This is a genomic window from Nocardiopsis oceani (assembly GCF_054777395.1).
Window position 1 is genome coordinate 57,672 of sequence record NZ_BAAHAR010000007.1, and the last position, 56,658, is coordinate 114,329.

48 protein-coding genes (2 of these 48 running past the window's edge) are annotated in these 56,658 nt (G+C 69.8%); 28 read left to right on the forward strand and 20 right to left on the reverse strand.

All coding sequences use genetic code 11. The features are described from left to right. From ACYVDG_RS05375 to ACYVDG_RS05390, 4 genes are all read right to left on the reverse strand, one after another. On the reverse strand, positions 1–993 hold the 5' portion of the coding sequence (locus tag ACYVDG_RS05375; protein WP_460747194.1) for an MFS transporter. It extends 348 nt beyond the left edge of the window; 993 of the gene's 1,341 nt are visible here — the first part of the coding sequence; the start codon lies at positions 991–993; its stop codon lies off the left edge, out of view. Between the two features lie 47 nt (positions 994–1,040). Beyond that, entirely contained in the window at positions 1,041–3,113 is a 2,073-nt protein-coding gene (locus tag ACYVDG_RS05380; protein ID WP_460747195.1) for a TRAP transporter permease, read from the reverse strand. Further along, positions 3,110–4,309 (reverse strand): TAXI family TRAP transporter solute-binding subunit, encoded by a 1,200-nt coding sequence (locus ACYVDG_RS05385; RefSeq protein ID WP_460747197.1) that lies wholly within the window; start codon positions 4,307–4,309, stop codon positions 3,110–3,112. Before ACYVDG_RS05385 ends, ACYVDG_RS05380 begins: the two co-directional genes overlap by 4 nt. A gap of 170 nt (positions 4,310–4,479) precedes the next feature. Further along, a complete protein-coding gene (locus tag ACYVDG_RS05390; protein WP_460747198.1) occupies positions 4,480–5,400 on the reverse strand; it encodes a LysR family transcriptional regulator in 921 nt (306 codons plus the stop codon). A gap of 85 nt (positions 5,401–5,485) precedes the next feature. Between ACYVDG_RS05390 and ACYVDG_RS05395 the strand changes: the two genes are divergently transcribed. The 13 genes from ACYVDG_RS05395 (at position 5,486) to ACYVDG_RS05455 (ending at position 20,758) form a co-directional block, all read left to right on the forward strand. After that, positions 5,486–6,286: an enoyl-CoA hydratase/isomerase family protein gene (locus ACYVDG_RS05395; RefSeq protein ID WP_460747199.1), complete on the forward strand. Its 801-nt coding sequence runs from the start codon at positions 5,486–5,488 to the stop codon at positions 6,284–6,286. A 123-nt stretch (positions 6,287–6,409) separates the two neighbouring features. Beyond that, positions 6,410–7,585, forward strand: coding sequence for an acyl-CoA dehydrogenase family protein (locus ACYVDG_RS05400; protein ID WP_460747201.1), 1,176 nt, complete (start codon positions 6,410–6,412; stop codon positions 7,583–7,585). Next, positions 7,582–8,808, forward strand: a complete 1,227-nt coding sequence (locus ACYVDG_RS05405) for a CaiB/BaiF CoA transferase family protein (protein ID WP_460747202.1) — start codon at positions 7,582–7,584, stop codon at positions 8,806–8,808. The genes ACYVDG_RS05400 and ACYVDG_RS05405 overlap by 4 nt, the downstream gene beginning before the upstream one ends. Then, the gene (fabG, locus tag ACYVDG_RS05410) at positions 8,805–9,545 is read left to right on the forward strand and encodes a 3-oxoacyl-ACP reductase FabG (protein ID WP_460747204.1); all 741 of its coding nucleotides are present in this window, start codon (positions 8,805–8,807) and stop codon (positions 9,543–9,545) included. The genes ACYVDG_RS05405 and fabG overlap by 4 nt, the downstream gene beginning before the upstream one ends. A gap of 69 nt (positions 9,546–9,614) precedes the next feature. Further along, positions 9,615–10,832, forward strand: coding sequence for an acetyl-CoA C-acetyltransferase (locus ACYVDG_RS05415; RefSeq protein WP_460747205.1), 1,218 nt, complete (start codon positions 9,615–9,617; stop codon positions 10,830–10,832). Beyond that, a complete protein-coding gene (locus ACYVDG_RS05420; RefSeq protein WP_460747207.1) occupies positions 10,829–11,284 on the forward strand; it encodes a MaoC family dehydratase in 456 nt (151 codons plus the stop codon). The genes ACYVDG_RS05415 and ACYVDG_RS05420 overlap by 4 nt, the downstream gene beginning before the upstream one ends. A 77-nt stretch (positions 11,285–11,361) precedes the next feature. After that, positions 11,362–12,555, forward strand: a complete 1,194-nt coding sequence (locus tag ACYVDG_RS05425) for an acyl-CoA dehydrogenase family protein (RefSeq protein ID WP_460747208.1) — start codon at positions 11,362–11,364, stop codon at positions 12,553–12,555. 206 nt (positions 12,556–12,761) lie between these two features. Further along, the gene (locus ACYVDG_RS05430; RefSeq protein ID WP_460747210.1) at positions 12,762–14,360 is read left to right on the forward strand and encodes an ABC transporter substrate-binding protein; all 1,599 of its coding nucleotides are present in this window, start codon (positions 12,762–12,764) and stop codon (positions 14,358–14,360) included. After that, on the forward strand, positions 14,360–15,316 hold the full coding sequence (locus ACYVDG_RS05435) for an ABC transporter permease (RefSeq protein ID WP_460747211.1): 957 nt from the start codon (positions 14,360–14,362) through the stop codon (positions 15,314–15,316). Before ACYVDG_RS05430 ends, ACYVDG_RS05435 begins: the two co-directional genes overlap by 1 nt. Continuing rightward, entirely contained in the window at positions 15,316–16,218 is a 903-nt protein-coding gene (locus tag ACYVDG_RS05440; protein ID WP_460747212.1) for an ABC transporter permease, read from the forward strand. Before ACYVDG_RS05435 ends, ACYVDG_RS05440 begins: the two co-directional genes overlap by 1 nt. Then, positions 16,215–18,074, forward strand: coding sequence for a dipeptide ABC transporter ATP-binding protein (locus tag ACYVDG_RS05445; RefSeq protein WP_460747213.1), 1,860 nt, complete (start codon positions 16,215–16,217; stop codon positions 18,072–18,074). Before ACYVDG_RS05440 ends, ACYVDG_RS05445 begins: the two co-directional genes overlap by 4 nt. A 27-nt stretch (positions 18,075–18,101) precedes the next feature. Continuing rightward, positions 18,102–20,099, forward strand: coding sequence for a CocE/NonD family hydrolase (locus tag ACYVDG_RS05450; RefSeq protein ID WP_460747214.1), 1,998 nt, complete (start codon positions 18,102–18,104; stop codon positions 20,097–20,099). Continuing rightward, positions 20,096–20,758, forward strand: a complete 663-nt coding sequence (locus ACYVDG_RS05455; protein WP_460747216.1) for a TetR/AcrR family transcriptional regulator — start codon at positions 20,096–20,098, stop codon at positions 20,756–20,758. The genes ACYVDG_RS05450 and ACYVDG_RS05455 overlap by 4 nt, the downstream gene beginning before the upstream one ends. Before the next feature lie 91 nt (positions 20,759–20,849). Here ACYVDG_RS05455 and ACYVDG_RS05460 read toward each other — a convergent pair whose 3' ends face one another. After that, positions 20,850–21,236: a TraR/DksA C4-type zinc finger protein gene (locus ACYVDG_RS05460; RefSeq protein WP_460747217.1), complete on the reverse strand. Its 387-nt coding sequence runs from the start codon at positions 21,234–21,236 to the stop codon at positions 20,850–20,852. A gap of 1,423 nt (positions 21,237–22,659) precedes the next feature. Here ACYVDG_RS05460 and ACYVDG_RS05465 point away from each other — a divergent pair. Continuing rightward, positions 22,660–22,959 (forward strand): hypothetical protein, encoded by a 300-nt coding sequence (locus tag ACYVDG_RS05465; RefSeq protein WP_460747218.1) that lies wholly within the window; start codon positions 22,660–22,662, stop codon positions 22,957–22,959. Here ACYVDG_RS05465 and ACYVDG_RS05470 read toward each other — a convergent pair. Further along, positions 22,925–23,917 carry an AraC family transcriptional regulator gene (locus ACYVDG_RS05470; protein ID WP_460747219.1) on the reverse strand — a complete coding sequence of 331 codons (993 nt, stop codon included), beginning with the start codon at positions 23,915–23,917 and terminating at the stop codon, positions 22,925–22,927. The genes ACYVDG_RS05465 and ACYVDG_RS05470 overlap by 35 nt on opposite strands. Positions 23,918–24,036: 119 nt before the next feature. Between ACYVDG_RS05470 and ACYVDG_RS05475 the strand changes: the two genes are divergently transcribed. Continuing rightward, positions 24,037–26,154: an alpha-L-rhamnosidase C-terminal domain-containing protein gene (locus ACYVDG_RS05475; RefSeq protein ID WP_460747220.1), complete on the forward strand. Its 2,118-nt coding sequence runs from the start codon at positions 24,037–24,039 to the stop codon at positions 26,152–26,154. On the opposite strand, the gene ACYVDG_RS05480 is transcribed toward ACYVDG_RS05475, so the two are convergent. The 5 genes from ACYVDG_RS05480 to ACYVDG_RS05500 all read right to left on the reverse strand — a co-directional run bounded on the left by ACYVDG_RS05480 (position 26,140) and on the right by ACYVDG_RS05500 (position 32,284). Next, positions 26,140–27,459 carry a YjiH family protein gene (locus ACYVDG_RS05480; RefSeq protein WP_460747221.1) on the reverse strand — a complete coding sequence of 440 codons (1,320 nt, stop codon included), beginning with the start codon at positions 27,457–27,459 and terminating at the stop codon, positions 26,140–26,142. The two genes, ACYVDG_RS05475 and ACYVDG_RS05480, sit on opposite strands and share 15 nt — an antisense overlap. Positions 27,460–27,573: 114 nt before the next feature. Next, positions 27,574–28,377: a hypothetical protein gene (locus tag ACYVDG_RS05485; RefSeq protein WP_460747222.1), complete on the reverse strand. Its 804-nt coding sequence runs from the start codon at positions 28,375–28,377 to the stop codon at positions 27,574–27,576. A gap of 176 nt (positions 28,378–28,553) precedes the next feature. After that, positions 28,554–30,869, reverse strand: a complete 2,316-nt coding sequence (locus ACYVDG_RS05490; protein ID WP_460747223.1) for a rhamnogalacturonan lyase — start codon at positions 30,867–30,869, stop codon at positions 28,554–28,556. 231 nt (positions 30,870–31,100) lie between these two features. Beyond that, the gene (locus ACYVDG_RS05495; RefSeq protein WP_460747224.1) at positions 31,101–31,637 is read right to left on the reverse strand and encodes an AbrB family transcriptional regulator; all 537 of its coding nucleotides are present in this window, start codon (positions 31,635–31,637) and stop codon (positions 31,101–31,103) included. After that, positions 31,634–32,284 (reverse strand): AbrB family transcriptional regulator, encoded by a 651-nt coding sequence (locus ACYVDG_RS05500; protein WP_460747284.1) that lies wholly within the window; start codon positions 32,282–32,284, stop codon positions 31,634–31,636. The genes ACYVDG_RS05495 and ACYVDG_RS05500 overlap by 4 nt, the downstream gene beginning before the upstream one ends. Between ACYVDG_RS05500 and tcuA the strand changes: the two genes are divergently transcribed. The 5 genes from tcuA (at position 32,274) to ACYVDG_RS05525 (ending at position 38,093) form a co-directional block, all read left to right on the forward strand. Further along, a complete protein-coding gene (gene tcuA, locus ACYVDG_RS05505; RefSeq protein WP_460747225.1) occupies positions 32,274–33,746 on the forward strand; it encodes an FAD-dependent tricarballylate dehydrogenase TcuA in 1,473 nt (490 codons plus the stop codon). The two genes, ACYVDG_RS05500 and tcuA, sit on opposite strands and share 11 nt — an antisense overlap. After that, positions 33,743–34,360 carry a GntR family transcriptional regulator gene (locus ACYVDG_RS05510; protein ID WP_460747226.1) on the forward strand — a complete coding sequence of 206 codons (618 nt, stop codon included), beginning with the start codon at positions 33,743–33,745 and terminating at the stop codon, positions 34,358–34,360. Before tcuA ends, ACYVDG_RS05510 begins: the two co-directional genes overlap by 4 nt. Before the next feature lie 663 nt (positions 34,361–35,023). Then, positions 35,024–36,046, forward strand: a complete 1,023-nt coding sequence (locus ACYVDG_RS05515) for a Bug family tripartite tricarboxylate transporter substrate binding protein (protein WP_460747227.1) — start codon at positions 35,024–35,026, stop codon at positions 36,044–36,046. Further along, complete coding sequence (locus ACYVDG_RS05520) at positions 36,046–36,564, forward strand: tripartite tricarboxylate transporter TctB family protein (protein WP_460747228.1); 519 nt, start codon at positions 36,046–36,048, stop codon at positions 36,562–36,564. The genes ACYVDG_RS05515 and ACYVDG_RS05520 overlap by 1 nt, the downstream gene beginning before the upstream one ends. Positions 36,565–36,578: 14 nt before the next feature. Beyond that, positions 36,579–38,093: a tripartite tricarboxylate transporter permease gene (locus tag ACYVDG_RS05525; RefSeq protein ID WP_460747229.1), complete on the forward strand. Its 1,515-nt coding sequence runs from the start codon at positions 36,579–36,581 to the stop codon at positions 38,091–38,093. A gap of 101 nt (positions 38,094–38,194) precedes the next feature. On the opposite strand, the gene ACYVDG_RS05530 is transcribed toward ACYVDG_RS05525, so the two are convergent. After that, positions 38,195–39,196 carry an iron-siderophore ABC transporter substrate-binding protein gene (locus tag ACYVDG_RS05530; RefSeq protein ID WP_460747230.1) on the reverse strand — a complete coding sequence of 334 codons (1,002 nt, stop codon included), beginning with the start codon at positions 39,194–39,196 and terminating at the stop codon, positions 38,195–38,197. A gap of 112 nt (positions 39,197–39,308) precedes the next feature. Beyond that, complete coding sequence (locus ACYVDG_RS05535) at positions 39,309–40,076, reverse strand: siderophore-interacting protein (protein WP_460747285.1); 768 nt, start codon at positions 40,074–40,076, stop codon at positions 39,309–39,311. Positions 40,077–40,303: 227 nt separating this feature from the next. Here ACYVDG_RS05535 and ACYVDG_RS05540 point away from each other — a divergent pair, with 227 nt between their 5' ends. Both ACYVDG_RS05540 and ACYVDG_RS05545 read left to right on the forward strand, forming a co-directional pair. After that, positions 40,304–42,049 carry an ABC transporter ATP-binding protein gene (locus tag ACYVDG_RS05540; protein ID WP_460747232.1) on the forward strand — a complete coding sequence of 582 codons (1,746 nt, stop codon included), beginning with the start codon at positions 40,304–40,306 and terminating at the stop codon, positions 42,047–42,049. Then, complete coding sequence (locus ACYVDG_RS05545) at positions 42,046–43,845, forward strand: ABC transporter ATP-binding protein (protein ID WP_460747233.1); 1,800 nt, start codon at positions 42,046–42,048, stop codon at positions 43,843–43,845. Before ACYVDG_RS05540 ends, ACYVDG_RS05545 begins: the two co-directional genes overlap by 4 nt. 1 nt (position 43,846) lies before the next feature. Here the strand turns inward: ACYVDG_RS05545 and ACYVDG_RS05550 are convergent, their stop codons facing one another. Beyond that, positions 43,847–44,740, reverse strand: coding sequence for a phosphotransferase (locus ACYVDG_RS05550; RefSeq protein WP_460747234.1), 894 nt, complete (start codon positions 44,738–44,740; stop codon positions 43,847–43,849). Between the two features lie 80 nt (positions 44,741–44,820). Here ACYVDG_RS05550 and ACYVDG_RS05555 point away from each other — a divergent pair, with 80 nt between their 5' ends. Both ACYVDG_RS05555 and ACYVDG_RS05560 read left to right on the forward strand, forming a co-directional pair. After that, positions 44,821–45,504, forward strand: a complete 684-nt coding sequence (locus ACYVDG_RS05555) for a GntR family transcriptional regulator (protein ID WP_460747235.1) — start codon at positions 44,821–44,823, stop codon at positions 45,502–45,504. 76 nt (positions 45,505–45,580) lie between these two features. Further along, positions 45,581–46,855, forward strand: coding sequence for an MFS transporter (locus ACYVDG_RS05560; protein WP_460747236.1), 1,275 nt, complete (start codon positions 45,581–45,583; stop codon positions 46,853–46,855). A gap of 25 nt (positions 46,856–46,880) precedes the next feature. Here ACYVDG_RS05560 and pdxA read toward each other — a convergent pair whose 3' ends face one another. From pdxA to ACYVDG_RS05585, 5 genes are all read right to left on the reverse strand, one after another. Next, positions 46,881–47,906, reverse strand: coding sequence for a 4-hydroxythreonine-4-phosphate dehydrogenase PdxA (gene pdxA, locus ACYVDG_RS05565; RefSeq protein ID WP_460747237.1), 1,026 nt, complete (start codon positions 47,904–47,906; stop codon positions 46,881–46,883). Beyond that, a complete protein-coding gene (locus ACYVDG_RS05570) occupies positions 47,903–49,321 on the reverse strand; it encodes a four-carbon acid sugar kinase family protein (RefSeq protein ID WP_460747238.1) in 1,419 nt (472 codons plus the stop codon). Before ACYVDG_RS05570 ends, pdxA begins: the two co-directional genes overlap by 4 nt. Before the next feature lie 33 nt (positions 49,322–49,354). After that, positions 49,355–50,734 (reverse strand): GntP family permease, encoded by a 1,380-nt coding sequence (locus ACYVDG_RS05575; RefSeq protein ID WP_460747239.1) that lies wholly within the window; start codon positions 50,732–50,734, stop codon positions 49,355–49,357. 43 nt (positions 50,735–50,777) lie between these two features. Then, positions 50,778–51,551 carry a DeoR/GlpR family DNA-binding transcription regulator gene (locus ACYVDG_RS05580; protein WP_460747241.1) on the reverse strand — a complete coding sequence of 258 codons (774 nt, stop codon included), beginning with the start codon at positions 51,549–51,551 and terminating at the stop codon, positions 50,778–50,780. 114 nt (positions 51,552–51,665) lie between these two features. Beyond that, positions 51,666–52,031, reverse strand: a complete 366-nt coding sequence (locus ACYVDG_RS05585) for a winged helix-turn-helix transcriptional regulator (protein WP_460747243.1) — start codon at positions 52,029–52,031, stop codon at positions 51,666–51,668. Positions 52,032–52,147: 116 nt separating this feature from the next. Here ACYVDG_RS05585 and ACYVDG_RS05590 point away from each other — a divergent pair, with 116 nt between their 5' ends. After that, positions 52,148–53,005: an SDR family oxidoreductase gene (locus tag ACYVDG_RS05590; RefSeq protein WP_460747244.1), complete on the forward strand. Its 858-nt coding sequence runs from the start codon at positions 52,148–52,150 to the stop codon at positions 53,003–53,005. 186 nt (positions 53,006–53,191) lie between these two features. After that, positions 53,192–53,986, forward strand: coding sequence for an SAM-dependent methyltransferase (locus ACYVDG_RS05595; protein WP_460747245.1), 795 nt, complete (start codon positions 53,192–53,194; stop codon positions 53,984–53,986). Between the two features lie 10 nt (positions 53,987–53,996). Here ACYVDG_RS05595 and ACYVDG_RS05600 read toward each other — a convergent pair whose 3' ends face one another. Next, the gene (locus ACYVDG_RS05600; protein WP_460747246.1) at positions 53,997–54,518 is read right to left on the reverse strand and encodes a hypothetical protein; all 522 of its coding nucleotides are present in this window, start codon (positions 54,516–54,518) and stop codon (positions 53,997–53,999) included. Between the two features lie 295 nt (positions 54,519–54,813). Here ACYVDG_RS05600 and ACYVDG_RS05605 point away from each other — a divergent pair, with 295 nt between their 5' ends. Beyond that, positions 54,814–56,076, forward strand: coding sequence for an ABC transporter substrate-binding protein (locus ACYVDG_RS05605; RefSeq protein WP_460747247.1), 1,263 nt, complete (start codon positions 54,814–54,816; stop codon positions 56,074–56,076). Continuing rightward, positions 56,073–56,658 carry the 5' portion of a carbohydrate ABC transporter permease gene (locus ACYVDG_RS05610; protein ID WP_460747248.1) on the forward strand. The gene runs 437 nt beyond the window's last position, so only the first 586 of its 1,023 coding nucleotides appear in the window; the start codon lies at positions 56,073–56,075; the stop codon falls past the right edge of the window. Before ACYVDG_RS05605 ends, ACYVDG_RS05610 begins: the two co-directional genes overlap by 4 nt.

Genomic DNA, 56,658 nt, shown 5'->3' on the forward strand with positions numbered 1-56,658 from the left:
CAGCAGTCCCAGGCCGAGCGCCGCGAGCCCTCCCCGGAGGACCGCCCGCGGAGAGTGCCGCGCACCGATCCAGGACGACACGGGTGCGAACAACGTCATCGACACTGCCAGGGAGAGCGTGATCAGTGCGATCACCTCCGGGCCCATCCCGAAGTCGCGGCCCAGGTGGAGCGGGGTAGCGACGACCACGACCCCCAGACACGTCATCACCGTGCCCGCTGCGGCGGTGCTGCGCAGGTACCGGCGCTCGACCAGCAGGCGGAGGTCGACCAGGGCCGCCGGACTGTAGTGGGCGAGCAGTGCGTGTGCGCACAGCGCGACCACACCGCAGCCGACGAGCCCCAGTCCGACGGCCAGGCCGCCCTGCTGTCCCGCCCAGGTGAACGCGCCCACCAGCGAGCCCACCCCGACGATCAGGGTGACCATGCCCGTGGCGTGCATCGGCGGGCGCCCGGAGGGGGCGGCGGGCACCAACCTCGCGATCAGCACCATGACGGCCAGGCTGATCAGCGCGTGGGCCCCGAAGACCGCCCGCCACCCGAACAGGTCGGCGATCAGTCCGCCCAACGGTAGCCCCAAAGCCTGGCCGACACCGATCGCCGAGGCCCAGGCAGCCATCAGCCGTGCCCGTTGCCGGGGCCAGAAGTAGGCGAGCGTCTGCTGCACCGCGGGTGGTGTGGCAGAACAGGCGATCCCCTGGAACGCGCGCATCAGGACCAGGAACCACAGCTCCTGGCTGGAGGCGGCACCGATCTGGGCCAGCACCATCAGCGCGAGGGAGGACGTGAGGACGAGCCGGGGGCCCAGCCGCTCGCACATCCAACCGGCCACCGGTGAGAACAGCACCATCGCCAGCGTGAAGGCGCTGACGGCGAAGACGATGCCGCTCGGCGACGCTCCCAGGGCGGAGGCGATGACGTTGATCGGTGCGCTGATGATGGTGCTGGTCAGGGTGCCCAGGGTCGAGCTGGCCAACAGCACGACGTAGGCCATGCGCCTGGGCTCGGCAGGGCCACGGGGCGCGGCTTCCCCCGGGACGGTCACTCTCCTTGGCTCGTCGCGGCCCCGGCTTCGAGCTCCCGCCCGGTCGGCTTCTCGGCGGGGATCGGGGCACCGGTCAGCCGGACCACCAGGGCGAGCACGGCGGCCACCGCCAGTCCCACCAGGGCGCTGACCACGCCGGGGGTCAGGATCACCAGCCCTGCGGCCAGGGCGACCACGCGGGCCAGGGGGGTCAGGGTCCGTTCCGCCCCGACCAGGTACCCCTCGAAGGCGCAGCCCATGACGACGACCCCGATGACGGCGAACAGCACGGCGACACCGACGTCGGTCGCGTCGGCCCGCCCCACCAGCGCGGGGTTGAGGACGAAGCAGAACGGGACGACGTACTTGACCGCGCCCAACCGCATCGCCGTCAGGCTCGTGGCTATCGGTTTCGTCCCGGCGATCCCCGCGGCGGCGAAGGCGGCCAGCGCCACCGGCGGGGTGATGTAGGAGACCGTGGCCCAGTAGATGACGAACAGGTGCGCCGCGATCGGATCGATGCCCAGGGACACTAGGGCCGGAGCCAAGACGATGGCGAGCAGGACGTACACCGCGGAGACCGTCATCCCCATCCCCAGGACGAAGGACGTGACGGCACCGGCGATGAGGACGAGTGCCACCGAGCCGCCCATAGCGTGCACCATCTCGCGGGCCAGGGAGAGTGAGACACCGGTCATCGACAGGCCGCCGATGATCAGGCCGACACCGGCGATGATCCCGACGATCTCGGCGATCGTGCGCCCCGCACCGTAGAAGAGGTCGGCGACCTGGCGCCCGCGGAGCGGGTCACGGGGCCGCAGCAGCGAGTACAGCAGCAGGCCGGTGACGATGATGAACGGGGCCTGCGCCTCGCGGTGGTAGTACACCAACAGGAGGAGGAGACCGGCGATCGCGAGCAGGTAGGGCCACCCCTGGACCAGCACGGGAGCGAGCCGGGGCAGTTGGGCGCGAGGGAGGCCGTGCAGGCGGTGCTTGGCCGCGTAGGCGTCCACCTGGGTGTAGATGCCGAGGAAGAACAGCAGGGCCGGGATGGCGGCGGCCAGGGCGATCTCCGCGTAGGGCACGCCCACGAAGGACACCATCAGGAAAGCCGCGGTGCCCATGATCGGCGGGGTGATGGAGCCGCCGGAGGAAGCGGTGGCCTCGACGCCCGCGGCGTACTTGCCGGAGAACCCGGAGCGCTTCATGGCCGGGATGGTCATCGGCCCGGTGGTGAGCACGTTGGACACCGCGCTGCCGCTCATCATGCCGAGCGTCGCGGAACTCGCCACCGAGACCTTGGCCGACCCGCCTCGGGTGGTGCCGAAGACCGACTGCGCGAAGTTGTAGAAGAACGCGGCGCCGCCGGTGTGCTGGAGGACCACACCGAAGAGCAGGAACCCGATGAGGATGCTTCCGGCGGTCTGCAGGGGGAGGCCGAGGACGGACTCCACACCCATGGCGTGCATCTGCGCGAGCCCGACGAAGTCGTACTGGATACCCTCGAGGATCCCGACCGGGATCCCGCCCGCGATCAGCGGATACAGGGAGAAGGCGGTGGCGATGCCCGTGACGATGATTCCCGCGGTGCGCCGAAGCGCCTCGAGCACGAGCACCCACTGCGCGTAGCTCAGCAGTACGGTCAGGCTGGGAGCGACGTAGTCCCACCCTTCGGTGAGGATGCGCTCGCCGTGGAGTCCGAAGTACACGTTGACGCCCAGGACTGCTGCGGCGAGGGCTGCGTCGTAGGCGGGCACGCCCGTGCGGCCGTGCCTCTTGCTCACCGGGAAGGCGATGAAGACGATCGGGAGGAACGCCGCGAGGACGAAGTAGAGGAACTCGTTGACGAGCAGCGTTCGCCCGAACGGGTTCCAGTAGAAGACCTGGCTGAGGGTCAGGGCGATGCCGGCCGCGGTGAGCGCGATGACGACGCCGCGCCAAGGGCCGTTGCACCGCGCGGTGGCCGGAGGAGCGGCCGCGCCCTCGGTGCGCTCGTGGCCGGGGGAGTCGGAGGTGGCGGGGGACCCCGCGCTGCCGGGGGACGGCGGGGCGGAGGGTGGTGCGCTCGCAGGGCGCGGGAGGTCGCTCATCGTTCCTCGCTCTCGTTGGCGGTGTCCTCTGCCTCGGTGCCGCCCTGCTGTTCCTCTTCGGGGACGGGTTCGGGGACGGGTACGTCGGCCTTCACCTCGGGCCAGGACTCGCGCCGGTTGTCGTCGCCGGCCACCTCGGGCCAGCGTTCGCGCAGCGTTTCGCCGCGTTCGATGAGTTCCCCGTTGAGGCGTTCGGCGTCCCCGGTCCACGCGCCCTCCTCCTCGAGGAAGCGGACCAGGCCCTCGTGGAAGGGCACCTGTTTGGGAGCGGTGAGGACCTCGTCCTCGGACCAGTACGGGACCGTCGCCGTGGAGCCCTCGTAGTGTTCGAAGTTGTCGACGATGCTGCTGATCGCTTGGCGGACGATCTCCGGGTCCGTGTCGGCGTAGGTGACGACGGGAACCGCGTAGAGCATGCCGTTGTCGGTCTCGCCCTCCTCCTGGCCGGGGGCGCCGCCGAACTCGCCGATCTCGACCGAGGGGGAGATGGACGTGACCTGCCCGACGCTCTCCGGGGAGGTGTCGTCCATGCTGAGCCAGCGGACGGGGAAGGCCGACTCGAGTTCGTAGAGGGACGAGCCGTAGACCTGCTGGAAGAGGACGTCGAGCATGCCGGACTGCAGGGCGCCGGGCTGATCCCCGTAACCGACCTCGACGGGGTTGACGTCGTCCCAGGTCAGTCCCGCGTAGGCCAAGTAGGCCTCGAGTTTGTTGTTCACCGACGGGTTGGCGGTGATGTAGGGGAAGTCGGAGCCGCGCAGGTCCTCGAGGGTTTCGATGTCGGAGTCGTCCGGCACGAGGAGGCCGTGGGGCGCGACGGGTGCCCAGACGACGCGGACGTCCTGGGGTCCCCACAGTTCGGTGGTGAAGTCCTCATCTCCCTCGAAGGAGAAGATGTACTCGTCACCGGTCCGTGAGAAGTGGGCCGGGCCTTCGCGCAGGGGTGCGAGCCGCCCGATGCCCGTGTCGGAGGTGATGATCCGTACGGGGGTGTCCTCGTGCGTGGTGATGGCGTCGGCCACCGCTGCGACGTCGGCATAGGTCGAGGTGCCGGTGCCGTAGGTACTCCAGACCATCTGCCGGAGCTGGCCGTCCTCGTCCAGCTCGGAGGCGGTGGCACAGCCGTTGGCCGCGAGTGTGGCCGAGAGGACGATGGCCGCGGCGCTTCGCCACGTGCGAGCGGCGGGCTGGTGCATGATGGATCCTCCCAGGCATCGACTCAGGTGAACCCCTGTGTCTTGGGTCACTCTGCCTGCGAGGTCACGCGCATTTCCAATACTTTGTCATGGGACAACTGATACCTGGATGGCATCAGTGGGCTTCCATGGATCGCTTGAGCGCAAAAAGTCGGGGGTGCGGAAGACCCTCAGGAAGGCTCCGCGTCGACCAGATGCTCGGGGGTGGGCAGGGCTTCCTCGGAGGCCAAGAGAACCTCGCGCAGGGCCGGGCTCACCTCGTGTCGGCGCCACGCCAGGCGGGCGAGCGAGGGTTCGAGGGGCTCCTCGATCCGCACGGGGCGGATCCGCTCCTGGGGGACGTTGGCGATCACGTTGTCGGTGGTGAAGGTCAGCCCCACCCCCGCACCCACCAGTGCCATCACGGTCCACGAGTCCGAGGCGACCTGGACGATGTTCGGCGAGAACCCCGCCTCGTAGGAGGTGCGGATGAAGGCGTCCCGCATGCTCGATCCGGGGTCGGCCGGCAGCGACACGAAGGGTTCGTCCCGGCACTCGGCGATGCTCACGACCTCGCGGTCGGCCAGCCTGTGCCCTTCGGGGACAGCCAGGACGTAGTGCTCCTCGACCACGATCCGGTGCGCGATCCCCGGCGGTTCCGCTCGCCAGCGGACGATCGCCAGGTCCAGGGCCCCGTCGATCACCGACCTGAGGGCCTCGTTGGCGTACGTGGTGCTCTGCAGCCGGAGTTCGATCCCGGGCCGCCGCTGTCGTACCAGCCGGCTCAGGTCGCCGACGAGCAGATGTGAGGACGGGCCCGCGAACCCCAGGCGCACCAGGCCCGTCTGCCCCTCCCCGGCGGCCCGGACCGCGCTGCGCGCCACCCGGCACCCCTCCATGACGTCGTTGGCGGGCTCGATGAGCGCCTGGCCCGCCGTGGTCAGCTGCACCGAACGGGTGGTGCGCACGAACAGCTGGGCCCCCAGGTCGCGTTCGAGCTGTTTGATGGTGCGGGTCAGCGGGGGCTGGGCCATGTGGAGACGTTCCGCGGCGCGGCCGAAGTGCAGTTCCTCGGCTACGGCGAGGAATGCTTCCAGATGGTGCAGGTTCATGGGCCGAACCTATGCCAAGGGAGTATCAATGGGCCATGGGCCGGGTATTGGACGCGCGGCGGTCCGGCTCGCGAAGCTGGGCGGTATGAACCACACCACGCCGCATCCCGACGTTTCAGGGCCCGCTGTCCTCGCCGAGGACCGGGGCCACGTCCGGATCCTCACGCTGAACCGGCCCGGGCGCCGCAACGCCCTGGACCTGGACGACCGAGGCGCGTTCCTGGCGGCCCTCGAGGAGGCCGACGCCGACCCCGGTGTGCGCGCCCTGGTCCTCACCGGCGCGCCGCCGGTCTTCAGTGCCGGAGGGGACATCTCCTCGATGTCGCCGGACCCAGAGGTCTCCCGGGTCAGGCTGGACCTGGTCAACCGGATCGCGCGCCAGATGCTCACCGCCGGTACGCCGGTCGTGGCCGCCGTGGAGGGTGGTGCCTACGGATTGGGCCTGTCCCTGTCGTGTGCCTGCGACACCGTGGTCGCCGGGCGCGGGGCGGACTTCGCCGCATCCTTCGCCCGGATCGGCCTGGTCGCCGATACCGGTCTCTTCCACAGTCTGCCCATGCGTGTGGGCGCTGCCCGGGCCCGCCAACTGCTGATGAACGCCCGCGCGGTTTCGGCTGAGGAGGCCGAGGGGATCGGCTTGGTCGACGAGGTGGTCGACGATGGTGCGGCCCTGGAGCGCGCCGTCGCGGTGGCCGGGCGCCTGGCCCGGTGGTCCGCACCGATGGTGGCCGCGACCCGGCGCATCCTGGCCCAGCCGGACCAGAGCCTGGACGCCCTGTTGGCGGCGGAGGCCGAGGCGCAGACGGAGCTGCTCGCCGGACCGGAGTTCGCTGAGGGGCGGGCCGCGTTCCTGGAGCGCCGCCGCGCGGATTTCGTCAACCCCTGAAGGGCCGGTGCCGGCGGCGTCCCCCGGCATCGGCACTCCTGCCTCATTTATTGATTTTGAGGTATTAATCAGTGGGTATTAGGTATTGGACACGTATGAGATTCCGCGGCCATCATCGGGACCATGAGTTCCGAGACAGAGGTCACCGCCGAAGACTTCACCGACGTCCACGCACAGGTGCGCGACTTCGTGCGCACGAAGGTCGTCCCGCGTGAGAACGAGATCCTGGCGACCGACGCCATCCCCGATGACCTCCGCCGGGCCGCCGCGGACATGGGCCTGTTCGGATACGCGATCCCCCAGCGCTGGGGCGGCCTCGGGCTGGACCTCGTGCAGGACGTCGAACTGGCGATGGAGTTCGGCTACACCTCCCTCGCGCTGCGGTCCCTGTTCGGTACCAACAACGGCATCGCCGGGCAGGTCCTGGTCAACTTCGGCACCGACACCCAGCGTGAACGCTGGCTGGCGGGGATCGCCTCCGGGGAGGTCATCGCCGCCTTCGCCCTCACCGAACCCGGTGCGGGCTCCAACCCGGCGGGCCTGCGCACAAAAGCCGCCAGGGAGGGATCAGAGTGGGTCATCGACGGCCAGAAGCGGTTCATCACCAACGCTCCGCTGGCCGACCTGTTCGTCGCGTTCGCCCGCACCGGTGAGCCCGGACCGCACGGCAACGGCATCGCGGTCTTCCTGGTCCCGGCCGACGCGCCCGGCGTGAACGTGGGGCCCAAGGACGCCAAGATGGGCCAGGAGGGCGCCTGGACCGCCGACGTCACCTTCGACTCCGTGCGGGTCGGCGAGGACGCACTGGTCGGCGGTGAGGAGAAGGTCGGCTACAAGGCCGCCATGAGCTCGCTCGCCAGGGGCCGCGTGCACATCGCCGCCCTCTCGGTCGGTACCGCCCAGCGCGCGCTCGACGAGTCCGTGTCCTACGCCGCGGCCAACACCCAGGGCGGCGTCCCCGTCGGCGAGCACCAACTGGTACAGGCGATGCTCGCCGACCAGTACACGGGTGTCTCGGCCGGGAGGGCACTCGCCCGCGACGCCGCCGCCAAGTACGTCAGCGGCGAGGACCGGCGCATCGCACCCTCCGTCGCCAAGCTCTACTGCACCGAGATGGTCGGCAGGGTCGCCGACCTGGCCGTCCAGGTGCACGGCGGGAGCGGCTACATGCGGGAGGTCCCGGTGGAACGCATCTACCGCGAGGTCCGCCTACTGCGCCTGTACGAGGGCACGAGCGAGATCCAGCGGCTCATCATCGGGGGCGGCCTGGTCCGCCAGGAAGGTGCGAAGCGCACGTGAGAGGCCGGGAACAGCGGGAAAAGAGCACAAGCGGGAACCTGCCACTGGAGGGCGTGGTGGTGGTGTCGCTCGAGCAGGCCGTCGCCGGCCCGATCGCGACCCGTCACCTCGCCGACCTCGGCGCCCGCGTGATCAAGTTGGAACGGCCGGAAGGGGGCGACTTCGCCCGAGACTACGACGACGCCGTCAACGGGCTCGCTTCGCACTTCGTGTGGCTGAACCGCTCCAAGGAGTCGGTCTGCGTCGACCTCAAGTCCGAGCACGGCCGCTCCGTCGCCCGCGCACTGATCGCCAAGGCCGACGTGTTCGTCCAGAACCTCGCTCCGGGGGCGACCGACCGTCTGGGCCTCGGCGCGCAGGCACTGCGTGAGGAGCACCCCGAGCTCGTGGTGGTCAACCTGTCCGGCTACGGCACCTCCGGCCCCAAGGCCGCGCGCAAGGCCTACGACATGCTCATCCAGGCCGAGTCCGGCATGGTCTCGGTGACCGGGACCCCGGAGACACCGACCAAGACCGGGGTCCCCAACGCCGACATCGCCGCGGGACTCTACACGGCGATGTCCGTGCTGTCGGCCCTGTTCCGGCGCGAGCGCTCCGGGGAGGGGGCCACGATCGAGGTCTCGATGTTCGACTCGGCCGTCGAGTGGATGGGCCACGCCATGTACATGCAGCTCTACGCGGAGCGGCAGGTCCCCCGCATGGGGCTGGGGCACGCGTCCGTCGCACCCTACGACGCCTACCCGACCAAGGACGGCGAGATCCTCATCGGGGTCCAGAACCACCGGGGGTGGCGTGCGCTGGTCGCGGACGTGTTCGGCCTATCCGAGTACGTCGAAGATCCCCGATTCCGGACCAACCTGCTGCGCGTGCGCAACCGGGAGGAGTGCGACGCGTTCGTGGCCGCCCAGACCAGCCTGTGGACCTCCGCCGCATTGGACGAACGACTGGCCGAGGCGGGCATCCCCGCGGCCCGGATCAACCAGGTCTCCGACCTCGTGGACCATCCCCAGCTCTCCGAGCGCGACCGGTGGCGCACCATCGGCACCGAGCGCGGAGGTGTCCGCGCCGTACTTCCGCCGATGACCTTCGGCGACGTCGAGATGCGCATGGACCCGGTGCCCGCGCTCGGAGCGCAGACCGATGCGGTTCTGCGCGAGCTCGGACTCGATCAGGAGGCGGTCGGTGAACCAGTGAACGCGACCCCGAGGAAGAGGACACCATGACCCTGTTGGAGGGCCGCACCGCGGTCGTCACCGGAGGAGCCCAGGGCATCGGCCTCGCCGTGGCACACGAGTTCGTCTCCCACGGAGCCCGGGTGGTCATCGGCGACGTCGACGCCGACCGCGCCGCCGAGGCCGTCGCCGAACTCGGCGGGCCGGATACGGCCCGCGCGGTCGCCTGCGATGTCACCCGCGCCGACCAGGTCGAGGCCGTGACCGCCCTGGCCGTCGAGCGGTTCGGCAGTCTGGACATCATGGTCAACAACGCGGGCATCACCCGCGACGCCACCATGCGCAAGATGACCGAGGACCAGTTCGACCAGGTCATCGCGGTGCACCTCAAGGGCTGCTGGAACGGCACCCGGTTGGCCGCGGCCGTCATGCGCGAACAGGGAAGCGGGTCGATCGTCAACATCTCCTCCCTGTCCGGCAAGGCCGGCATGGTCGGCCAGACCAACTACTCCGCCGCCAAGGCCGGAATCGTGGGCATGACCAAGGCGTCCGCGAAGGAACTCGCCCACCGCGGCGTCCGGGTCAACGCGATCCAGCCCGGACTGATCCGGTCGGCGATGACTGAAGCCATGCCCCAGAAGGCGTGGGACCAGAAGATGTCCGAGATCCCGATGGGCCGTCCCGGCGAACCCGCCGAGGTCGCCGCGGTCTGTACCTTCTACGCCTCCGACCTGTCCTCGTACATGACCGGCACGGTCTCCGAGGTCACCGGCGGACGGTTCATGTAAATGGCCACCGGTACGACCGCCGGCCCCGGCAAGGACCTCACCGACCCACCGCCACGAAAGGTGCGCCCCATGCGCGATGTCGTCATCTGCGAACCCGTCCGGACACCGATCGGCCGCTACGGCGGCGTCTTCAAGAACGTCACGGCGGTCGACCTCGGCGCTCAGGCCCTCCGGGGACTGTTGGAGCGTACCGGCCTCGATCCGGCAGAGGTCGACGACGTCATCCTGGGCCACTGCAACGGCAACAGCGAGGCACCGGCGATCGGCCGCGTCGTCGCGCTCGACGCGGGCCTGCCGGTCACCGTGCCCGGCCAGCACCTCGACCGACGCTGTGGATCCGGACTGCAGTCGGTTCTCAACGCCGTCATGGGTGTGCTCAGCGGAGCCCAGGACCTGGTGGTCGCCGGGGGAGTGGAGAGCATGAGCAACGCGGTGTTCTACTCGACCGACATGCGCTGGGGCGGGGCCAGGGGCGGCATCCGCGTCCACGACGGGCTCGTCCGAGCCCGCGAGACCGCTGGCGGTTCGCACTACCCCGTGCCCGGCGGCATGATCGAGACCGCAGAGACCCTGCGCGCGGAATACGGAATCCCCCGCTCTGAGCAGGACGAACTCGCCGTGGCGTCCCACGCCCGCGCCGTGGCCGCCCAGCACTCCGGCGTCTATGCCGAGGAGATCGTGCCGGTCGCGGTCCGCGGCCGCAAGGGGGACACCGTGGTCGACACCGACGAGCACCCGCGCGCCGACACCACCCTGGAGAGCCTGTCCGGGCTCAAGCCGATCATGGGCGCCCAAAACCCTGACGCGACGGTCACGGCGGGCAACGCCAGCGGTCAGAACGATGCCGCGGCCCTGTGCGTCGTCACCACCCGGGACAGGGCCGCGCACCTGGGGCTGCGGCCGCTGATCCGGCTGCGCACCTGGGCCGCGGCCGGTGTGGCACCCAAGGTGATGGGTATCGGCCCTGTGCCCGCTACAGCCCGCGCCCTCGAACAGGCCGGACTGGACCTGGCCGACATCGACGTCATCGAGCTCAACGAAGCCTTCGCGGCCCAGGCGCTCGCCGTGATGCGGGAGTGGAAGTTCACCGCCAAGGACCTGGAACGCACCAACGTCCACGGATCCGGGATCTCCCTGGGACACCCGGTGGGTGCCACCGGCACCCGCATGGTCGGCACGCTCGCCCGCGAACTCGACCGGAGCGGCGGACGGTACGGCCTCGCCACGATGTGCATCGGCGGCGGCCAAGGGCTGGCCGCCGTGTTCGAGGCGGTGGACACCCGATGACGCGGAAGATCACCGAGATCGCGGAGGTCCGCGCCCTGATCGGTACGGACCTCGACCCGGGCCCGTGGCTGACCGTCGACCAGGAGCGCGTGGACCGGTTCGCCGAGGCCACCGGCGACCACCAGTGGATCCACGTCGACCCCGAGCGCGCGGCGGCCGGACCCTACGGGGGCACCATCGCCCACGGCTGCCTCACCCTGTCGCTCGTCCCCGGGCTCGCCCTCCAGATCTACGAGCTAGCGGTCGGGTCCGCCCGGGTCAACTACGGGGTCGACGCCGTACGCTTTCCGCAACCGGTCCCGGTCGGCGGCCGTGTCCGGCTCGCCGCCCGCTTCCTGGAGCTGGCGGAACGGGGCGGATCCCACCGGCTGCGCACCCGGTTCACGATCGAGATCGAGGGGCGGGACAAACCCGCCTGCGTGGCCGAGGGCATCACCCTCCTCCTACCCTGAACGACCCCGCCAGTCCGCGACCACGTACCCCCGCGAATCCGCGACGCCGCCAACCCCGACCCGAAGGAGCGCCCGCGATGGGCCGTCTCGTCACCACTGAAGGACTGACCGAGGAGCAGCAGGAGATCCTCGGGGTCGTCCGGCAGTTCGTCGACCGGGAGATCCTGCCGGTCGCGACCGAGCTGGAGCACAAGGACGAGTACCCCACCGACATCGTGGAGGGGCTCAAGGAGCTGGGGATCTTCGGTCTGATGATCCCCGAGGAGTACGGAGGGCTCGGTGAGTCGCTCCTGACCTACGCGCTGGTCGTCGAGGAGATCTCCCGGGGCTGGATGAGCGTCTCCGGGGTCATCAACACCCACTTCATCGTGGCCTACATGGTGATGCGGCACGGCACCGAGGAGCAGAAGAGGGATCTCCTGCCGCGGATGGCCGCCGGTGACCTGCGCGGGGCCTTCTCGATGTCGGAGCCCGCGCTGGGATCGGACGTGTCGGCGATCTCCACCAAGGCGACCAGGCTCGACGACGGCGGGTACTCGATCACCGGCCAGAAGATGTGGCTCACCAACGGCGGATCCGCCAACCTCGTTGCGCTCCTGGTCAAGACCGACGAGGGCGCCGACTCCGTCTACCGGAACATGACCACGTTCCTGGTCGAGAAGGAGCCGGGCTTCGGCGAGACCGCCCAGGGGCTCACCGTCCCGGGCAAGATCGACAAGATGGGCTACAAGGGGGTCGACACCACCGAGCTCATCCTCGACGGGCACCGGATCGGCGCCGACCGGATCCTCGGCGGTACGCCGGGCCGGGGCTTCTACCAGATGATGGACGGGGTCGAGGTGGGCCGCGTCAACGTGGCGGCGCGGGCCGTCGGGGTGGCCAACCGGGCCTTCGAACTCGGTATCTCCTACGCGCAGCAGCGCGAGACCTTCGGCAAGGCGATCGCCGACCACCAGGCCGTGCTGTTCCGGATCGCGGAGATGGGCACCAAGGTGGAGGCCGGGCACGCCCTGGTCGTCAACGCTGCCCGCAAGAAGGACTCCGGTGAGCGCAACGACCTGGAGTCCGGCATGGCCAAGTACCTGGCGGCCGAGTACTGCCGCGACGTCGTGGAGGAGTCCTTCCGTATCCACGGCGGGTACGGGTACTCCAAGGAGTACGAGATCGAACGCCTGTACCGGGAGGCCCCGATGCTGCTCATCGGTGAGGGCACCGCGGACATCCAGCGCATGATCATCGGCCGCCGACTCCTGGAGGACTACCGGATCTAGCCGGTCAGAATTCTCTTCGAGGAGCCGGGACGCCCTGCCAGCACGGGTGTCCCGGCTCCTCTCGTGTGTGCGAACGCCCTCCGCGTCGCGCCGCGGACGTTGAATCCTGGGGGCCGAACCTCTATCGTTCAGTGGTCACCTTAATCGTTCAGTGAACGATTAACCTGTTTCCGCCGATACCGGGCCACGGACACTGAGGGGAAGTCATGCCGCGTCCACCGCGCCCCGCGGGCGACCCGCTGCGGATCCCGCGCAGAACCGCACTGCTGGGCGGCGCGGGGGCGCTCGGCGCCGCCGTACTGCTGCCCGGCTGCGGCACGACCGGCAGGGAGGCGGCACCCCCGATCCCGGAGGGCGCGGCCACCGGTACCACCGCCGACGGCGGGGTACTGCGGATGGCGCGGCCGCCCGCGTCACAGGCCGAGACGCTCGACCCGGTCAGCTCGCTGTCGGCCTACGAGTACCTCGGCGCGCTGTACAACCGCCTGGTCCGCATGGACGAGGACGGCCAGGCGGTGCCCGACCTCGCCACGGAGTGGGAGTCGACCGAGGACGGCACCACCTGGACCTTCCGCCTGCGCGACGGCGTGACCTTCCACGACGGCACCCCGTTCACCTCGGCGGACGCCGCCTACACTCTGCGCCGCATCGTGGACCCCGAGCTCGCCTCGCCCCAGGGAACGGTTCTCGAGCCCCTGCTCGACCCGGGCCGGATCGGCACGCCGGAGCCGGGAGTACTGGTCGTCGAGCTCAAGGAACCCCACTTCGAGTTCCCCGCGCTCCTGACCAACTACCACTGCTACGTCGTCCCCGACGGCAGCGGCGACACGATCGGCGAGACCGGGATCGGCACGGGGCCGTTCCGCCTCGACGCCTTCTCCCCGGGAGGCCGGGGACGCGTGGTCGCCAACGGCGACCACTGGGAGGGCCCGCCCGTCCTGGATGCCATCGATATGGTCTCGATGACCGACATCCAGGCCCGTACCAACGCCCTGCTGGCGGGGCAGGTCGACCTGATCTCCCAGACCAACCTGGACTTCGCCACAGCTCGCGTGGTCGAGGCGTCCGAGCGGGCCACCATCGCGCGCTCGGTCAACGCCCAGTGGTACGTCCTGCCGATGCTCACCACCGCGGAGCCCTTCACCGACCCCCGGGTGCGCCGGGCGATGAAGCACGCCTACGACCCGCGGCACATCATCGACGTCGCTCTCCAAGGCACCGGCGTTGTGGGCAACGACAACCCGGTCCCGCCCGAAACCCCCTACTGGACCGACCACGCCCTCGAATACGACCCCGACCGGGCGCGCGCACTGCTCGCCGAGGCGGGCCAGGAGAACCTGCGGCTGGACCTGTACACCTCCAGCTACGACCCGGTGTTCACGCCGATGGCGCTGGCCTACCGTGACTCGGTGGCCGAGGCCGGGATCGACATCACCGTGCGCAACACCTCCGCCGACTCCTACTACACCCAGATCTGGATGCAGCGGCCGCTGATGGCCACCTACTGGTACACCGGACGCCCCGCCGACCAGCTGCTCAACCAGGTCTTCCGCAGCGGCTCCTCCTACAACGAGACCGCGTGGTCCGACGAGGACTTCGACGCCCTCCTGGACGACGCCCGCCGGGCCGCCGACGAGGACCGCCGCCGCACCCTCTACGAGGACGCCCAGCGCCTGGTGGTGGACGAGGGCGGCGCGATCACCCCGATGTTCGCCGACCGCCTGGTCGGCCTCTCCCGGGACGTCCTCAACTACCAGGAGACCGGGTTCGAGTTCGACTACCTCAACATCGGATTGAGGCCCTGATGCTGCTCTACGTGACAAGAAGGCTGCTGTCCGCGGTCATCACCGTCCTCCTGGCCTCGGTCATGGTCTTCGCCGCCGTGCAGCTGCTGCCGGGAGACGTGGCCACCCAGGTGCTCGGCCAGGACGCCACCCCCGATGCGGTGGCCGCGCTGCGCGACCAGATGGACCTGAACCGCCCGGCCGCCCTGCGCTTCGTCGACTGGATCACCGGCGTGGTGCGCGGCGACTTCGGCGTCTCCCTGGTCTCCGGGGAGGCCGTGGCCGGAACCCTCTGGCTGCACCTGCGCAACACCATGCTGATCGCGGTGGCCACCATCGCCGTCGCCGTCACCTCCTCCATAGTGCTGGGCGTGCTCGCGGGCCTGTACCGGGACCGCTGGCCGGACACCGTGATCTCCGTGCTCACCCTGGTGGGGATGAGCGTCCCCGAGTTCGTCGTGGCGACCCTGCTCGTGCTCGCGCTGTCCATCACGATCCCCGTCCTGCCCGCCGTGGTCCTGGACGAGGCCTCCGCGCCCGTCGCCGACCTGCTGCCCGCGATCGTGCTCCCCACTATCGCCCTGTCCGTCGTCATGACCGCCTACATCGTGCGCATGACCAGGACCAGCGTCATCGACGTCATGGCCAGCGAGTTCGTCACCACCGCCCGGCTCAAGGGCATCAGCACCGCGCGGGTCGTGGTCCGCCACGCCCTGCCCAGCGCCCTGCTGCCCACGCTCAACGTGATCGCGATGAACGTCGCCTGGCTGGTCGGCGGGGTCGCCGTGGTGGAGAACGTCTTCAACTACCCCGGTATCGGCCAATTGATGCTGGAGTCCGTGCACAACCGCGACCTGCCGGTCCTCCAAGCCATCGCCGTGATCAGCGCCGTGGTGTACGTCCTGTGCAACCTCGCCGCCGACCTCGGGGCGATGGCGCTCAACCCGCGCCTGCGCACCGGTGAGAGGAGCTCCTGATGACCGAGCCACACCAGGGTGGAAGCACACAGGGAGCGGACACGTCCTCGGCGCCCGGAACCCTGCGTCGGACGCTGCGCTCGCTGACCCGGTCCACGCCCGCGATGGTCGGCCTCGGGCTGGTCGTCCTGCACGTCGTGCTGGCCCTGCTCGCCCCGCTGATCACCCCGTACTCGCCCACCGCGAACGCACCCGACCAGGCGCTCCTGGGCCCGAGCCCCGGACACTGGGCGGGCACCGACGCCATGGGGCGCGACGTGCTCACCCGGGTGCTGTACGGCGGGCAGTACGCGCTGATGGTCTCGTTCGCCGCGACCGCCTGCGCGGTCGCCCTGGGCACCCTGCTCGGCTGCGTCACCGCGCTCCGGGGCGGCTGGTTCGACGACGCCCTGATGCGCGTGCTCGACGCGGTCCTGGCGATTCCGCCGATCCTGGCCCTACTGGTCGTCGTCACCGTGCTCGGCGCCGGACCCGTGGTGATCGTCCTGGCGGTGACCATCGTCTACGCGCCCCAGGTGGTGCGCGTGGTCCGCGCAGCCGCACTGGGGGTGGCGCCCCTCGACTACGTGACCGCCGCCCGCGCACGCGGTGAGCGCACCCTGTCCATCCTCGTGCGCGAGGTGCTGCCCAACATCGCCAACGTCGTCTCCGTCGAGTTCGCCATGCGCGCCTCCTGGGTGGTCCTGCTCATCAGCTCCCTGTCGTTCCTGGGCTTCGGTGCCAACCCGCCGACCCCGGACTGGGGGCTGATGGTCGCGGAGAACCGCACCGCCATGGTCGTGGTGCCGTGGGCGAGCCTGGCCCCGATCATCGCTCTGGCGACCCTGGTCGTCGGGTTGAACCTGTCCGCAGACGGCCTCGCCAAGGCCTGGGGCGTCGACCGCGCGAAGGAGAGCTCATGAGTACCGGCAACCCGCACGGCGCCGGCGACCGGGGCGACGCCGTGGTGAGGGTCGAGAACCTGTCCGTGGCCTACCGTTCGAGCGGCGCCGACGTCACCGTCGTGCGCGAGGTGTCGTTCAAGGCCGCCGCGGGCGAGACCGTGGCCGTGGTCGGGGAATCCGGCAGCGGCAAGTCCACCGTCGCCGGAACCCTGCTGGGCCACCTGCGGCACGGCTCCAAAGTCACCGGCGGCCATGTGGAGGTCGTCGGCCGCGACGTGCTCTCCCTCGACGCCGCGGGCCTGCGGGACCTACGCGCCAACGACGTCGCCTTGGTCGGGCAGAACGCGGGCAACGCCCTCACCCCTTCGATGCGGATCGGGCGGCAGATCGAGGAATCGCTGCTGCCCCAGGGGCTGGCCCGAGAGCAGCGCCGTGCGCGGGCCCGCGCCCTGGTGGCCAAGGTCGGGCTGCCCGACCCCGACGGCATCACCCGCCGCTACCCGCACCAGCTCTCGGGCGGCCAGCAGCAGCGGGTCGCGATCGCCATGGCGCTGGCCACCGAACCCCGGGTGCTGGTCCTCGACGAGCCCACCACTGCCTTGGACGTGGTCACCCAGGCCCGCATCCTGGACCTGGTCGCCGGGCTCAGCGAGGAACTCGGACTGACGTCGGTCCTGGTCAGCCACGACCTCGGTGTCGTGGCCCGGATGGCCGACCGGGTGGTGGTCATGCGCCGGGGCGAGGTCGTGGAAGCCGCCGCCACAGACGACCTGTTCGCCGACCCCCAGCACTCCTACACCCGCCACCTGCTCGCCAGCGTGCCCCGGATCGGCGACCGGGGACTGGCCGAGGTTGCCGAGGACGGTACCCGGACCGTGCGCTCGCGCGAGCCCGTCCCGGACGAGGCCCCCGAAGTGGTGTCGATGCGCGACGTCTCCATCGACTACGGGCGCAACCGGGCCGTGGACGGGGTCACGCTCGGCCTGCGCCGCGGCGAGGTCCTCGCCCTGGTGGGGGAATCGGGCAGCGGAAAGTCGACGCTGGCCTGGTCCCTGGCCGGACTGCGCGCACCCACCTCCGGCAGCATGCGGCTCCACGGCGGCAGCGACGGCGGTAGCGGCACCGGCCCCGACGGGGACCCCGGGAACGGGGCGGAGGGAGACCTGGCCGCCGGGGCACGGGAGCGGCCCTTGGCCGTCCGGCGGCGGGTCCAGCTGGCCTTCCAGAACGCCGACACCTCCCTCAACCCGCGCCGCATCGTCCGCGACGCGGTCCGCAGGCCCCTGCGCTTCTTCGGGCTCGCCGAACGCTCCGACGCCGACGACCGCGCCCGCGAGCTGATCCGGGACGTGGCCCTGGACCCCGCCCTCTCCGACCGCCTGCCCGAACAGCTCTCCGGCGGCCAGCGCCAGCGCGTGGGCATCGCCCGCGCCTTGGCCGGCGACCCGCGCGTGGTGGTCGCCGACGAGGTCACCACCGCGCTCGACGTCTCCGTCCAGGCCTCGGTGCTGGCCCTCCTGGACGACCTGCGCGCCCAGCGCGACCTGGCGTTCGTCTTCATCAGCCACGACCTGGCGGTCGTCCGCGGTATCGCCGACCGGGTGGCGGTCATGCGCGACGGGCGCGTCGTGGAGGAGGGGCCCGTCGACGCGGTCTTCTCCGGACCCAACCACCCCTACACCCGCCGCCTCATGGAGGCGGTCCTGGAACCGGCGCGGGGCGGGGGCACCGCGCCGGTTCCCCCTACCGGCGCGGCGGCTGAGCGGGTCTCCGCCGAGGCACCCAGCGGGGCAGACGACCCCGACTGGATCGACCTGGGCGGCGGCCACCGCATCCGCCGCTGGGACCCGGAGGGTCCCGCAGACGGAGCCTGACACCACGAACACCATGAACGGGGGAGCATGCGGTACCGCGAGGACTTCGACAGAGAGGTCGAGGTACGGGAGTACTGGATTCCGATGGCCGACGGCGCACGGTTGCACGCGCGTGTCTGGCTGCCGGCCGACGCGCTGGCGGACCCGGTGCCCGCGCTGCTGGAGTACCTGCCCTACCGGAAGGGCGACTGGACCGCGCCGCGCGACGCCCAGCGCCACCCGTACTACGCGGGCCACGGCTACGCCTCGGTGCGGGTCGACCTGCGCGGTTCGGGCAACTCCGAAGGGGTGATGCGCGACGAGTACAGCGAGCAGGAGATCGACGACGGCGTCGCGGTCGTCGAGTGGCTCGCCGCCCAGCCCTGGTGCACCGGCAGGGTCGGGATGTTCGGCATCTCCTGGGGCGGCTTCAACTCGCTCCAGATCGCCGCCCGGCGCCCCGAAGCGCTCAAAGCGATCGTCACCGTGTGCTCGGCCGACGACCGCTACGACAACGACGTGCACTACATCGGCGGCTCCGTCCTGGGCATCGACATGGCCGGGTGGTCCGGCACCATGCTGGCCTTCACCGCCCGCCCGCCGGACCCGACCGTGGTCGGCGACGCCTGGCTGCCCCAGTGGCGCGAACGCCTGGAGGTCCTGGAACCGTTCATCCACACCTGGCTGGACCACCAGGAACGCGACGACTACTGGCGGCACGGCAGCGTCTGCGAGGACTACTCCGCCATCGGCGCCGCCGTCCTGGCCGTCGGCGGCTGGGCCGATCCCTACCGTGACACCGTGCTGCGCCTGACCGAGCACCTGCCCGGGCCGGTACGCGGCATCCTGGGCCCCTGGGCACACCAGTACCCCGACATCGCGCTGCCCCCGGGCCCGCACATCGGGTTCCTCCAGGAGACGGTGCGCTGGTGGGACCACTGGCTCAAGGACGCCGACAACGGCGCCATGGACACACCGCGCGTGCGCTCGTGGATGCAGGAGCCGGTCCCGCCCGCAACCGCCTACGAACAGCGCCCGGGCCGCTGGGTCACCGACGAAGCCTGGCCGTCGCCGTCCACCCGGTGGACCGAGCGCGTGCTCGGCGGCAACGCCCCCGTCCGGGTGCACAGCCCGCAGCACACCGGGGTCGACGCCGGCCGGTTCTTCCCCTACGGCAACGCCACCGACCTGCCTCCCGACCAGCGCGAGGAGGACGGCCGCTCGACCTGCTTCGACACCCGTCCGCTCACCGACCGCACCGAGATCCTGGGCCGCGCCCGCGTCCGGCTGCGCATGGACGCCGACCGGCCCAAGGGCACGGTGATCGTGCGGGTGTGCGACGTCGCCCCCGACGGAGCCTCCACCCTGGTCACCCGGGGCGTCATGAACCTGAGCAGCCGCCACGGCCGCGACCGCACCGTGCCTTGGGACCCCGGGACACCCGAGGACGTCGAGGTGGAGCTGACCGGCACCGGTTACGCCTTTCCCGCCGGGCACCGGATCCGCGTCGCCGTCTCCACCGCCTACTGGCCGTGGGTGTGGCCCCAGCCCGACGACCCGGCCCTGACCGTCTGGCCCGCCGACAGCGCGCTGCTGCTGCCCGAACGCCCCGAAGTCGCGGACGAGGGGCGGGCACCGGTCGTGTTCGAGGAGCCCGAACAGGCCGCCCCGCTGCCGATCGTGCGCGGTGCCTCCGGCGAGCGCCCGGAGCGCGTGGTCACCCACGACGTGGGCACCGGTGAGTGGGTGCTCGACGTCGACCCCAACTACGGGGGTTCACGCACCTACCCGGACGGCCTCGTCTACACCGAGAAGGCCCGTGAGCGGTACCGCATCCGAGTCGACGACCCCATGTCCGCCGTGGCAGGATCCGACTGGGAAATCAGCCTGTACCGGGAGGGATGGGACGTATTGGTGCGCACGTCCAGTGAGCTCACCGCCACCGCCGACCACTTCGTCGTGCACAGCACACTGGAGGCGTTCAGCGGGGGAGAGGTCGTCACCACCAAGGAGTGGCGCCGGGAGATCCCCAGGACCGCGGGGTGACCGCCGAGCCCCGGGGCACCGACCCCCGGAGCGGTCCCAAGCGGAGAGCCGTGGCGCCCGACAAGCGCACCCGGCAGCCCACCGAGGTCCGCAGGAGACTCATCCTGGAGGCCGCGGTGCCGCTGGTCGCCGAGCACGGTGCCGGCGGGGTGAGCCTGCGCGACATCGCCCGAGCGGCCGGAGTGTCGGTCGGAACGGTCACGTACCACTTCGCCGGGGTCAAGGAGATCATCAGCGAGGCGGTGTCGATCGAGATCGACGGCTACTACCGGCCGCTGGGCGAGCGGATGCTCTCCCTGCCCACGGCGTCCGAGGGCCTGGAAGCCCTGGTCGAGGGCGTGTTCACCAGCGAGACCGACCGGCACTGGCTGTTGTGGTTCGACAGCTGGGCCTCTTCGGCCAGCCTGGCCCCGGACTCGCGCCAGCACCGCCGCTACGAGGACTGGTCGGACAGTGTCGCCCGGCTGATCAGCCGCGGGCGCGACTCCGGGGAGTTCCACTGTCCGGACGTGGAGGAGACCACCACCCGCTTCAACGCGCTGGTCGACGGCCTGGCGCTGCGGCGCCTGCGCGGGGCACCCCCGCTGTCGCTGGAGCAGGCCCGTGCCCACCTGCGCCGCTTCCTCACCTCGGAACTGGGGTTGGCCCAAGGGCCGTGACCGGCCACCGGGCCGTAAGGGAGCGCCTCCCCGGAGGCCGGGGCTCGGAAGTAGTCCGTGCCCCGACCGCCGTGCCGTGGGGCCGTCCAGTTCACGTCCCGGGTCCCTTGGCGCACCCGATACACGCCCTGGCTGTGGGCCGGGCGACAAGACGTGCCGGTGCTATGGGTCCGTCGCACTGCTCGCATACCCAGTAGGTTCCCTCTCGCAGCCTCCGGGCCGCCCTGTCGAGGCGGTCGAGCTCCAGGTGCACGTGATTACGCATGGCCTGGAGCTGTTGGCGTTCGTACGCGAGGGTGGAGCCCTCCGGATCGTGCTCGTCGTCGTTGGCCGTCAAGGCGGCAGCCTCGACGACGCCCTCCCACTGCCGGGTGAGGGACTCGGCCAACCGTGCCGCCTCCGCCTTGGCAATCCGGATGCGCTCAGCCGCAGCCCGGCTGGCCGCGGCTGCGTGTCCCCGGTTCGGGTCCTCCTCCATATACCCGACCACAACGCCACAGGTTGGACGCCTATTTCGCACGCATCCCGGTCACAAGCCCCTTAGAGCCTGGTGACAAGGGGGGTTTGGTTGCCCTGCCCTTGGGGTGTGTACCTGTCCACGCGGGGCGGGGTTCGGGGTTGTTGGGGTTTGTTGTTGGGTGCGAGGTTGCCCCGTTTCCTGCCGCTTGATGGTGGCCGTCTCCGCTGCGCGCCTCAAGGTCGTCGCCATCGAGCGCTTCGCGCGTCGGTGGCGCTCCACCTTGACCCGCTTCGCTGCGACGGCGGGTCGGCGGCAGTCAGGAAACGGGGGACGTGTGGTCGGGGTGGCGACGGGACCGGCCTTCGGCCGGGAACTGCCCCGAGCCTGCGGCCCGGTCCGGCCGTGGCCGGCCGGATTCCTTCCCGTGGGTCTGGTTGTGTCGGCAGGCGCGTCGCAATCCAGTGGCCGGTGGGCGACGAAGGGCCCGAGCAGGCCGGGCGGGTGGCTGGGCGCGTCCCACCGGTCTTGCGGCTCGGTGGTGGGTGGCCCATACGGGTGCGGGTGGTGCTGTTGGACCGGTCGGGTGTGGGTTCCAGGGCATCGAACCCCCCCTACTGGAGTCATTCTGGGCGCCGAGATTGCCTCCAGGGAGGGGGTTCACCGGCCCCGGGTGCTTCCGGGAGGGGGCTCGGCGCCCCAGGCGCCCCCATGTGGGGGGGGTAGCGGGCGCCCCCGGTGGGCGCCCCACACGGAGGTAGACCCGGTGTCTGAAACTGGCCCGGCGAAGATGACCGCTGTGTCCGAAACCGGTTGATCCCCGATGATCTTGCCCCTGGCTCCACCCTCGGCCGTCGAGGGTGGAGCCAGGGGCAAGATCATCGTTGGAAAGGGGGCCCACCCCTGACCGAAAGTCCGGTGGGACGCGCCCAGCCACCCGCCCCGCCTGTTCGGGTCCTTCGTCGCTGGCTGGCCACTGGATTGGGACGCGCTGGCCGATGAAGCCGGGCGGACGGGCAGGAATCCGGCCGGCCACGGCCGGACCGGGCGAAGCCCGGCCCACCGGGCCGGAGGGTCGGGGCCCGAAGGGCCCCCTTGGGCCCCGACCACACCTCCCCCGTTTCCTGACTGCCGCCGACCCGCCGTCGCAGCGAAGCGGGTCAAGGTGGAGCGCCACCGACGCGCGAAGCGCTCGATGGCGACGACCTTGAGGCGCGCAGCGGAGACGGCCACCATCAAGCGGCAGGAAACGGGGCAACCTCGCACCCAACAACAAACCCCAACAACCCCGAACCCCAGCCCGCACCCGCGTGGACAGGTACACACCCCAAGGGCCCGGGAACCCAACGCCCTTTGTCACCAGGCTTTTAGGTGAGGTGAGGAACCGACCATCGGCCATCCGCTCCGCCTACAGCTCGCGGTCCTCGGCGCGGCACTGGAACAGATGGCGCCCTCGGACGACCTCCGGCTCGACCAGAACCGCCGGGTCCGCCGGGTCAAGCAGGTGCTGCGGGACCATCCGGACTACCACTGGATGCGCCAGTACCACGACGGCATACACGGTCTCGGCTACCGGGCGGTCGCCGACCACGTCCGCAAGGAGGCCGGAGACGGCCCGCTGACCCTGGTCGACGGCCTGGCGCTGCGGCGCCTGCGCGGAGCACCCCCGCTGTCCCTGGACCAGGCCCGGGCCCACCTGCACCGCTTCCTCACCTCGGAACTGGGGTTGACCCAAAGGCCGTGACCTCGGTTCCAAGGGACCGCCGGTACCGTCCGGGCGCGGCACCGTAGGCGCTCCGGAACGCCCGGGAGAAGGCGAAGGGCGAGGTGTACCCCACCCGCGCGGCCACCGCCTCCACCGGCAGATCCGTGTCCCGGAGCAGTCCCCGGGCGGTGTTCAGCCGCCACCAGGCCACGTAGGCCATCGGCGGCTGGCCCGCCAAGGCGGTGAACCTGCGTGCGAAGGTCGCCCTGGACATCCGCGCTGCCGCGGCCAGAGCCGCCACAGTCCACGGACGGGCCGGGTCGCCGTGCACCGCAGCTAAGGCAGCACCGACCCCCGGGTCGGCCAGCGCCCGGGCCCACCCGTCGGGGGCCTCGCCCTCGGCCCCCTCCTCCAGGCAGGCGCGCAGCGTGTACAGGAGGAGGGCGTCGAGGAGCAGGGCCACCAGCGCGTCCGCGCCGGGGCGGGCGGTCGCGGTCTCCTCCCCGAGTACGGCCAGCACCCGCTCCAAGCGGGGCTCGCGGCCTTCGGAGGTCCGTACCCGTACGTGCTCGGGGAGGGCGGACAGGAGCGGGTGCGTGCGCTCCCGGTCCATCCGGTAGCCGCCGCAGACGAGCACGGTGGAGGGCCCCGCACCGGGGACAGCGGGTGCACCGAGGGCTCCGAGCGAGTGCCGCCCGAACCCGCCGCCCGTATCGGGACGTGCTTCCTCCAAGGTCTCCGTGGGAGGGTCCGGGGTGTCGCCGAGGCCGTAGCCGCCGCCGTGCGGGGACAGCACCACATCGCCCGGCCCGAGGCGCTCGGGTGGCCCGCCGTCCTCCGGAAACATCCAGCACCCACCGCCCAGGACGGCCAGGAACCCGGCCACGTCGGGATCGCCCGGCATCCACCACCCCCAGCTGCTTCCGTGCACCTCGACGCGGGCGCCGCCGGGGGTGCCCGCACGCATCGACTCCACGACGTCGCTGAGGAGGTCCATGCCCGGAGTCTAGACCGGGTGAGCGTCTGGGGTAGGGAAAGCAGACTCCAAAGCATGGAACGTCTCATCTGTGCTTCCTAGGGTCGTCGGTATCCGATCCGAACAGTCGAGGAGACACCATGCGCACCGCTGAGGAACTCTCCCGTACGCCCCTGGCCGAAGATCCCGCTTGGCGGGACCTGGTGGTCCTGGCCGAATCCCCGCTCGTGGCGCCGACCGCAGTCACCGTGGAAGGCGACCCGGCGGGCGCACCCGAACCGGAACGCCTCACCACCGAAGCCGGGCCGCCCCTCGTGCTGCGGACCGACCGCCGACACAGCACCGCCGTCGTCGTGGACCTGGGCCAGATCGCCATGGGCTACCTGGAGGTGTCGGTCGAGCACGTGTCCGGGGCGCCGCTGCGGGTGGCGCACGCCCAGTTCCGGGACCAGCTCTCGCCCGACGGCGACGGATTGGCGGCCTTCTTCGGCACCGACGCCCAGCCGTGGGCCAGGATCGACGTGTTCGCGCCGGTCGCCCAGCCGACCGTGCTGAACAGCGAGGGCAAGCGCGAGACCCGCTACCTGCTCCTCACCCTCGACGGTCCGGGGGAGGCGGTGATCGACCACGTCCGGATCCGGTCCACCGTCTATCCGGTGGTCCGGGACGGCCACTTCCTCTCCAGCGACGACCTGCTCAACCGGGCCTGGCACAACAGCGCGCACACCGGCGACCTGGCGTCGGTCAGCGAGGACAGCGCGCTCCCCGGCGCGCCCGAGGGCCCTACTCCCTGGATGCTCACGACCCCTTTCGACCGAGTGCTCTTCATGGGCGACCTCCACATGCAGGCGCTGGCCGGATACCAGCAGAGCGGCGACTACCGGTGGCTCGTGCGCAACTCCCTGCGCCAGTACGGGTGGGTGCAGAACCCGGACGGGTCGCTTCCCGCGGGCGTCTCACACCTGGTGCACGGCGACCCCGGCGACCCGGGACCGCCCGACGGGTGGCGGGTGCCGGAGAACGGACCGGACCCCGAACTGGCACTGGGATCGGTGGACGAGGGCGTCTCCCTGTTCCGTGACATCAGCATCCACAGCTTCACCGCCTTCTGGGTCGCGGCCCTGGCCGACCACCACCTGTACACGGGGGACACGCCCTTCGTCCGCGCGCTGCTGCCGGTCGCCCGCAGGGCGGTGGCCTTCCTGGAAACACGCACCGACGGCGACGGCCTCTTCCGCGAGGAACAGGACCGACGGACCGACCCGGAGGCACCGCTGGCGATGGTCGCTAACTGGTCTCCACTCGACCTGGCCGCCGGCGTCGACTCGCTGACCAACGCGGTCTACTACGACGCCCTCAGAGGGATGGCCGCCCTGGAGCGCGACGCCGCCGACGACCCGGCCGCCGCCGAGCGCTGGACCGCCAGAGCCGGGAAGGTGCGCGCTGCCCTCGTTGCCCGCCTGTGGGACGAACGGGCGGGGGCCATGGTGCTCAACACCGACGACCCCACTGGGGACCACTCCGGCGACGCCAACGCGGGCAACCTCGTGTTCGGCACACTGGAGCGCGGGGACGCCCGGCGGGTCATGCGCTTCCTGGGCACCGAGCTGGCCACCCCGTACGGCACCCGCTCCAGCGAGTTCGAGGACAACCCCTACCGGGCCTCGGACATCCAGGGCTACATCCAGGCCCTGGAGGCGCTGGGCCGGGTCCGGTACGGCGACACCCAGGGCGCCCTGGACCTGATCCGCCGCTGGTGGGGGCACATGCTCGACGAGGGGCCGGGTACCGGCTGGTTCTCCTGGAACACCGACGGCACCCGCGAGCGCGGCGCATACGCCAGCACCCCCTGGACCACCGCGGTCCCCGCGCTCGGCGAGGGTGTCCTGGGGGTGCGCCCCACCGCGCCCGGCTACCGCCGCTGGCGGGTGGCGCCGCAGGTCGCCGACCTCGCTTGGTCGCAGGGCCGGGTGCCGACCCCGGGCGGGAGCCTGGCGGTGCGCTGGGAGCGGGACGAGGACTCGTTCACGCTCACCGTGGAGCCGTCTGAAGGCGAGGGCGAGGTCGTGGTGCCGCTGTCCGGCCGGGACCGGCGGATCGCCGTGGACGGCGTGGTGCTCTGGGACGGCGTTCGTGCGACGGACGCGGCCGGTTCGGAGAGCACCGGCACGGGTGTGCCCCGCCTCTCCGGCGACGGGGTCGTGTTCCCCGGGGTCCGCGGGCCGCACACCTTCGCCTGGGCCCTAGAGCCCCACTAGGAGGTAGGCGAGCGGGCCGGCGATAAGGATGCTCAGAATGACCCGCTGGAACCAGATCACCACGAGTTGGCCCACGGTCAGCGGGATCTTGGTGGCCAGGACACAGGGGACCAGGGCGGAGAAGAAGACGATCGCGGAGACGGACACGACGCCCACCACGAGCCGGAGCACCAGGTCCTCGTGCCCGGCGGCCACCGTGGCGGGCAGGAACACCTCCGCGATACCGACCGAGAGGGCCCTGGCCGCCAGCTCCGGGTCGGAGAGCTGCACCAGCCAGGTGAAGGGCAGGAACACGTAGGCCAGGAGGTCGAACACGGGGGTGAAGCGCTCCAGGATCAGACCCAGGGTGCCGACGGACATGATCGAGGGCAGGATCGACATCGACATCCGCAGCCCCTCGGTGAAGTTCGTCCAGACGTTGCGCGGCAGCGAAGGGGCCGCCCGCAGCGTCACCTTGGCCTCGCTCCAGGCGTGGCGGATCCGGTGTCCGGTGATCTCCTCCTCGGGCTGCGGGGTAGCGCCGGGGAAGTGGTCCTCCGGGATGCGGCTCAACGGAGGGATGCGCACGATGAGCGCAGTCACCGCGTAGGTCACGAAGAAGGTCAGGAAGAAGTAGGTCAGCCAGATCCCCATCAGGTCCAGCGTGTTCGCGATGACGACCATGAACGTCACCGAGACCGTGGAGAACCCGATCGCGACGATGGCCGCCTCCCGGCCCGTGTACCTCCCGGACCGGTAGACGCGGTCGGTGATGAGCAGCCCCAGCGAGTAGCTGCCGACGAACGAGGCCGCGGCGTCGACCGCCGAACGCCCCGGGGTGCGCCACACGGGTCGCATGATGCGCTGCAGGAGCACACCGACGAAATCCATTAGGCCGTATCCCACGAGCAGCGCCAGGAAGATCGCTCCGACGGGGACCAGCAGGCCGACGTTGACGGCGACGCTGTCGAACAGGAAGGGGGCCAGGTCCTCGTCCAGGAACCAGGCCGGGCCGACCTCCAGGATCACCATGGAGGCCGCGGCCAGCCCCACGATGTTGAGCAGGGAGAACACGAGCCGCACCCGGGTGCTCCGCCAATTGCCGGTGGCGAAGGGCAGCACGGTCCCGGCCGCGATGACCAGCCAGATGACATAGGGCAGGGCGGGCCCGAGCCCGGACTGGATGAGGGTGACCAGGTGGTCCAGCGGAATGGCGCTCTCCCCGGCGAAGGTCACCGGGACGAAGAACATGAAGATCCCGATGCCGCTGTAGACAACGAGGCGCCAAGTCCCGACCGCCCTGACGGCGGTGGCGTTTTCGCTCACGTGGGCTGCTCCTGCCTCCTGGGGTGGATTTCCCTGGCAGTGAAGCAGAATGTGGCCCCGGCCACCCTCGGCCGTGGTCAGGAAGAGTCTGATATTTCAGGCATTCAGCCGGATTCAGCTACGGTCCGTGTCGCTGTCAGTGCGACTGGTGTCCGAGGTTTCGGGGGTGGTCTTCCGCTGGAACGGCGCCACGACGGCGGCCATGACGAAGGTGAGCACGCCGAGCAGCATGATCGCCCCCAGGACCCGGGCGACGATCAGCATCGTCGGATCCGCCACGGTGTAGTCACCGGGGACGCCGAACAGCGCGGCCAGGTAAGCGCCCTGGGCCTCGGTCTGGCGCCCCGCCGAAGGGGAGTCGACAGCCAAGGCGCCGGCCGCCCCGAAGGCCGTGAGGATGCCGATCGCCGACGCGGCCGCGATATAGCCGAAACCGTGCCGGTTTCCCCGGTAGAGCTGGACCGCGCCGCGGGCCAGCAGTTCGACCGGTGCCCAAAGGAATATCAGCGCGCCGTAGGCGAGAGGGATCGCCGCGGCACCCATCACCAGCATGACGAGCAGAGTCCGACCCGCCTCGAGCCCCTCCAGGTCGATCGTGGAGCTGAACACCGCGGGCATGGAGAACAGCGCCCCCACCACGGGAAGCGCGTAGAGCGCCCGCGGCTCGTGCCACGCGGCCCCTTCGGACTTCTTGTGGAGCATGGAGAGCCGGGCGTACACCATGTGGGCCATCAGCTGGGCCCCGGCCACCCCCACGACGAGGACCACGGTGGCCGGTTCCCGCTCCAGCGCGAACGGCACCGCACAGCACACGGCGATGACGACCGCGGCGGCGACCACGGCCCCGATCTCGACTTCCCGCCGGTCGGTGTGGGATCTGATGGTCTCGATCAACGCTGCCTCCGGAGGTTCCGTCATGGTGCACCAGCTAGTCACCAGAGTGGTACGACGCCACCGGGGCCGGCACGGTTCCATCGTGGCCGGTCCGACCTGCGGATACAACGCTGAGGCACCCGCGGCGCCGGTGCGCCGCGGGTGCCGGGGGAGAGGCGGTCCGAGGGAGTGGGGGGAGGCCGGACCGCCTCCGGGGAGGGCTACCTCTTCGGGTAGCGGGGGTCGGGGACGGGGACCTCGGACCAGTCGATGTCGGAGCCCAGGTAGAAGTCCGGGTAGGTCGGCTGGTTGTACGTGGTCTGCTGCCAGGCCACGCCCACCCGGTACTGCGGGTCGTGCATCAGCGTGTACAGCTTGCGGTCGGTGACCTCGGTGGAGGTGTAGATGCGGATCGCGGAGCTGTCCTCGGTACGCAACAGCAGTTCCTCGCGCCAGTCACCGAACACGTCGGCGACCAGCCCGGGGTTGCCCTTGGTCCAGTTGTTGGTGAGGGTGCCCTCGGCGGTGAGCAGCGTTCCCCGCTGCCAGTCGTCGACGGTGGGCGTCTCCAACTCCTCGGTGGCGGTGCCGTTGACGATCTGGGTGGTCATGTCGGCGGCCCAGCGGATGTTCATGTTGGTCCCCGGGGTGTCGGTCCCGAGGTACTCGCCGTCGGCGGTCCACAGGCCGGCGTCGACGTCCGCGTCGTCCGGCGGCATGGAGGACCACACCTCGTAGCCGGGCCGGTCGGGGTCGATGTCGCCGACCATGGCGCGGCCGGTGTCCACACCGGTGTAGCCGCCGAAGAGGACCTCGCCCGTGGCCGCGTCGCGCATCGAGAAGCCGTAGGGCGCTTCGGTGGCGCCCTCGTGCACGGCCCAGATCTGCTGGCCCTCGCGTTCCGGGGCGAAGTGGCCCACGTGCATGGCGTCGCCGTGGCCGAGCTTGACGTACTCGCCCGGCACGTCGCTGTCCGGGTGGCCGTAGTCGTACGAGGAGTACAGCAGCGATCCGTCGTGGCCGATGGTCGCGGAACCGTAGATGATGTCCTGGCGGCCGTCACCGTCGACGTCGGCAACGCTCAGCGAGTGGAACCCCTGGGTGGTGAGGGTGCCGTACTCGGGGTCGGTGCCCTCCACCCCGTGCGGGGAGTCGTTGAAGGGGTTGTCCATGGGGGCGTGTCCGCTGTCGACGGACCAGTCCTCGACGATCTGCTCGCCGTCCCAGGTGTAGGCGACCAAGGCGGTGCGGGTGTAGTAGCCGCGGGCGAAGACCGCCGACGGGTTCGCGCCGTCCAGGTAGGCCACCCCGGCCAGGAAGCGGTCGACACGGTTGCCCGGCTCGATGCGCTCCATGGCGTAGTCGCCCCACATGAGCCCGTCGTCGCCGCGCTCCGGCTCGTAGCGGATGGTCTCCAGCTCGCCGCCGGTGGCCCCGTCGAACACGGTCAGGTACTCCGGGCCGTCGACGATGAAGCCCTCGAACTCGCGCAGCTCGTTGTTCTCGCTGCGGTCGGGGGCGTAGTCGTCCATGAAGTGGTCGGCGAGCGCCTCGGCGTCCTCACGAGAGAGCGGGTAGTCGTACTCGGGGTCGGTTCCGAAGGCCTCTTCCAGGGTGGCGGGCCAGTTCCCGGCCGTGACCTCGGGGTGTTCGTGCCAGTCGAGGAACATGCCGACCACGTGCTCGTAGTAGTCGTCGGCGCTCATCCGGTAGTCGTCGTCATGGGAGTAGCCCGCCTCGACGTCCTCCTCCGGCATGGTGACGTACTCCTCGGCCACCACCTCGCCGTCCTCGCCGTAGGTGGTGATGTTCGTGCCGGGCGCGGTCTTGAACATCAGTTCGGCCCGGCCGTCGCCGTCGAAGTCGTACACGAGGAACTGCGTGTAGTGGGCGCCCGCGCGGATGTTGTGGCCCAGGTCGATCCGGTGCAGCAGGGTGCCGTCGAGGGTGTACGTGTCGATGATGGCGTTGCCGGTGTAGCCGACCTCGGATACGTCCTTGGAGTTGTCCGGGTCCCACTTGACGACGAACTCGTACTCGCCGTCCCCGTCGACGTCGCCGACGCTGATGTCGTTGGCCGTGTACTCGTACTCCTCGCCGGAGGGCGTGACACCGCCCTCCGGCTTCTGGAGGGGGAGGTCGTAGTAGCCGTCTTCCCAGGGGGAGGCCGGATCGCTCGGCTCCTCGGCCACGTCGCCGCCGACCGGGGTGACCGTGTACTCGGACTTCTCGGTGCCTTCAGCGTCGAGGTAGTTGGTGCTGTCGCTGACCTTCCCGATCGGCTCGCCGTCCCGGTGAACCTGGAAGTCGGGGCCGTCCATGCCCGATTCGGTGTGGCCGGTGACCTCGTGGCCGAGCAGGCGCCAGCTGAGGAACACGCCCTCGTCGGTGCTGACGGCGACCAGCCCGCGGTCGAGCTCCTCGAGCTGGACACCCGTTCCTGAGCCGTCCGCAGGGGAAGCACTGGTGACGGAAGCGGCAGTGGTCGTCGCGGCAAGCGCAAAAACGATCGCTCCTGCCCCGGCCAAGTAAGCCATCTTGCGTGGAGGATCAGCGTGAACTGCTGCGGTGCGACTGGTTGGCAAGGAACCTCCTGAACCTGGACCGTCCTGCTGGAATCTCCTGTCCAGGAGCGGCTGGCAGTCCGGTGCGGGCACTGCCTCGGGGGAGTGGCAGTGGTGTGGATCACCCTAATGGGAAAGCGTTTTCCGTCAAGTTAAAACGTTCACATTCCTCATTGGAACTGACCCGGCCATCGCTCGGAGAGCTCAGTCGGCGGCGTCGTTCGGTCCGCCGATCCACCGGTTATAGATCTTCTCGCTCACCCAGAAGACCAGAGGAAGGCTCAGCAGCACTGTCAGAATCCGCACCACGTGCACGCCGATCACCAGGGCGCTGTCGAGGTCGAGTGCTATGGCCGCAGCCACCATTTCCCCCACGCCACCCGGCACCAGCGACAGTAGCGATTCGGCCGGATCCATGAGCCCCCAGGCCGCGAACAGCCACCCGAAAAGCAGCCCGGCTCCCAAGACGACGATCACGGCGAGAGTCCCTGGGGCGAAGACCCGCATGAACTGCCGGAAGACATCAGGTCCGATAGTGGCACCAATGGCTGTACCGATCAGCAACTGTCCGGTCAGAGCGAAGACTGTGGGTACTTCCGCGGCCAGACCGAAACCGAGATTCACCGCAGCTGCGCCCACCAAACCCCCTGTGAGGGGCCACAGCGGTACACGGACCCGCCGAAAGACGAGGGCAGCAGCCAGTGAGCCCGCCATGACGGCAAACAGCGGTAGCAGTGTCATGTACTCAACACCACCAACAGGATGGGCAAGAGCGCGAGCACCAGGGTGAACAACCGGACCGCATGCACGGTCATCACCACGCCCATCTGCGCCCCCTTGTCGATGGCCAGTGACGTGACCTCCGCAAGACCGCCCGGGGTAACGGCGAGCACTGCAGTGGCGGGGTCGATGTTGTAACGAGCCATCAGTAACGCGATGAGCAGAAGGTTGACCACAACGAGTCCGAGATAGGCCACGATGACTGGAACGGCGACCGAGGCTGTGCTCACCAGGGAATCCACAGTCAGCAGAACGCCGCTGACCAGGCCGACCAGCATCAGCCCGATATACCGCAGAGTCCGGGGGAAGGCAGCCGGCCGCAGGCGCGGGAACCACGCCTGGTTGACCAGGGCGGCCCCGATGGCGCTGCCCAGCAACATGCCCGCGGGGATCCCCAACAGCTCGAAGAGTGATCCCACCACCGCTGCCCCAGCCAGCAGTCTCAGCACTCCCGGGGCCTGGCCCCAACGTGGCTTGTGCACTTGTGCCGTCACTTGACCGCCTCCGGGGTTCCCTGAACTGCGAGGAGCCCATGCTTGATGGGCGCTCGATCCAGTGGCATACTTTTCATGATCTTGGTATACCAAAGGAGCTTGATTGTCCACCATCACGACCGACGTCCTTGTGGTCGGCGCCGGCAATGCCGCTATGTGTGCTGCTCACGCCGCTCGCGAGCAGGGCAGGCAAGTCCTGGTCCTGGAAGCTGCGCCTCAAGGGCAGGCTGGTGGCAACAGCTACTTCACTGCCGGTGCGACCCGCATGACCCATGAGGGCCTGGAGAGTCTGCAAGATCTCATCGAGGCGGACGAGCGCCACGGCGCCACAGAAGTGCCGCCCTACTCCAAGGAGGAGTACGCCGCGGACCTGAAGGCGGTGACCAACGGGCGCAACGACCCGGAAATGACGGCAACCCTGACGTCCAACATCGCGGGGGACATGCGGTGGCTGAAGGCCAAAGGCCTGAAGTACCGACTGATGTATGAGCGTCAGGCCTATGAGCGCCCCGACGGCAGCTACTTGTTCTGGGGCGGACTACATGTCGGAAACGTCGACGGCGGGGCGGGTCTGGTTCGCGATCACTTCCGCGTGGCCGAAGAGACCGGTATCGAGATCCTTTTCAACGCCCGTGCCCTTCGCCTTGTCGAAACCGGCGGAGCGGTCACCGGCGTGGTTTTCGAACGCGACGGCGAAGAGCACACGGTTCGGGCTGGTTCCACCGTTCTGGGAAGTGGTGGCTTCGAAGCCAGTCAACAGATGCGAGCCGAACACATGGGGCCGCAGTGGCAGCACGCCGTCACCCGCGGGACACCGTTCAACACCGGCACCATGCTCAATGAGGCACTGAAACTCGGTGCGGCCAAGGGAGGGGACTGGAGCTCCTGCCACGCCACACAGTGGGACGCGGGATTCGAGGACAACGAGTCCAACTACGAGGTCACCAATCGGCTGACCCGCCAGAGCTACCCGCTGGGCATGATCGTCAATCGCGACGGCCAGCGTTTCGTGGACGAGGGCGCCGACTTCCGCAACCTCACCTACGCCAAGTACGGCAGGGAAGTCCTCATGCAGCCCGGCGCCATCGCGTGGCAGATCTTCGATGCCCGTCTGCGCCCCATGCTGCGTCCACAGGAGTACGAGGTACCCGGCGTCGGCGAGCACATCGCCGACACTCTGGAAGGACTCGCCCGGGAAGCGGGAATCGACACGGATGGCCTCCTTGGGACAGTCCGGGCTTTCAACGACTCGATCCGAACCTCGGTCGCGTTCGATCCCAACATCAAGGACGGCCGATCGGCTGATACCACCCCACCGAAATCCCATTGGGCCAACCCCATCTCGGAGGGACCCTTCTACGCGTACCCGGTCACCTGCGGCATCACGTTCACCTTCGGCGGGGTCAAGGGCGACTCACATGCGCGAGTGCTGAACGATGACGGGGCGGTCATCCCCGGACTCTATGCCTGCGGTGAGGCCCTGGGCGGCCTGTTCAGTGAAAACTATCCCGGAGGATCCGGGCTGGCAGCGGGTATCGTCTTCGGCCGGATCGCCGGACGGGCGGCGGCGTCGTGACAACCGGAACCCAAGTAGACAGCGTCTATCAACAGTTGCGCGCACGAATCCTCGACGGATCCCTGGAACAGGGACACGACCTCAACGAACGTGCGGTAGCCGACCTGGTCGGCACCTCCCGGACCCCTGTCCGCGAGGCTGTCGCACTACTGTTGGTCGACGGGCTGGCTGAACGGCAGGGCCGCAAAACCCGGGTCACTGTCTGGGATGACGAAAAGACCGGTCAGCTTTATGAGATGCGCAAAATCCTGGAATCGGAGGCCTGCCGACTCGCCGCAATGCGCAGAAGCGAGAACACGGTGGCCCAACTCCAGGCGTCCCTGGCTGAACAGGTCGAGCTGAGCGACCCCTCTCCCATTCTCCGACGGGAGCTGAACTACCGGTTCCACCACATCATCTGGAAGGCGAGCGGCAACCCGTTCCTCGTCGAAGCAAACACCAAATACGGAGTGCAGTCGATGTCGATCGCTCCCACCACACTGCGCACTGAGCAACGCTGGAACACATCCCTGGAAGAACACCAGCAACTGGTCGACCACATCAGCGCCCACAATGCCGAAGAGGCGGCCACGCTCATGCGCCAGCACCTCGAATCAGCATTCCGGCAGAGGTAACACCCTTCCGCTCCCGGCTGGAACGTATTGCCCGTTCCGGCGCCAGTCTACTTCGACGCCTCAGCGGTGGTCGCTGCCGAGCGGGATCCCGGGCTTGCCCAGGTCCGCGGGTTGCCAGGGTTCCCGAGGACCACGTCTACGAGCTGGTCACGGGCGTAAGCGCTCCATGGTTCGCCGCGGCTGGACAGGGGCGAGGGCCCCGATGCGGGGTTCGAGCTGCTGGCCACCTGGTCTCGATCTCTTCGGGGCGACGGAAATACACATGATCCTTTCAAGGCACCCGGGTTCAGCCTCAAGCCGAGTGAACTACACAGCGTTAGAATGTTAAATCCGAATGTAGTTGCAGCGGTATCCCTTGAAGAATCTCGGCCCACTCGGGGGCGCCGCGCCTCCGCAAATGGGCCGTGTAATCCGGTCTGCCGGTAAGTTGGGCTGTGCCGTTTGGGCCGGAAAAAAAGACCCCGAGCCGCGGGCGCTTCATCGGAGGCCATCTCACTCAGTGGGAGGCGGAGGTAAAATCTGTTCGGCTACTCGCCGGTAATGTTAATTGGGTGATAGTGTGTTATGCCTCACGTCGGCTCGTGCCCGAGGTCGTGAGTCATTTCTCCACCACCCCCGGTGGAGGCTGCCTTCAATGCCTTAAATTCTCGAAGGAGTGCCTTCATGCGTGCTCAGAACTCGAACCCTGCTTCCGGCCCAACAGCGAGGAGGCACCGGCGTATCCTCGTGGTGACCGCGGCGATCGCGCCTCTGCTTTTGGCCAGCTGCGGAGACGATGGTGGAGAGTATCCCTCGGATTCCATCGAATACATCGTTCCCTACGAGCCGGGTGGCGGTGCAGATCCGGTCGGACGCCATTTCTCCGAGATGTTGGAGTCCGAGCTGGACGCCGACGCAAATGTCATCAACGTGCCCGGCGGCGATGAGGCGGTGGGCATCACCCAATTGGCCAACTCCGAGGCCGACGGCTACACCATGGGTCTGGGCACATCCGGAGGGTTCGTGGCCCAGCCTCTGGTCTCTGACGAGGCCCAATTTGAAACGCCGGAGGACTTCACCCCGCTGGCGAAGATGTCCGGGACGCCCTACGGGCTGTTCGTCTCACCTGACTCCGAGTACGAGACGCTGGACGACCTCATCGAGGCGGCTGAGGAGAACCCGGGAGAAGTCCAGATCAGTACGCCCGCCGGTATGGGCAATCCCGCGTTCGTGATCTACTTCCTGGAACAGCAGGCTGACATCGAAGTATCCCTGATCACCACCGCCGGTGGCACCGGGGAGGCTGCCCTGGAAGTGATGAGCGGGCGCTTGGACGCGGTGGTCGGAAACGCTTCGGGCCAACTCGGACTGGTCGAGGCCGGAGACCTGCAGGCAGTGGCCTACAGCGGTCCGGAGGACTACAGCGAGTTCCTTCCCGACGCGGTCCACTTCGACGAGGCCGGATACGACATCCCCTTCACCTCCGACTACATGACCATGGCCCCGACCGGCCTGGAGGAGGACGTCGAGTCCTCCCTGCGGGGCGCCTCGGAGGCGATTGTCACCAGCGATGAGTGGGAAGAGTGGTCCCTCGAACAGGGTGCCCTGCCCGATGTGGCTACCGGCGACGAACTGGACACCTACCTGGACGAGATCCAGGAAAATATCGAGCACGGGATCGAGCTCGGAAACAACCGAGAAAACTGATGACTGAAACCACTGGTGAAGCATCAGAAAGCGCATCAGGGGGATGGACGAACAACCCCAAGCGCACGGGGCGAATCCTCTTCGGAGTACTGTTTCTGGCCATCTTTATCGGATACTACATGGCCGGTATGGAGCTGGACGACGGCACCCTGTCCCAGCCGGGTCCGGGTATGATTCCCGGCTGGGTCGGTATCGCCGGTATGGTCATTTCCCTGATCGTGATCGCTGAAGCGTTTCTGGGTCGGTCGGAATCCGGCCAGGTCGGTTTTCCCCGTGGTCGTGATCTGAAGAACGTTCTGCTCTTCATTTCCATGGTGGTCGTCTACTACGCCGTGCTGATTCCGTTGCTGGGGCAGTATATCCCCTCAGTGGTCTTCGCCGTAGCCTTTATCCGAGTGGTCGGTCGGGCCTCGTGGGTCAGATCCATCATCATCGGCGTGGCCATGGGCTTGACCCTGACCTTCTTCTTCTCTGAGATCTTGGGAATCCAGTTGCCCAGCGGCTCGATCCTTCCGTAAGAGAGTCATGAACTATGGGAACCATTGAAGGATTTCTTTACGGGCTTGAACTGGCAGTCTCTCCAGAGCTGCTGGTGGCTGCGTTTGTGGGTGCGCTGGCTGGAACACTGATCGGAATTCTTCCCGGCCTTGGTCCGGTGGCCGGTGCTGCACTGCTACTGCCGCTGACATTCGCCTATGAGCCGGCGATCGGCATGATCATGATCGCTGGCATCTACATTGGGACTCAATTCGCGGGTTCGATGACATCGATCCTGCTTAATATGCCCGGTGATGCCCAGTCCGTGGCTGCCACTTTCGATGGTCACCCGATGATGAAGAACGGTCGCGGCGGCGCTGCCCTGACCATTATGACCGTTGGGTCCTTCATCTCCGGGCTGATCGGGCTGGGTATTGTGCTGCTGGTCATGCCACTGGTGACCGGGGTAGCTATGCGGTTCGGTCCCGCCGAGTTCTTCGCCCTGACCGCTGGAGGCCTGCTTGTCCTGGCGAGGATCTCCGGAGGATCGCTGGGATCAGGACTGCTTCCGATGATCATCGGCGTGGCGCTGGCAACGGTCGGCTTGGACGTCAACAGTTCGACGAACCGCTTCACGTTCGGCCATGTGGACCTGACCCTGGGAATCGCCCTAGCCAGCGTCGCGGTCGGACTCTACGGACTCTCTGAGCTGATGTTCATGCTCACCGGGGATTCCAAACGGCCGAAACCCAAGCGCCTCCGCTGGCGTGAACTGGTCCCGACCAAGGAAGAGTTCAGACGCTCGATCACCCCTTGGGGACGCGGCTCCTTGATCGGCTTCGGATTCGGCCTGATACCCGGACCGGCGGCCGCGCTCTCCACCTTCGGCTCTTATAAGGTCGAACAGACGGTCTCCAAACACAGGAAGAAGTTGGGTACCGGGGCGGTCGAGGGCGTAGCCGGACCTGAGGCGGCCAATTCTTCAGCCACTATCGGCAGCATCGTCCCGGTGCTGATGCTCGGTATTCCCTTCTCCGCCACCTTGGCGCTGATGATCTCAGCCATGACGGTGCAGGGTGTGCAGCCGGGACCGCTGCTGGCGACCCAGCGCCCCGACCTGTTCTGGTCGGTCATCGCTTCCATCCTGATCGCCAATGTTATGCTGTTGCTGTTGAACCTGCCCTTGATCGGGGTCTGGATCAAGCTCATCATGACCCCGATACGCTACATGATTCCGTTTATCGTTATCATCGCAGCTATTGGCGCCTACAGCATCAACAGCAATTTCATCGACCTGCACATCGTGCTGGTGTCCGGAATCCTGGGATACTTCCTGCGACTGCTCGACTTCTCCCCGGCATCACTGTTGGTGGGTCTGGTCCTTGGGCCGATGATCGAGCGGTACTTCGTCCAGGGAATGGTCACTTACCAAGGCGACCTCGGCGCGATGATCGGCGCCTCCGGTATTTCGATCACCATCTGGGTACTCGTGGTGGCGGTCCTTTCCGCGGGAATCCTCAAGCCGGTCTGGACCGGGGTCAAGCGCAAGGTGGGCGAGCGTACCGCTTAGCCCGCACCGCTCCGCACCGCACCGCACAGGACGGTCGCGTCCGTGCCGGAACCTGGTTTCGGTACGGACGCGACCGCCGGGTGCGGATACCCCTGTGGACGTCAGTCCTCTAGGGTCTCGTGGATGAGCGGGATGATCTCGTCCAGGGCGTGCGAGATGCCCAGGGTGGAGCCGCTGGAGAAGGCGTCGGCCAGTTCCGGGTCGTCCAGGATGATCAGGCGGCCGTCCTCGGCTGAGGGGATGCCTTGCAGGACCGGGTCCTCGTGCAGGGTCTGCGCGGTGCCGCCGATCGGGAAGACAACGGTCAGGTCGGCGTCCAGGACCTCCACCAGTTCGGGGCTGAGATCGGTGTAGAAGGCCCCGTCGGCCATCTCGGTGACCTCCGGCTTGTACTCGAAGCCCAGGTCGGCGAGCACGTCCACGCGGGAGTCGCCCGGCACGTAGGCACCGTACTGGCCGTCGTAGTAGGCACCGACGGCGATGGTGGTGTCGGCGAACTCGGGGTTGTCCTCACGGAGCTCTGTGAAGCGGTCCTCCAACCCGGTGATCAGCTCCTCGCCGCGCTCGTCCTCCCCGAGGGCCTGTGCGACCTGGCGGGTCTGTTCCTGCCACGTGGTCCCGTAGGTGACCTCGACACCGGGCGGGGGGCCGACGACCGGTGCTACCGGAGTGAGGGTGTCGTGGCGCTCCTCCGAGTGGTCGGAGCGGGTGTCGAGGATGACGTCGGGCTCCAGGGAGGCGACCGCCTCCAGGTTGGGCTCCATGGTGCCGAGCTGCACCGGCTCGGAGTCGAACAGATCCGCGGCCCAGGGGCCCACGCCGGTACCGCCGTAGTCCTGCCAGTCGGCCACGCCCAGCGGCTGCACGCCCAGCGCGAGGGCGGTCTCGGCGTCGGACCAGCCCATGGCGGCCACGTTCTCGGGGCGGTCCTCGATCTCCACGTCACCGTGGAGGGTCTCGACGGTGACCGGGAAACCCTCGGCCGTCTCGCCGGAGGACTCCGACGAGGTGTCGGAGCCGCCACCACCACAGGCCGCGAGCAGGACCGTGGACAGGGCACCGGCGGCGATCAGGCCGAAGCGGGCGGACGGACCGACGTTCATGGGACCTCACTGAAAAAGATGAGCTTAGCCTTGCCTAAGCTGTACTCGGCCACATTAGCGCCCTCAGTGACCGGTGTGCCCAGGGGGTCCTCAACCAACATGCCGCCTATGGTCAGTCGACGCCCGAGACGCCCGCGCGCCAGTAGCCCACGAAGGTGATGTCGCTCTTGGGGACGGAGCGCTCGCGCACCAGTGCGCGCCGCAGCCCGGTCGGGAGGCCGTTCTCTCCCGCCACCCAGCAGTACGGGCGCCCCTCGGGCAGGGGTGTACTCCGCACCGTTTCCAAGGCCAGCTGCCCGGGGGTGGCGTGCGGGTCCTGGCGCGGCAGCCAGTGCACGTCGACCCCGGGCGGCGCGTCCAGCTGCCGCACGTCGCGTTGGGAGGGGACCTCCAGGAAGACCTGGGCGCGCAGGTCCTCAGGGGCCTGCTCGACGATGGACATCAGGGCGGGCACGGCGCTCTCGTCACCGACCAGCAGCTGCCAGTCCGTGTCGACCGGCGGCAGGTAGTAGATCCCCTCAGGGAACAGGCCCACCTCGTCGCCCTCTCCCGCGGACAGTGCCCAGGCCGAGGCCGGCCCTCCGTCGCCGTGCGCCACGAACTCGATGTCCAGCTCCAGGGCCTCGGCGTCGAAACGGCGCATCGTGTAGTTGCGCACGTAGGGGCGCACCTCATCGGGCATCTCGCGGTATTCGGGGTACCAGCTGTCGTCCGCGGAGTCCGGCAGGGTCAACCGGTTCTGGCCTGGGCGCCGGAGAAAGACCCGAACACACTGGTCCAGGCCCAGGAACTCGAACCGGGCCAGGTCGGGGCCGCCGACGGTCACGGTGATGAAGTGGTCCGTGGTCTGCTCGGTGCGCACGACCCGGGCGCGGATCATCTGCCGGTGACGCGGGAACTGAATGCGCAACAGGGGCCCTTCGACGGTGTGCACGACCATGACGTGTGAGGTTAGGCTAACCAATATCACGAGTGGATGGAAATCGCCCCCTGAGCCGCAAACCAGTCATCCCCTGGTCGGAGGACAGCCCGCGAGTGGCTAGTCTTGCCCGGTCGGGGCGGACTCACGTGCCCGGTCGGGACGGTACTCAAGGGAGCAGGAGACGGATGACCACGCGTGCGACCCCCGCCGAACCCCCACCCGGCACAGCCAAGGCCCTGCGTTCCCGCACCCTGCGCCGCCACCGCGGCCGGGTCGGTTCCGGGGTCGTCCTCCTCTCCCTCCACCAAGCGTGCGAGGCGCTCGTCCCCGTGGCGATCGGCCTCACCATCGACCTCGCCGTCTCCACGGGTGACTTCACCGCCCTGCTGTGGTGCGTGTCCGGGTTCGCCCTGCTGTTCACCGTCCTGGCCAGCGCCTACCGCTTCGGTGCCCGCCTCACTCTGGGCGCCGTCGAACGCGAGGCCCACCTGCTGCGCCTGGAGTCGGCCCGCCGCGTCCTCCACCCCCGGGGTGAACGCAGCGGCCTGCGCTCCGGCGAGGTCCTGGCCGTCGCCACCTCCGACGCCGAACAGGCCGCCAGCTACGCCCGTGCCTGGGCCGTCGGCATCGCCCAGGTCACCGCCATCACCGTGACGACGGTCGTCCTGCTCTCCATCAACGTCCCCCTCGGCGTCGGGGTGCTCCTCGGCGTCCCGCTGATGCTGCTCCTGTTGCGCGTGCCCGCGGCGCGCATCACCCGCCGCACCGAGGCCAAGCAGGCCACCGCCGCCCGCGCCACCGCCATGGCCACCGACCTGGTCAGCGGTCTGCGCGTGCTCATGGGTATCGGTGCCCGACGCAACGCCGCCCTGCGCTACCGGGACGTCAGCGACCGCGCCCTGACTGCCTCCGTCGGTGCCGCCGCCACCAACGGCCTCTACAAGGGACTGGTCACCGCCGCCGGTGCCGTCTTCCTGGCCTGCGTGGCCGGAACCGCCGGGTGGATGGCCCTCCAAGGGCACATCACCATCGGCGAGCTCGTGATCGTGGTCGGCCTGGCCCAGTTCCTCTCTGAACCCGTCCAAGCGCTCGGCATGGTCGGACAGATGTTCGCCGTCGCCCGCGCATCCGCCCAGCGCCTGGTCCGCCTCCTCAACGCCCCCGACGCGGTCACGACCACCGGCGGCCGGATACTGCCCGGTGTCCTGCCCGACGTCCCGCACGCCGTGGAGCTCGAGGGCGTCACCCACCGCACGCTCGGCGGTGTCGACCTGACGGTGGCCCAGGGCGAGTTCGTCGGTGTGCTGACCACTGACCCGCGCGACGCCGAGGCCCTGATCGACGTCCTCGCCGGGCGATCAGAGGGGGCTGGCGGTACCGTCCGCGTGGGCGGGATCCCCGTGGCCGAGCTCGACCTCACCGCACTGCGGGGTGCCGTGCTGGTGGAGGAGCACGGCAGCGTCCTGTTCGAGGGCACCCTCCACTCCAACCTGCACACCGATCCCGCCCGCGTGGCCGACGAGTCCGCGCTCCGGGCCGCCCTGGCCGCGGCTGCCGCCGAGGACCTGGTCACCGGTCACCCCGACGGGCTCGACCGCCCGGTCACCGACCGTGCCGCCAACCTCTCCGGCGGCCAGCGCCAGAGGGTGGCCCTGGCCCGCGCCTTGGTCGTTGACCCGCCCGTGCTGGTTCTGCACGACCCCACCACCGCCGTCGACGCCGTCACCGAAGAGGCCATCGCCCAGGGCACGGCCGCCCTGCGCGCCGAGCGCTCCCCCCTTGGTGCCACACTCGTCATCGCGAACAGCCCGGCCCTGCTGGCCCGCGCCGACCGAGTGGTGGTTCTGCGCGAAGGCAGGGTGCACGCCCTGGGCACCCACGCACGACTGGCCGAGGACGACCCCCACTACCGCGAGGCGGTGCTGCGTTGAGCACGGAAGCCCCTGTCCAGGACCGGCCTGAGGAGCCCGGTAGGCCGCGGAGCGGCCCCGACCTCCTGCCCACGGCCACCGCCAAACGGACCTGGGCCGTCCTGGGCGACGGTGTCCGCTCCACACCCTGGGCCACGGCCCTCGCCCTGGCCACCGTCCTCGCGGGCAGCGCCGTCGGCCTCGTGGCCCCCTGGGTCCTCGGGCAGATGGTCGACGACATCTCCGACGGATCGGGCCTGGACGCCATCCTTCGCTCGGCCGCGATCATCGCCGGGGCCGCGGTGGTGGGAGGTGTCCTGGTCGGGCTCGGTGCCTGGCAGGTCAGCCGGGTCGGTGAGACCATCCTGGCCCGGCTGCGTGAACGCGTGATGGAACGCGTCCTGCACATGCACGCCGCGCGCCTGGAGAAGGTGCGGATCGGTGACCTGCTCTCGCGGGTCGGCGACGACGTCGCCGTGGTCGGCAACGCCATCGCCCGCAACGGCCCCGAGGTGGTCACCGCCCTGGCCGTCGTCGTGCTCACCACCGCCGGAATGTCCGCCCTGGACTGGCGCCTGGGCCTGGCCGGACTGGCCGCCCTGCCTTTCTACGTCTGGGCGGTGCGCTGGTACATGCCCAAGTCGGGCCCCTACTACGCGCGCGAGCGCGTCGCCATGGGCGAGCGCTCCCACGCCCTGATGGGTGCCCTGCGCGGCCGCGACACCGTGCGCGCCTACCGGCTGGAGGAGGAGCACGAGCAGCGCATCGCCGACCGCTCCCGCACCGCGATGCACCTCACCCTCGACGTGTTCCGCCTGTTCACGAGGCTCGGCGCGCGCATGAACGGCTCGGAGTTCGTGGGTCTGGGCGCCGTGCTGGTCGTGGGCTTCTTCCTGGTCCGCGACGACATCGCCACCGTCGGGATGGTCACCGCGGCCGCCCTGTACTTCCACCGGCTCTTCGGGCCGCTCGGCTTCCTGGTGATGAACTTCAACGACGTACAGCAGGCCGGGGCGAGCCTGGCCCGCCTGGCCGGGGTCGTCGACCTGCCCGTCGCCGAGGACCCGGACGCGGAGGAGGGCCCGGCCGGTTCCTCCCTGCGGGTGGAGGCGGTCAGCCACACCTACGGGCCGGGGACCCCCAAGGCCCTGGACCGGGTGTCCCTCAAAGTCGCCCCGGGGGAGCGGGTGGCGCTCGTGGGTGCCAGCGGCGCGGGCAAGACCACCCTCGCCGCCGTCATCGCGGGTCTGCGCACCCCCACCGCAGGGACGGTGTTCCTCGGCGGGATCCCCCTCGACGAACTCGGCGAGCAGCGCGTGCGCGAGCACGTCTTCCTGGTCAGCCAGGAGACCCACGTGTTCGCCGGAACCCTCCTCGACGACCTGCGCCTGGCCCGCGCCGGTGCCGCACGCGAGGAGACCGAGGCGGCCCTGGAGACCGTGGGCGCGCTCGACTGGGTGCGTGCTCTGCCCGAGGGGCTGGACACCGTCGTCGGCGAGGGCGGCCACGCACTCACCGCCGAACAGGCCCAGCACCTGGCCCTGGTCCGCCTGGTCCTGGCCGACCCCGACCTCGCCGTACTCGACGAGGCCACCGCGGAAGCGGGCAGCTCCGGCGCCCGCCGCTTGGAGGAAGCCGCGGCTGCCGCCACCAAGGGCCGCACCACCCTGGTGGTCGCGCACCGCCTCACCCAGGCCCAGGCCGCCGACCGGGTGGTCCTCATGGACCGGGGCGGGATCGTCGAGGAGGGCACCCACGAGGAGCTCGTCGCCCGGGAGGGACGGTACGCCCGCCTCTGGCGCAGCTGGCAGGGCTGACTCAGAGGGCTGACCGAAGGCGTCCGGCTCTGTCACCGTCGGGCTCGTACGGCCTCACATCCGGGACCTCGGCACGTCGACCTCGCAGCCCGGCACGAACGGGTCGAAGCCGTGCTCGACCAGCCAGCAGGCTTCGCAACGACCACCACGCGCGGATCACGTCGAGGTCGACGTCGGTGCCGTAGCCGGCGACGACGTCGCCAAGGTGCTCTTCGTGTCCGAATGTCAGGATGGCGAGATCGAACAGGGCATCGCCCTGGCAAGCCTCGGACCAGTCGATCACGCCGGTGATGTCGTCACCGTCGACGAATACGTGGGTGAGTTTCAGGTCACCGTGTGTGAATGACGGTGTCCAGTGCCTGAGCGCAGCCTCGGCGACGCACCGGTTGCGTACGACAACGTCGGGGGGAAGGACGCCATTCTTGACGAGCCAGTCGCATTCGCGGGCGAGGTTCGAGGTCAGATCGTCGAGGCTCGGACCGGGCCATGGCGGCAGGGGCGCGCCGTTCAGCTTCCGTGGGGCGGCGCCCGCAGCAGCCCACGCCGCCGATGACGCGTCCGACGGCTCGCCGAGTCGACCGAGTGCCGCCCTTGGGAGGGCGGCGAGCGCGAGCACCGGCGGCTTATGCCACAGGACCTCGGGAGTCGGGACCGGTGCCACGGCCATCGCCCCGACCTCCACATCGGTGCGCCTCTGACCAGGGTCGATCTTGAGGTACACGTCACCGACGCGCAGGGTCGCGCGCTCGCGATGGGCAACGACGACCTCGACCTCTTCCACGTCGCCATGATCGCGGAGACGACCAACGACGTCGCCGGGTTTATCACGTGCGCTTACGCGGTTGACCGCGCTCCCGGTGCCCTTCGGGGTGTAGTCGGCGGTGTCGCGTCGCACACCGGTCGGTATTCCTCCGTCAGAGCGGCATCGTCTAGTATGCAACTAGTATCTATGTTGTATCTATGGTGGGAGGGCGCATGGGCGAGAGCGGTTTCGGTGTGCCGGGGGCCATGGTCGGCGCGGCACTGACACCCGAGTCCGCCGCGGGGCGGGCCTACACCCTCGTCCGGAACCGGATCCTCGACGGGGAGGTCGAGGACGGGAGCATGCTCAGCGAGGGGCAGGTCGCCGCTGAACTGGGCATGAGCAGGACGCCTGTGCGCGAAGCCTTCCTCCAGCTCCAAGCCGAGGGCTGGATGCGCCTCTATCCGAAACGCGGAGCCATGGTGCGGCCGGTCCCGCCGCACGAGTTCCGGGAGGTGCTCGAAGCCCGCCAACTCATCGAGTCCGCCGCGGTGCGCACCGTGTGCTCGTCCTCCGGCGGTGCCGACCGGCTGGTCCTGCGCCTGCGCGAGGTGATCGGCCAACAGCGGCGCGCCTGGGACGCGGACGACCTCGCCACCTTCACCAGGGCCGATGTCGAGTTCCACCGCGAAGTGGTCGCCGCGGGCGGAAACTCGGTCCTCCAAGGCTTCTACCAGCTGCTCCAGGACCGGCACCGGCGCATGACCACGCAGTCGATCAGCGCCGACAGCGCGCGGGCCGAGCGGGTGATCGAACAGCACACCCGGCTCGCGGCCCTCATCGAGGAGGGGGACGCCGAGGGCTTCGCCCGCGCCACCTCCGAGCACCTGAGCGACATCCACGGACCCGGCGTGTGACCCGTCCGACCCCGTCGGGCCCCTGAAGGCCCGGGTACCCGCCACCCGCCCAACACCCGCTGAGGAAGTCACTGCCATGGCCACCGCCACGACCACCAGACCGCCGCGCCCACCGAGGCACGGCGCGGAATCCCGGACGCCGCGGCGCCGGGGCCTGCCTGCCTGGTGGGGTGCCTGCGGGCTGCTCTTCGCGGTCGCCTGGGGCGGTAACCAGTTCACCCCGCTCCTCGTCATGTACCGCCTGGACAGCGGTATGAGCACCCAGATCGTCAACATACTGCTCGGCGCCTACGTCCTGGGTATCGTGCCCGCGCTGCTGGTCGGCGGGCCGCTGTCCGACCGGTACGGGCGCCGACCCCTCATGATCCCCGCCCCGCTCCTCTGCGTGGCCGGAGGCGCCCTGCTCGCCCTCGGCTCGGATTCGGTCGCCCTGCTTTTCGCCGGGCGCGTTTTCTCGGGTCTCGCGCTCGGTCTGGCGATGGCCGTGGGCGCCAGCTGGGTCAAGGAGCTCTCTCAAGCGCCGTTCGACCCCGGGGCATGGGCGGGGGCCGGGGCCAGCCGCGCCTCCCTCTCCCTGACCCTCGGTTTCCTCCTCGGTGCCGTGGTCGCGGCCGCCACCGCCCAGTTCGCCCCGATGCCCGCCGTGCTGCCTTACGCCGTGAACATCGCGATCACCCTCCTCCTCGCGGCCGCCGCGCTCCGGGTCCCGGAGACACTGCGAAAGGCGTCCGGCAAGCGGCGGCTCAGGGACGACCTGAGGGTTCCGGCGGTCGGACACCGGCGCTTCTTCCTGGTGGTCGTGCCCATGGCGCCGTGGGTGTTCGGCACGGCGGCGAGCGCCTACGCCGTCCTGCCCAACCTGCTCGCCCACCGGGTGCCCGGCTACGAGGTCGGCTTCTCCGGCCTGATGTGCCTGGTGGCGCTGGCCTTCGGCGTTCTGAGCCAGCAGGTCGCCAAGCGCGTCGACAGCCCCCACTCCTCGCGCGCGGTCGCCGTCGCCCTGGGCGCCACCGCCGGGGGCATGGCCCTCGCCGTGTGGGCGGCCACCGTCCTCAGCGTCCCAGCCGCACTGGTCGCCGCGGCGGTACTGGGCTCCGCCTACGGGCTGCTGCTGGTCTCCGGACTCCAGGAGACCCAGCGCATCGCGGGCCCGGACGGCTTGGCCGGGCTCACCGCCGTCTACTACTCCCTCACCTACCTGGGGTTCTTCGTCCCGGCCGTGCTGGCGGCACTGGCCCCCTGGTTCGGCTACCCGGCCATGTTCGCGGTCGGCGCGGCGCTCGCGCTGCTGTGCGTGCTCGTCGTCGCGGTGTGCTGGCGCCGCCACCTGCCCGCCGCCGAAGGCAGGTGACGGCGGAGCTGACCCCGTTTCCGCCTCAGTTCCCGTACTCGGCACGGATACGGTCGGCGAAGCGGGCGAAGTCGGCCCCGTGCAGGAACGCGGACTTCATGGTGCCCGGGTCCGCGATCCCCTGACCGGCGATGTCGAAGGCGGTTCCGTGGTCCACCGAGGTGCGCAGGATCGGTAGCCCGACGGTGACCGAGATGGTGCCGTCGAAGTCGAAGGTCTTGGCCGCGATGTGGCCCTGGTCGTGGTACTGCGACAGGACCCCGTCGAAGCGGCCCTGGAGGAGCTGGTGGAAGACCGAGTCGGCGGGCACCGGGCCGTGCACGTCCGCGCCCCGCTCGCGCACGTCCTGCACAGCCGGGGTGATGTGAACGATCTCCTCGTCGCCGAAGGCGCCGTTCTCCCCGCCGTGCGGGTTGGCGGCGGCGACGGCGAGGCTGGGCTCGTCCTCGCCGAACACCCGCAGCGCGGTCAGCGCCTCGTCGATACACCGGACCTGCTGCTCCTGGCTGATCTGGTCGAGGGCCCGGCGCAGCGACACGTGCCGGGTGGCGAAGAAGATCTTCTTGCCGCGCACCACGAACATGGTGTTCTGGCTGGTGACACCGGTGAGTGCACCGAGCATCTCGGTGTGTCCGAGGTGTTCGCTGCCCGCCGCCCAGATGGCTTCCTTGTTGATCGGACCGGTGACGATCCCGGAGACCTCACCGGCCATCGCGGCGCGGGCGGCGACCTCGATGGCCCGCACCGCCGCGGTGCCCGCCCGCTCGTGGACCTCGCCCCAGGGGAGTTCCGTGTCGCCGAGGACCCCGATGTCGAGGCAGTCGATCACACCCTCCCGCTCGGGCGGGAGGTCGTCCCACGCGGCGACGGAGCGGATCTCGACCTCGAGCCCGCACAGGTGCGCGGCTCTGGCCAGCACGGACGGATCGGCCACCACCACTCCGCGCGCGGGCGCCCCGGTACCGGCCTCCGCGAGCGTGCGCACGGTGATCTCCGGTCCGATGCCGACCGGATCGCCCACGGTCACGGCCAGGATCGGGCGTTCTGTCATGTCGGGGTTCCTCCTTGTCGGGGGCGGGGTGCCTCTGAGTGGTGCCCCGCCGGGTACGAGTCCGGTGTGCCCGCCGTGTCCGGGTAGGGCACGGCGGGGCGGTCGCGGCCCAAGGCCGCGGGGACGGTGCGCGCCTTGGCCCGAACGGCCTCGCGCAACCAGGTCAGGCACTCCAGAACGGTGTTGTCGGCGCCGACGAGACCGCCCTTGGTGACCACGGCGGTGCCGTCGAGCGGCCCTCCGGCCAGGTGGCCGTGGACGGCCAGCGGAACCACCTCGCCGCTCACCTCGAAGGCGTGCGCACCGAGTGCGTCGAGGACGGCCGTGGTCACGTCGCCGCCGCTGGTGTACAGGCCGCCGGGCCGGACGGGTGAGGCCAGTGCCGCCTCGGAGACCAGGGCCGCCAACCGCTGGGGCAGTGCGCGCTTGGCCTCCAGAGGCAGGTCGACCACGTCGTGGGCGGCGGAGGCGGTGCGTACCACCACGGTCTCCGGGAAGATCGCCCGCGCCAGCTGCTCGGCGACCCGGTCCCGCAGCAGGTCCGCGTCGTCGGCTCCGCCTTCGCCGAGCGCACGGGCGTCCACGTCCACGAACCGCACGCCGCCCGCCCGGTCGACCGCGTCGAGCTGGCGCCGGGTGAGGGAGGTCGCGCTGCCCACCACCGCCAGCAGGGGACCGGCCCTGACCGTCTCGCCCCCGGACAGGCCGAGGGCCTCGGCCAGTAGGGCACCGCAGGGTCCGGGATCAGCGGTCACCCACACGGTCCCGTCGCGCCGCCGCACCTCCGCGGCGGCTCGTGCGAGGTCGCCCAGGTGCTGTTCGGTGAGGGCGTCGCACAGCACCACGGGTTCGGTCCCCGCGGCGAGGCGGTCGGCGAGGCCGGGCCCGGTCACCTCGCCGATACTCACCCGGCGCACCCCCAGCCGGCTCTGCCGGGCGACGATGTCGGTGACGACGCTGCTGTCGGCGGGCGTGAGCGGGTCGAGGGCGAGCTCGGTCCGCTCCAAGGGCACCCCGTCCAGGAGCTGGAGGCCGTTTACGGTCACGCGGCCGGACTCGGGGAAGGCCGGAGCGAACAGGACCCGGACCCGGGTTGCGGCCGGGATCCGCTCGCGGACCGTGCGCCACGCGGCCTCCAGCTCCGCGCCGATATTGCCACGCAGCGTGGTGTCGGTCCGTTTGACCACCAGCGGGACCGGCGGAACCGAAGCCACGACCCGGGCCACCAGCTCGGCCGCCCGCGCGGCCGGAAGGTGCCGACTGTTCAGGTCGACGACCACCACGTCGTAGTCCTCGGCCGCGCGGGCCGCGCGTTCGGGCCCCACCGTGGCGACGCGCAGACCCGACCGGGCGAACCGGGCCCCGGTGGCGTTCGCCCCGGTGAGGTCGTCCGCGACGACGAGTATCCGGGCCATGCCAGACCTCCTGTTCCATCCCAGAACGGGCGCCTATCCCAGAACCAGCGCCGCGACACCCAGCAGCGGGAGGCTGCACAACCAGAGCGTCGTGGTCATTCCGCTCCACATCTTCATGGCGGGCATCCCGGACAGGCCGGTGAACCGCGTAACCACCCAGAAGTAGGAGTCGCTGACATAGGAGAAGATGAAGGAGCCCGAGCAGGCGGCCAGAACGGCCAGCGCCGGGTCGATCCCGCCCGCGCCCGCCAGGGGCGCACTGAGGGTGGCCGCGGTGATGATGGCGACGGTCCCCGAACCCTGGGCGAGGCGCACGAAGGTGGCGATGAGGAACGGCACCAGCACCAGGGGCACCGGCCACCCGGCGACGGCATCGGCCAGGGCGTCTCCGACCCCGGACTCCTGCAGCACCGCGCCGAACGCGCCGCCCGCACCGGTGACGAAGACGATCATGCCCGCGGAGGAGGCCGCCACTGTCAGCCAGCCGACGACGGTGCTGCGCGGGGTTCCAGCCGGGGGGAGCAGGTACACGGCGATGATCAGTCCGATCCCCAGCGCGACGGGCGGCGCGCCGATGAAGGCGAACACCTCGGCCGTCTGAGTACCGGGGAGCGCCGCCTCGCTCACGGTCTGGCCGATGATGAGGGCCAGCGGCAGCAGGAGCGGGACGAGCGCGCGCAGTGCGCTGATCGGCGGGTCCGGGGGCTCTTCGGTGATCGGGCGTCCGTCCGCGGTCCGCGGTACCTCCGCGTCGGCGGTCCCGCCGCCACCCGCCTTGACCAGGGTGGGATCGAGGTGGCGCTCCAACCGGCGCCCGACCACGCGGGAGTAGACCACCACGACCGGCAGCAGGAACAGGGAGAAGATCGAACCCGCGATCACGACCGTGCCCATGTCGGCTCCGAGAAGCCCGACCGCGGCCAGCGGTCCCGGTGTCGGCGGCACCATGTGGTGGGTGACCGACAGGCCCCCGGCCAGGGCGAGGGAGACTACGACCAGCGGCTTCCCGTAGCGCCGGGCCAGCGACTTGGCCAGCGGGTGCAGGATGACGAACCCGGAGTCGCAGAAGACGGGGACGGAGACGACAGCGCCGGTGGAGGTCATCGCGACGTCCTCGCGGCCCTTCCCGGCCATGCGGACGAACATCTTGGCCAGGGCGTCCGCGCCGCCGCTCTCCTCCAGGACCTTGCCGATCATCACACCCATCACGATGACGATGCCGATCCCCGCCAGGGTGCTACCGAAGCCCTCGGTGAGGTGTTCGATCAGCTCCACCGGAGGCATGCCGGCGACGGTTCCGGTGACTAGGGCGCCGACCAACAGACCGACGAAGGCGTCGAGGCGGCTCCACAGGATGAGCGCGACGGCGGCGCCCACGCCCAGGAGCAGCGCCGCGAGCAGGTGCGGTTCCATACGGTTCCCCTTTCTGGGGGCGGGCCTCGGCCCTTTCGAGGGCTCAGACCCGTTCGGGGGGTGAGTGGGGCGGGGCGACGACGAGCTGGGTGCAGCGCGGGTCGGCCTCGAGGGCCCGGCGGGCGGCACCGCTGAGCCCGTCGTCGGTGATGAGGGTGTAGGGGCCGGGGAGCACGGCCCAGTGGGCCTCGGTGTCGGCGCCGACCTTGCTGGAGTCCGCCACGACCACGGTGTGCCGGGCCGCGCGGGCCTGGAGCTCCTTGACCGCGGCCAGTTCGGGACTGGGGCAGTTGATCCCGCGCCCGGGGACCAGGCCGTCGGCGCCGAGGAAGGCGAGGTCGGCGTTGATCCGTTCCAGGACGCCGCGGGTGTACTCGCCGACCAAGGCGCCCCGGCGGTGCCGGACGCGGCCGCCGACCAGGATCAGTTCGATCCCCTCGGCGTCGAACAGGACCGACATGGGACCGGTACCGGTGGTCAGCACGGTGGGGCCGGAACGGGCGGAGAGCCGCTCGGCCACGAGGGTGGTGGTGCTGCCCGCGTCGAGGATGACCGTGTGGTCGTCCTCGACCATCGCGGCGGCGTGTTCGGCGATGCGCCGCTTCTCCTGGGTGTGCTGCCGCCCCTTCTGCACCCAGGACAGCTCGGCGGCCGGGGCCAGGACCGCGCCGCCGTGGGTGCGCACCACCTTTCCGGCCTGTTCGAGTTCGGTGAGGCCGCGCCGCACGGTCGACGGGCTGACCCCCAGCTCCTGCGCGAGGTCGTCCACGCGCTGGACCCCGTCGGTCACCGCGTCCAGGAGCTTCTGGTGGCGCACCCGGCCTCCTTGCTGCTCATTTCGATCAAGTGATTCTGGTCACCATGAATGAAATGGGCAGCAAGCGCAAGGGGTGTTCCTGGATCTGCTTGAAATGAGCAAGCAGGGGTTGTCTCACTCCTGTGCGACGTGGTTCTGGACCCAGTCCAGGAGGGGGAGGAGGAGCGCGGTCACCTCATCGCCGCTGGTCGTCAGGGAGTACTCGACGTGGGGCGGCACCACCGGTTGGGCCTCGCGGGCCACGAGGCCGTCCGACTCCAGGGTGCGCAGGGTCTGGACGAGCATCTTCTCGCTGATCCCGTCGATCCCGTGGCGCAGGTCGCTCCAGCGGTGCGGCCCCCCGGAGAGGGCGACCAGGACGAGGACCCCCCACTTGCTCGTGATGTCGCGCAGCAGGGTGCGGGAGGGGCAGTCCGCCGGAAGGTACCGGCCGTCCAGGGGCGGCGGGCCGAGCGCGATGGGCTTCTCTCTGGCTTCCATTCTCCTAACTTACCAAAAGGTGTGTACCCCACTGATGGAATGTTCGGATGACCGGGCCGGTTGCCACCGGGGGACGGCCGGGAACGGAACCCGGCCGCGAGTCGAAAGGAACCTCCATGTCCGTCGTCGTCACCGGTGCCACCGGCCATCTGGGCCGCCTCGTCGTCGAGAGCCTCCTGGACCGGGGCTATCCGGCCGGGGACATCACCGCCACCGGGCGCAACACCGCCAAGATCGCCGATCTGGCGGACCTGGGCGTCACCGTCGCCCGAGCCGACTTCGCGGACCCGGACTCACTGCGCAAAGCCTTCAAGGGCGCCGAGGCCGTACTGCTGGTCTCGGGGGCCGAGCTCGGCAAGCGGGTGGAACAGCACCGCAACGCCATCGAGGCCGCCAAAGAGGTCGGGGTCGGCCACCTCGTCTACACCAGCGCGCCCAAGGCGGCCGACACCACGCTGATCCTGGCCCCGGAACACAAGGCCACGGAGGAGGTGCTCGCCGCTTCCGGCCTGACCCACACCGTCCTGCGCAACGGCTGGTACAACGAGATCGCGGAGCAGGCGCTCCAGCAGGCCCGCGAGCACGGATCCTTCGTCGGCAGCGCGGGGGAGGGGCGGACCGCCAGCGCCTCCCGCAAGGACCTTGCCGAGGCCGCGGCCGTGGTGCTGACCGATCCCGCCCCGCACGCCGGTGCCGTGTACGAGCTCACCGGCGACACCGCCTGGACCAACGAGGACTTGGCCGGGTACATCGGCGAGGTCCTGGGCCGCGACATCGCGTACCGGAACCTGGGCCCGGAGGAGCACCGAGCCGTGCTGACCGACGCCGGGCTGGACCAGGGCACCGTCGACTTCGTCGTCGGCATCGACGGCAACGTGCGGGACGGAGAACTGTCGCATGTCTCCGACACCCTGCCCAAGCTGATCGGCCGTCCCACCACCCCGGTGGTCGAGACCCTGCGCTCCCTCGCCTGACCCAGCGCCACCGGGCCGCCCGCAGTCTCCGCGCACCGGGCCGCCGTGCCGTCCCCGCTACCTGCGGCGGGGCGGCACGGCGCCGGTGCGCGTGCGCGATCCCCTGTGGCACAAGGGTTCTCGTGGTGGCAGAGGGGCATAGGATCAGGGATTCCGAACGGCTAATGAGCAGTGAGGCTTACCCCGATGAACGGTCAGGAACCGGCGATCGACACGACCGTCCCGCACTCCGCGCGCGTGTGGAACTACTGGTTGGGCGGCAAGGACAACTACCCGGTGGATCGAGAAGCCGGCGACCAGTTCCTGCAGGTCTTCCCCGGTATCGCGCAGATGGCACGGGCCTCGCGGGCCTTCCAGGAGCGGGCGGTCCGGCACTTGGCGGGCGAGCTGGGCATCCGGCAGTTCCTGGACGTGGGCACCGGCCTGCCCACCGTGAACAACACCCACGAGGTGGCCCAGTCGGTGGCCCCCGACGCGAGTATCGTCTACGTGGACAACGACCCGCTCGTCCTGACCCACGCGCGCGCTCTGCTGACGAGCACCCCCGAAGGGCGCACGCGGTACATCCACGCGGACCTGTACGAGCCCGAGGTGATCCTCGAACAGGCCGCTGAGTCCCTGGACATGGAGCAGCCGGTCTCCCTGATGCTGCTGGGCATCCTGGGCCACGTGCAGGAGTACGAGGAGGCCGTGTCGATCGTTCGGCGCCTGCTGGCCGGGCTCCCTCCGGGCAGCCACCTCACCGTCAGCGAGGGCAGCAACGTGCACAGCGAGGAGAACGTCGACGCCCAGGACGAGTACAACGAGAGCGGGGCGGTGCCCTACATCCCCCGCAGCCCCGAGCAGATCGGCGGATACCTGGAGGGCCTGGAACTGATCGAACCGGGCTTGGTCTCGGTCACCCGGTGGCGCCCCGCGGTGACCGGTGACGGCCCGCCCGCCGAGGTGGACCAGTACGGCGGTGTCGGCCGGAAGGTCTGACCCGGGCGGGTCAGCACTCGGGAGGAAAGTCGTCGGCGGCGGTCATGGTGCCGTCGCCGTTGGTGTCCTCGCTCAGGTACAGGCCGTCCTCATCCGACAGCATCTCGGTGTCGAACTCCAGCGCGGCGATGTCGTGCTCGGACTCGCGCTCGACGCCGTCCGCTGAGGTCACACCCAGGGTGTACTCGGTATCCGGTGAATCCGGCACGATCCGGTAGGCTGCGGCCCCCTCCCCGTCGCTGATCTCCCAGTCCTCGCCCGGCGAGGCCAGGTTCACCTCGACCTCGTGGCCCGGGAAGTCGCGGTTGGCGGTCAGCCGCCACTCGTGGTCCTCCGACGTCAGGTCGATCTGCTCGGGCGGGCTGTCGCCGCACCAGGAGATCATGATGACGGGGAAGTGGTGGCGTGCGGAGAAGTGGCCCGTGGCGACGGCGCCCACAGCACCCCCGTCGGGCATGCAGGACGTCAGGAGCAGACATGCCGGGGGCAGGAGGACCAGCTGTCTGAACGTGGCTCTGTCGAGGACTGGCATGCCGTGATTGTGCCAACCGGTGTTGCGTGCCGTTGCCCGTCCGGTGCTGTTTCGGGGCCTGCCGGGCAGGAGGAACACAGGTCAGATCGGGCCTTCGGAAAATCGCCGGCCGGTGTCGCTTCGGCGTGTCCCAGCCCGGTCAGACCGTGGGCCCCGCGTCTCCGATTCGTGATCCGCACTGCCCTTGACCTCCTGATCGGTGTTGCAAAGGATGGCAATGTCGGTTTTGGTGATCTGGAACACAGGGCGCGGCGCGTCGCACTCGCTACGGTCCGCCGCCCGGGGAGGAATGCACATGCGTTCACGGCGGTGGTCGGTTGCGGCGGCAGGGCTGGGCATGGTGCTCCTCGCCACGGGATGCGGTGACGGCGGTGAGGAGGCCGGCGGACAGGTCGAGGTCTTCTCCTGGTGGACCGGCGGTGGTGAGGAGGCCGGTCTGAACGCCCTCATCGAGCAGTTCGAGGAGGAGAACGACGGGGTCGAGTTCGTCAACGCCGCGGTGGCCGGGGGGTCGGGCACCAACGCCCAGGCGGTGCTGGAAGGGAGGCTGCAGAGCCAGGACCCGCCGGACTCCTTCCAGGGGCACGCCGGCGCCTCGCTGCAGGACTACATCGAGGCCGGTTACCTCGCCCCGCTGGACGACTTCTTCAACGACCAGGGCCTGCACGAGGCTCTGCCCGACCAGCTGGTCGAGCAGATCTCCTACGACGACAGCGTCTACTCGGTACCGGTGAACATCCACCGGTCCAACGTGATGTGGTTCAACCCCTCCCTGCTGGACGAGGCCGGGGTCGACGGCACGCCGGAGACCCTGGACGAGTTGGTCGAAGCGCTGGAGGCGGTGGACGCCGAGACGGACGCGATCCCGATGGCGGTGGGCGCGCAGTGGACCGTCGACCACCTGTTGGAGTCGGTCCTGCTCGGCTCACTGGGCACCGACGCCTACAACGAGCTCTGGGAGCCGGGTGCGGCCTGGGACACCCCGGAGGTGGCGGAGGCGCTGGAGACGTTCGACGAGGTCATGTCCTACACCCAGGAGGAGTCGGCCGCTGAGGACTGGCAGGAGGCCTCACGCCGGGTCTCCGAAGGCGAGGCGGCCTTCAACATCATGGGTGACTGGGCCGCCGGGTACTTCGACGAGCTGGGAGCGGTCCCAGGCGAGGATTACGAGTGGGCGGCCTCGCCGGGTACGGACGGCACCTACATGTGGCTGTCCGACAGCTTCACCCTGCCCGAGGGTGCTCCCAACGAGGAGCAGGCGCTGTCCTGGCTCGAGCTGGTCGCCAGCCAGGAGGGGCAGGACATCTTCAACCCCCTCAAGGGCTCCATCCCGGCGCGCGAGGACGCCGATCCGGCCAACTACGCCGACAGCCCCTACCTGGACGAGGCCCTGACGGAGTGGCAGGCCGACCCGGAGCTGGCGGGCTCGTTCTGGCACGGCGTGACCGTCGGTAACCGGTGGCAGAACGACATCGACACCGCGGTCGGCCTCTACCTGCAGGACGGCGATCTGGAGACGCTCAACGACGCCCTGCACGAAGCCGCGCAAGCCGAATGAACGAACCGGACCACACTGCCGGGGCCGCCGCGCGCGGCCCCGGCCAACCGGAGAAGCAACCGGACCGGCAACAGGCGGCACGCCGACGGGGCCGACCCGCCCAGCGGGGCCCGGTCCGGCGCGCCCTGATCCGGTCCCGCACCTGGCTGCCCGGCCTGCTGCTGGTCTCCCCGTCGATCCTGCTCATCGGGGTGTTCGTCTACGGCATGATCGGCTGGAACACCAGGGTGGCGCTGAGCGACCAGCACGCCCCCGTCCAGGACGGGTCGTTCGTGGGGCTGGCCAACTTCGTCTCGCTGTGGCAGGAGGCCCGGTGGCCCGCCGCGGTGACCAACGCGGTCGTGTTCACCGTGGTCTTCGTCGGCGGGGCACTGTTCCTCGGCTGGCTCCTGGGTCTGCTCCTGGACAAGGGCATCCGCGGCGAGGCCGTGTTCCGGACGCTCTTCCTGGCACCGATGGCGGTCTCCTTCATCGCCACCGGCGTGGTGTGGCGGTGGCTGATGAACCCCGCCCCGGCCGAGCGCGCCACCGGCCTCAACGCCCTGTTCGTCCACTTCAACATGGACTTCCTGGTCAACGACT

Excerpts from the sequence above, each read along its gene's own strand:
- ACYVDG_RS05380 (WP_460747195.1), bottom strand. The coding sequence starts at position 3,113 with ATGAGCGACCTCCCGCGCCCTGCGAGCGCACCACCCTCCGCCCCGCCG.
- ACYVDG_RS05385 (WP_460747197.1), bottom strand. The coding sequence starts at position 4,309 with ATGCACCAGCCCGCCGCTCGCACGTGGCGAAGCGCCGCGGCCATCGTC.
- ACYVDG_RS05390 (WP_460747198.1), bottom strand. The coding sequence starts at position 5,400 with ATGAACCTGCACCATCTGGAAGCATTCCTCGCCGTAGCCGAGGAACTG.
- ACYVDG_RS05395 (WP_460747199.1), top strand. The coding sequence starts at position 5,486 with ATGAACCACACCACGCCGCATCCCGACGTTTCAGGGCCCGCTGTCCTC.
- ACYVDG_RS05400 (WP_460747201.1), top strand. The coding sequence starts at position 6,410 with ATGAGTTCCGAGACAGAGGTCACCGCCGAAGACTTCACCGACGTCCAC.
- fabG (WP_460747204.1), top strand. The coding sequence starts at position 8,805 with ATGACCCTGTTGGAGGGCCGCACCGCGGTCGTCACCGGAGGAGCCCAG.
- ACYVDG_RS05415 (WP_460747205.1), top strand. The coding sequence starts at position 9,615 with ATGCGCGATGTCGTCATCTGCGAACCCGTCCGGACACCGATCGGCCGC.
- ACYVDG_RS05420 (WP_460747207.1), top strand. The coding sequence starts at position 10,829 with ATGACGCGGAAGATCACCGAGATCGCGGAGGTCCGCGCCCTGATCGGT.
- ACYVDG_RS05425 (WP_460747208.1), top strand. The coding sequence starts at position 11,362 with ATGGGCCGTCTCGTCACCACTGAAGGACTGACCGAGGAGCAGCAGGAG.
- ACYVDG_RS05430 (WP_460747210.1), top strand. The coding sequence starts at position 12,762 with ATGCCGCGTCCACCGCGCCCCGCGGGCGACCCGCTGCGGATCCCGCGC.
- ACYVDG_RS05435 (WP_460747211.1), top strand. The coding sequence starts at position 14,360 with ATGCTGCTCTACGTGACAAGAAGGCTGCTGTCCGCGGTCATCACCGTC.
- ACYVDG_RS05440 (WP_460747212.1), top strand. The coding sequence starts at position 15,316 with ATGACCGAGCCACACCAGGGTGGAAGCACACAGGGAGCGGACACGTCC.
- ACYVDG_RS05445 (WP_460747213.1), top strand. The coding sequence starts at position 16,215 with ATGAGTACCGGCAACCCGCACGGCGCCGGCGACCGGGGCGACGCCGTG.
- ACYVDG_RS05450 (WP_460747214.1), top strand. The coding sequence starts at position 18,102 with ATGCGGTACCGCGAGGACTTCGACAGAGAGGTCGAGGTACGGGAGTAC.
- ACYVDG_RS05460 (WP_460747217.1), bottom strand. The coding sequence starts at position 21,236 with ATGGAGGAGGACCCGAACCGGGGACACGCAGCCGCGGCCAGCCGGGCT.
- ACYVDG_RS05465 (WP_460747218.1), top strand. The coding sequence starts at position 22,660 with ATGGCGCCCTCGGACGACCTCCGGCTCGACCAGAACCGCCGGGTCCGC.
- ACYVDG_RS05470 (WP_460747219.1), bottom strand. The coding sequence starts at position 23,917 with ATGGACCTCCTCAGCGACGTCGTGGAGTCGATGCGTGCGGGCACCCCC.
- ACYVDG_RS05475 (WP_460747220.1), top strand. The coding sequence starts at position 24,037 with ATGCGCACCGCTGAGGAACTCTCCCGTACGCCCCTGGCCGAAGATCCC.
- ACYVDG_RS05485 (WP_460747222.1), bottom strand. The coding sequence starts at position 28,377 with ATGACGGAACCTCCGGAGGCAGCGTTGATCGAGACCATCAGATCCCAC.
- ACYVDG_RS05490 (WP_460747223.1), bottom strand. The coding sequence starts at position 30,869 with ATGGCTTACTTGGCCGGGGCAGGAGCGATCGTTTTTGCGCTTGCCGCG.
- ACYVDG_RS05495 (WP_460747224.1), bottom strand. The coding sequence starts at position 31,637 with ATGACACTGCTACCGCTGTTTGCCGTCATGGCGGGCTCACTGGCTGCT.
- ACYVDG_RS05500 (WP_460747284.1), bottom strand. The coding sequence starts at position 32,284 with ATGGTGGACAATCAAGCTCCTTTGGTATACCAAGATCATGAAAAGTAT.
- ACYVDG_RS05515 (WP_460747227.1), top strand. The coding sequence starts at position 35,024 with ATGCGTGCTCAGAACTCGAACCCTGCTTCCGGCCCAACAGCGAGGAGG.
- ACYVDG_RS05520 (WP_460747228.1), top strand. The coding sequence starts at position 36,046 with ATGACTGAAACCACTGGTGAAGCATCAGAAAGCGCATCAGGGGGATGG.
- ACYVDG_RS05525 (WP_460747229.1), top strand. The coding sequence starts at position 36,579 with ATGGGAACCATTGAAGGATTTCTTTACGGGCTTGAACTGGCAGTCTCT.
- ACYVDG_RS05530 (WP_460747230.1), bottom strand. The coding sequence starts at position 39,196 with ATGAACGTCGGTCCGTCCGCCCGCTTCGGCCTGATCGCCGCCGGTGCC.
- ACYVDG_RS05535 (WP_460747285.1), bottom strand. The coding sequence starts at position 40,076 with ATGATCCGCGCCCGGGTCGTGCGCACCGAGCAGACCACGGACCACTTC.
- ACYVDG_RS05540 (WP_460747232.1), top strand. The coding sequence starts at position 40,304 with ATGACCACGCGTGCGACCCCCGCCGAACCCCCACCCGGCACAGCCAAG.
- ACYVDG_RS05555 (WP_460747235.1), top strand. The coding sequence starts at position 44,821 with ATGGGCGAGAGCGGTTTCGGTGTGCCGGGGGCCATGGTCGGCGCGGCA.
- ACYVDG_RS05560 (WP_460747236.1), top strand. The coding sequence starts at position 45,581 with ATGGCCACCGCCACGACCACCAGACCGCCGCGCCCACCGAGGCACGGC.
- pdxA (WP_460747237.1), bottom strand. The coding sequence starts at position 47,906 with ATGACAGAACGCCCGATCCTGGCCGTGACCGTGGGCGATCCGGTCGGC.
- ACYVDG_RS05570 (WP_460747238.1), bottom strand. The coding sequence starts at position 49,321 with ATGGCCCGGATACTCGTCGTCGCGGACGACCTCACCGGGGCGAACGCC.
- ACYVDG_RS05575 (WP_460747239.1), bottom strand. The coding sequence starts at position 50,734 with ATGGAACCGCACCTGCTCGCGGCGCTGCTCCTGGGCGTGGGCGCCGCC.
- ACYVDG_RS05585 (WP_460747243.1), bottom strand. The coding sequence starts at position 52,031 with ATGGAAGCCAGAGAGAAGCCCATCGCGCTCGGCCCGCCGCCCCTGGAC.
- ACYVDG_RS05590 (WP_460747244.1), top strand. The coding sequence starts at position 52,148 with ATGTCCGTCGTCGTCACCGGTGCCACCGGCCATCTGGGCCGCCTCGTC.
- ACYVDG_RS05595 (WP_460747245.1), top strand. The coding sequence starts at position 53,192 with ATGAACGGTCAGGAACCGGCGATCGACACGACCGTCCCGCACTCCGCG.
- ACYVDG_RS05600 (WP_460747246.1), bottom strand. The coding sequence starts at position 54,518 with ATGCCAGTCCTCGACAGAGCCACGTTCAGACAGCTGGTCCTCCTGCCC.
- ACYVDG_RS05605 (WP_460747247.1), top strand. The coding sequence starts at position 54,814 with ATGCGTTCACGGCGGTGGTCGGTTGCGGCGGCAGGGCTGGGCATGGTG.